Source organism: Pseudoalteromonas sp. NZS127_1 (genome assembly GCF_015864295.1).
Taxonomy (GTDB): domain Bacteria; phylum Pseudomonadota; class Gammaproteobacteria; order Enterobacterales; family Alteromonadaceae; genus Pseudoalteromonas; species Pseudoalteromonas arctica.
Genome location: NZ_JADYXO010000004.1, coordinates 115,344 through 157,614 on the forward strand (window position 1 = coordinate 115,344; position 42,271 = coordinate 157,614).

At 39.2% G+C, this 42,271-nt stretch carries 29 protein-coding genes and 2 tRNA genes (1 of these 31 running past the window's edge); 13 read left to right on the forward strand and 18 right to left on the reverse strand.

Annotated elements, in window-relative coordinates:
• The 3 genes from I6F50_RS06015 to I6F50_RS06025 all read right to left on the reverse strand — a co-directional run.
• Positions 1-684, reverse strand: the 5' portion of a protein-coding gene (locus I6F50_RS06015; RefSeq protein WP_007585662.1) for a hypothetical protein. 669 nt of this gene lie to the left of the window's left edge; the window shows 684 of its 1,353 coding nt (coding positions 1-684); its start codon is at positions 682-684; its stop codon lies off the left edge, out of view.
• A gap of 104 nt (positions 685-788) precedes the next feature.
• Positions 789-3,239: a TonB-dependent receptor gene (locus I6F50_RS06020; RefSeq protein WP_007585660.1), complete on the reverse strand. Its 2,451-nt coding sequence runs from the start codon at positions 3,237-3,239 to the stop codon at positions 789-791.
• 614 nt (positions 3,240-3,853) lie between these two features.
• A complete protein-coding gene (locus I6F50_RS06025) occupies positions 3,854-4,279 on the reverse strand; it encodes a hypothetical protein (RefSeq protein WP_165728831.1) in 426 nt (141 codons plus the stop codon).
• A 339-nt stretch (positions 4,280-4,618) separates the two neighbouring features.
• On the opposite strand from I6F50_RS06025, the gene ccoN reads away from it, so the two are divergent.
• From ccoN to ttcA, 11 genes are all read left to right on the forward strand, one after another.
• Entirely contained in the window at positions 4,619-6,052 is a 1,434-nt protein-coding gene (gene ccoN, locus I6F50_RS06030; protein ID WP_007585649.1) for a cytochrome-c oxidase, cbb3-type subunit I, read from the forward strand.
• A 12-nt stretch (positions 6,053-6,064) separates the two neighbouring features.
• Positions 6,065-6,739 carry a cytochrome-c oxidase, cbb3-type subunit II gene (gene ccoO / locus I6F50_RS06035; RefSeq protein WP_010554062.1) on the forward strand — a complete coding sequence of 225 codons (675 nt, stop codon included), beginning with the start codon at positions 6,065-6,067 and terminating at the stop codon, positions 6,737-6,739.
• A gap of 6 nt (positions 6,740-6,745) precedes the next feature.
• Entirely contained in the window at positions 6,746-6,931 is a 186-nt protein-coding gene (locus tag I6F50_RS06040; protein ID WP_010554061.1) for a cbb3-type cytochrome c oxidase subunit 3, read from the forward strand.
• Positions 6,928-7,962, forward strand: a complete 1,035-nt coding sequence (gene ccoP / locus I6F50_RS06045) for a cytochrome-c oxidase, cbb3-type subunit III (RefSeq protein ID WP_165722272.1) — start codon at positions 6,928-6,930, stop codon at positions 7,960-7,962. The genes I6F50_RS06040 and ccoP overlap by 4 nt, the downstream gene beginning before the upstream one ends.
• Positions 7,963-8,111: 149 nt before the next feature.
• Positions 8,112-8,603, forward strand: a complete 492-nt coding sequence (locus tag I6F50_RS06050) for a FixH family protein (protein WP_101216175.1) — start codon at positions 8,112-8,114, stop codon at positions 8,601-8,603.
• A gap of 8 nt (positions 8,604-8,611) precedes the next feature.
• Complete coding sequence (locus I6F50_RS06055) at positions 8,612-10,987, forward strand: heavy metal translocating P-type ATPase (protein ID WP_197175609.1); 2,376 nt, start codon at positions 8,612-8,614, stop codon at positions 10,985-10,987.
• The gene (gene ccoS / locus I6F50_RS06060; RefSeq protein WP_002963071.1) at positions 10,984-11,151 is read left to right on the forward strand and encodes a cbb3-type cytochrome oxidase assembly protein CcoS; all 168 of its coding nucleotides are present in this window, start codon (positions 10,984-10,986) and stop codon (positions 11,149-11,151) included. Before I6F50_RS06055 ends, ccoS begins: the two co-directional genes overlap by 4 nt.
• Complete coding sequence (locus I6F50_RS06065; protein ID WP_197175669.1) at positions 11,144-11,815, forward strand: sulfite exporter TauE/SafE family protein; 672 nt, start codon at positions 11,144-11,146, stop codon at positions 11,813-11,815. The genes ccoS and I6F50_RS06065 overlap by 8 nt, the downstream gene beginning before the upstream one ends.
• Before the next feature lie 69 nt (positions 11,816-11,884).
• The gene (locus tag I6F50_RS06070; protein WP_197175611.1) at positions 11,885-12,622 is read left to right on the forward strand and encodes an FNR family transcription factor; all 738 of its coding nucleotides are present in this window, start codon (positions 11,885-11,887) and stop codon (positions 12,620-12,622) included.
• Between the two features lie 103 nt (positions 12,623-12,725).
• A complete protein-coding gene (gene uspE / locus I6F50_RS06075) occupies positions 12,726-13,652 on the forward strand; it encodes a universal stress protein UspE (protein WP_197175613.1) in 927 nt (308 codons plus the stop codon).
• 170 nt (positions 13,653-13,822) lie between these two features.
• Positions 13,823-14,737, forward strand: coding sequence for a tRNA 2-thiocytidine(32) synthetase TtcA (gene ttcA / locus I6F50_RS06080; RefSeq protein ID WP_007585631.1), 915 nt, complete (start codon positions 13,823-13,825; stop codon positions 14,735-14,737).
• Between the two features lie 68 nt (positions 14,738-14,805).
• On the opposite strand, the gene I6F50_RS06085 is transcribed toward ttcA, so the two are convergent.
• From I6F50_RS06085 to I6F50_RS06130, 10 genes are all read right to left on the reverse strand, one after another.
• Entirely contained in the window at positions 14,806-15,867 is a 1,062-nt protein-coding gene (locus I6F50_RS06085; RefSeq protein WP_165728836.1) for a hypothetical protein, read from the reverse strand.
• A gap of 55 nt (positions 15,868-15,922) precedes the next feature.
• Positions 15,923-16,993: a hypothetical protein gene (locus tag I6F50_RS06090; RefSeq protein ID WP_007585627.1), complete on the reverse strand. Its 1,071-nt coding sequence runs from the start codon at positions 16,991-16,993 to the stop codon at positions 15,923-15,925.
• A gap of 610 nt (positions 16,994-17,603) precedes the next feature.
• Positions 17,604-18,929 (reverse strand): PAS domain-containing methyl-accepting chemotaxis protein, encoded by a 1,326-nt coding sequence (locus I6F50_RS06095; protein WP_007585625.1) that lies wholly within the window; start codon positions 18,927-18,929, stop codon positions 17,604-17,606.
• A gap of 193 nt (positions 18,930-19,122) precedes the next feature.
• Positions 19,123-21,177 carry an exodeoxyribonuclease V subunit alpha gene (gene recD / locus I6F50_RS06100; RefSeq protein ID WP_197175615.1) on the reverse strand — a complete coding sequence of 685 codons (2,055 nt, stop codon included), beginning with the start codon at positions 21,175-21,177 and terminating at the stop codon, positions 19,123-19,125.
• A complete protein-coding gene (gene recB / locus I6F50_RS06105) occupies positions 21,174-24,752 on the reverse strand; it encodes an exodeoxyribonuclease V subunit beta (protein ID WP_197175617.1) in 3,579 nt (1,192 codons plus the stop codon). Before recB ends, recD begins: the two co-directional genes overlap by 4 nt.
• A complete protein-coding gene (recC, locus tag I6F50_RS06110; RefSeq protein ID WP_197175618.1) occupies positions 24,739-28,038 on the reverse strand; it encodes an exodeoxyribonuclease V subunit gamma in 3,300 nt (1,099 codons plus the stop codon). Before recC ends, recB begins: the two co-directional genes overlap by 14 nt.
• A 160-nt stretch (positions 28,039-28,198) precedes the next feature.
• Complete coding sequence (locus I6F50_RS06115) at positions 28,199-29,260, reverse strand: alkaline phosphatase D family protein (protein ID WP_165728840.1); 1,062 nt, start codon at positions 29,258-29,260, stop codon at positions 28,199-28,201.
• The gene (locus I6F50_RS06120) at positions 29,257-30,384 is read right to left on the reverse strand and encodes an alkaline phosphatase family protein (RefSeq protein WP_197175628.1); all 1,128 of its coding nucleotides are present in this window, start codon (positions 30,382-30,384) and stop codon (positions 29,257-29,259) included. The genes I6F50_RS06115 and I6F50_RS06120 overlap by 4 nt, the downstream gene beginning before the upstream one ends.
• A gap of 73 nt (positions 30,385-30,457) precedes the next feature.
• The gene (locus I6F50_RS06125; RefSeq protein WP_197175636.1) at positions 30,458-32,827 is read right to left on the reverse strand and encodes a TonB-dependent receptor; all 2,370 of its coding nucleotides are present in this window, start codon (positions 32,825-32,827) and stop codon (positions 30,458-30,460) included.
• Positions 32,828-33,029: 202 nt separating this feature from the next.
• Positions 33,030-34,073, reverse strand: coding sequence for an alkene reductase (locus I6F50_RS06130; protein WP_197175637.1), 1,044 nt, complete (start codon positions 34,071-34,073; stop codon positions 33,030-33,032).
• Between the two features lie 503 nt (positions 34,074-34,576).
• Between I6F50_RS06130 and I6F50_RS06135 the strand changes: the two genes are divergently transcribed.
• Positions 34,577-34,966: a DUF2750 domain-containing protein gene (locus I6F50_RS06135; protein ID WP_007585609.1), complete on the forward strand. Its 390-nt coding sequence runs from the start codon at positions 34,577-34,579 to the stop codon at positions 34,964-34,966.
• A gap of 68 nt (positions 34,967-35,034) precedes the next feature.
• Here the strand turns inward: I6F50_RS06135 and I6F50_RS06140 are convergent, their stop codons facing one another.
• Complete coding sequence (locus I6F50_RS06140) at positions 35,035-35,904, reverse strand: alpha/beta fold hydrolase (protein ID WP_197175638.1); 870 nt, start codon at positions 35,902-35,904, stop codon at positions 35,035-35,037.
• Positions 35,905-36,011: 107 nt separating this feature from the next.
• Positions 36,012-37,337, reverse strand: a complete 1,326-nt coding sequence (locus I6F50_RS06145; RefSeq protein WP_165726146.1) for an OprD family outer membrane porin — start codon at positions 37,335-37,337, stop codon at positions 36,012-36,014.
• Between the two features lie 658 nt (positions 37,338-37,995).
• Here I6F50_RS06145 and I6F50_RS06150 point away from each other — a divergent pair.
• Entirely contained in the window at positions 37,996-40,674 is a 2,679-nt protein-coding gene (locus I6F50_RS06150) for a CHASE domain-containing protein (protein ID WP_197119453.1), read from the forward strand.
• A gap of 70 nt (positions 40,675-40,744) precedes the next feature.
• Here I6F50_RS06150 and I6F50_RS06155 read toward each other — a convergent pair.
• From I6F50_RS06155 to I6F50_RS06165, 3 genes are all read right to left on the reverse strand, one after another.
• A tRNA-Ser gene (locus I6F50_RS06155) sits at positions 40,745-40,834 on the reverse strand.
• Between the two features lie 175 nt (positions 40,835-41,009).
• Positions 41,010-42,050, reverse strand: a complete 1,041-nt coding sequence (gene nadA / locus I6F50_RS06160; protein ID WP_007580396.1) for a quinolinate synthase NadA — start codon at positions 42,048-42,050, stop codon at positions 41,010-41,012.
• Positions 42,051-42,191: 141 nt separating this feature from the next.
• Positions 42,192-42,267 (reverse strand) — tRNA-Lys (locus I6F50_RS06165).
• Positions 42,268-42,271: the final 4 nt, after the last annotated feature.

Genomic DNA, 42,271 nt, shown 5'->3' on the forward strand with positions numbered 1-42,271 from the left:
TTGGCGCTGTAATATAACGCCATGCTCAATTAAACGTTGTAACAAGCGCATTTTATTTGTTATTCGATTTGCGTCTTGCATGGTGGTTTCAGAATTGTAGCTTTTCTCTGCTCGGTACGTATTTTCGTTTTTACAAAACTGCAGTAAATCGTTACGCTCTTTTGCATAATCGCTACTACGTGGGCCTTCATCTAAAAGCTTTAAAAATGATTGCTCAACATGCCAACTTAAATAGTTGTCAGCATTGGTAAAAAATGGAAGTAGTTTTTCGTCATCTGGCGTGTAGCGACGCAGCTTTTTTAAGAGGCCTTCACTTTGTTCATATACTTCGTTAGCGCGTTTATAAAAGTCTTCTGCTTCATCAATTTTTAACGCGTCTTTAATGTCGGCATCAAGGGCTAAACGCACTTGGTAACAAAATAAATTAAGGTTTTGACGGTAATCTTGCTGCTCACCTTTGTTTTTACTCACAAAGCGGCTTCGTACTAATGGCAAGTGTATATTGTTAGCGTTGTATGCTAAATGTGATTTAAAGTGGTTATTAAAGTAAGATTCTTCGGTAAGCGTTTGCGGATTAATCCCCATTTCATTAGGGATAGAAAAATACAGATCTATGCGCTGTTCAGAACGAGGAGTTAGTTCTGGCTCAATGACAAAAGATAAGTTTTCATCTTGTTTTAACAATCAGTTCTCCTTCTAAAATATCGTTTTAGTGTACTTGTCTCCTTTGTTTTGTTCAATAAAAAAGGCTCAGTAAATACTGAGCCTTAATACGATTAATGTGCTAGTTAAAACTTGTAGTTTACACTTGCAAAAACACGTGAACCAATTACATCATAAACTTCTGGAACAGTACCCATATCGTTACCACCTAATACTTTCTCAGGCTCTTTATCGAAAATGTTGTTCATGCCACCAGTAAATCGTAATGCATCATTCAAGTTGTAGCTCATTGAAATATCGTGGTAAATAACGTTGTCAGTACTAAAGTTTTCACCGTAGTAGTCACCATCCATTCCACGAAGGAATCTTGCGTTATAAAGGATATTTAATGAATCAGTTAGATCGTAATTAACTGAAAGGTTAGACTTTATTTTAGAGTAACCACCGATGTTGCCATCAATAGTACCTGTGTAATTAATGTCATCTTCTTCAAACTTAATTAAATAAGTTGTATCAAGGTTTATACGGTAGTTATCTGCAGAGTAGCTAATATTCCAATCAACACCTGACGTTTCTTGAGAACCTACGTTAGTTAGTGCTGAACTTAGGTTAGATAAGTCACCAGATTGTGTGATGTTTACTGATGAACATGATTCTGAGTCACCTGCAAAACAGCTATTCATTTCGTTTTGAACATCTAAGCGAGTAATCGCATTAGTAATATCAAACTTCCAGTAATCTAGAGTTGTTGATAAACCGTCAGCTACTTCCCAAACCATACCAAAAGTGAAAGAGCGACTTTCTTCGGCTTTAAGATCGTTATCACTTGTGTAGTTTACAAGTATTTGAGCATCTTGTTCGTTGCCCCATGGATCAGCTAGGTAATCGTACGAACCTGAGTTACCACCAAACAGTTCTGATACGTTTGGTGCTCTAAAGCCAGTAGCTAATACAGAACGAACCATAAACTCTTCAGTTACATTCCACGTTGCACCAAGTTTCCACGTTGTTTCGCCACCAAAGGTAGAGTAGTTATCGTAGCGAGCAGCACCTTCAAGGGTAACAGTCTCTAATACCGGCATAGATGTTTCAAAGTAGATAGACTGTACTGAGAAATCACCTTCAGTTGGATCTTGTTGTGCAGCTGTGCTCTCACCAAGCTGAGTAATTAGATCTGGTGTGTAGTAACCACTTTCAAAGCGGTTTTCTACACCGATTGCGTAACCAATATCACTTTCTGTTACTGCGCTATAACCAGCTGAAAGAATAAATTGCTCGTTACCACCTTCGTTTGACTCAGTATAAATTGAATCGTTAGATGTTAATAAGCTACGATCTAAAGAATCACCGCTGAACCAAAGAGCTTGGTTTGCATAAATGCTTTCTTCAACTCGACTTGCATTAATTGAGTTTTGAACTTTATCTTTTGAGTCATTACGGCCGTAAGTTGCACTTACATCCCAGCTTGCATCGTTATCTAATAAACCTTGTAATGCAACAGATACACGGTAAGTGTCAGTTTCTTGCTCATAAATACGAGGACCAGCATCAACCATTCTTCTTCTGTACTCTAAAGAGTCAGCAAGATCGCCTGTATCTGCGTCACGGAAGCTATCTGTGTAAGTTGAATCCAAGCTAGAAGTACTTAAATCAATACTTGCTGGTTGTGGTGCAAGTTGTTGATTAGATTCACGACGTGTATACATCAAATCAACATTAAATGTAGTGTCTGAGTCTAGCTCTTTGTCAAAACTAGTAAATAAGCTGTATAGCTCATTAGGTGTTTGAGCATAGCTTGATGTTGTGAAGTCGTATGAAGTAGTTCTATCTGCAAAAACACCATTACCCTGGTAAGTTCTGCCACCCAGTGTTCCTTCAGGGATAAATGAAGACTCGCCAGGCTCTACAAAACGACGATCCGACTGAATTACTTCACCACGGTTTGAGTATTGAGCACCAACAACTAAGTTGCCATCGGCAATATTCATTCCGTGTAATAAACTAACACCGTAGTTATTCCCATCACCTTTTGTAGTGCGGCTTCCTTCAACGTTAAGCTCTGAACCTTCAAAATCTTTCTTTGTTATGATGTTAACAACACCAGCAATAGCATCAGAGCCATATACTGCAGACGCGCCGTCTTTTAAGATTTCGATAGATTTGATCATTGCTACAGGAATGGTATTTAAATCAACAGAAGAATCTGCGCCGGTACCTGAAGAAACCATACGACGACCATTTAATAATACCAGTGTGCGTTGCGAACCCATACCACGTAAGTTAACTGTCGCAGAACCACCTGAACCATTATTACTTGAAGCGCCTAAGCTAATACCAGCAGCTGATGGCTGAGTAGAAAGTATGTCAGCAACAGATGTGAAACCACTTTTTGCAATGAAGTCATCACCGATAACTGTGATTGGGCTTGCTGTTTCCATATCAGTACGGTTAATACGAGAGCCCGTAACCTGAATTTTTTCAATTGATGTAGCTGCTTCGTCAGCCGCTAAAACTTGCACACTTGAGAACATTGGTATTGCTGCAATTACAGCTAAGCCAAGAGTTGATTTTTTCATGAAAGAACCCTACTTGTTGAAGTTTACCTTTATTGGTAATGCTCACTTGTTATAAGAATAGTGAGTCAGATGGGCAACTTAGGCGCTTTTAACTGAACGAAAACTTAACGCCAGTACGTTTTTTATCAGCCAACAAAATAGAACAACTCTTTTGGGGACATACGTTACAACTTGTTTCATTGTTAACTAATAAATACACTTAAATATCAATAGCATAAACAATTTAAGATACTTAAATAACACAGTTGAAACCAAACTGGTCAACTTTGTAATTCAATGTAACTAATCGAATCATGTACCAAATTCAGATAAATTAACAAGTTAATCACAGCAAATTATTAAAACCGCAAAACTAAATGTTAATTACTAACCGAATTTACCCATGTTTGGTGCTTAAATAGCTTTATTTGACTACTTTGCGGTTTTTTTGATTAGACTTTTTGTTCAGCCACAATTAAAACTGTGTCTTTATTGAATTAGTTTCATATTATAAAAACTTAATTGGCTACTTGATTCAAATAGCAGTTTTAGTGATCTTCTCGCTTGAATAATCGTATGGATAACAATGCAAATTGCTAATGGTAAATGGATTGCATGAAAGTTAGGTATTGAGCCTAATACGTTACATAAAAGGAGTAATTTAGTGTTTGTATTAAAGAGGTTGTATTATCTTTGACTGTTAGCTCTAAATTCCAGAGCATATTTTGCTCAGAACAAATGCCAACCATGGTATTACTCTGCCACAGGCCATCATGTTTTTTAAATTGCTGAGGAATGTAACCCATATACATAGTAATGCCTTTAAGCTTGGCACCTTCAATTGTAAGGTTTGTTGGCAAATCACTAAAAATAGTAAATGGAGTTTCGGGAGAAAGGGTTTTCTCGCTTAACCATACTTTAACATCATTTGAAAAAGTACAAGGCAAATTGGCTGTGCATGTGACATTTTCTAGAAACTTTTCATCTGTATTTTTGGAAAAATCACATGCTGTTAATAAAAAAAATATCGCCGTGAATAAACTTAATCTATATATAAGCATAACAATTTCGCACTAAAGAAAAACAAATACTAATAATCGCGACTGCAAATAACAAGTGCGAGTGTTACTATTAAGCCAAATTAGGCACAAACTGTATCAAAAAATAAACAACAAGCTCACAAACATTGATTGATGTCATAATTTTATGTAATTGACCTATCTTTTTTAGGCCAAAAAATTTATCATTTCACCCGCAAAAAATAAGGGTTTCTCAAGTTTTTTTTCTGAAGCTTTCATGTATTGAAAGTTTTAGATAACACGCTTGAGAAAATAGTAGGCCCCACTTTTAAAGGTGGGTAATTCATTTCTAAACGCATTTATTGCAGCGGAAGCCAGAAAATGAGCCAAACAGTAGCATCACAAACTGAGTATAACTATAAGGTTGTACGCCAATTCGCTATTATGACAGTGATTTGGGGCATCGTTGGCATGAGTATTGGGGTTCTGATTGCTGCCCAATTAGCTTGGCCAGCACTTAACTTTGATACACCATGGTTAACTTACTCTCGACTACGTCCGTTACACACGAACGCAGTAATTTTCGCATTTGGTACCAGTGCACTTTTTGCGACGTCTTATTACGTCGTACAACGTACTTGTCAAACGCGTCTTTTCTCAGACAAACTCGCCGCCTTTTCTTTTTGGGGCTGGCAGCTAGTTATTGTATTAGCAGTAATAACGCTACCGTTAGGTATTACTAGCTCAAAAGAATATGCAGAACTTGAATGGCCAATCGATATTTTAATCGCTGTGGTTTGGATTGTTTACGCTATTGTATTTTTTGGTACTTTAATTAAGCGTAAAGTGTCGCACATCTATGTTGCTAACTGGTTCTATGCTGGCTTTATTATTACTGTTGCAGTGCTACACATTGTAAACAGCATGGCAGTGCCTGTGTCGTTAACTAAATCATATTCAATCTATGCAGGTGCCGTAGATGCTATGGTTCAGTGGTGGTACGGTCATAACGCTGTAGGTTTCCTACTTACTGCTGGTTTCTTGGGTATGATGTATTACTTTGTACCTAAACAAGCAGGTCGTCCAGTGTACTCATACCGTTTATCGGTAGTTCACTTTTGGGCTCTAATTTCATTATATATCTGGGCTGGTCCTCATCACCTTCACTACACAGCGCTTCCTGATTGGACGCAAAGTTTAGGTATGGTTATGTCTATTATCCTATTCGTACCGTCTTGGGGTGGTATGATCAACGGTATTATGACGCTATCTGGCGCGTGGCATAAACTACGAACTGATCCAGTACTACGCTTTTTAGTTGTTTCATTGTCTTTCTACGGTATGTCTACGTTTGAAGGTCCAATGATGGCAATTAAATCTGTAAATGCGTTATCTCACTACACAGATTGGACAATCGGCCACGTACACTCAGGTGCACTAGGTTGGGTTGCTATGATTTCAATTGGTGCTATTTACCACTTAATTCCTGCGTTATTCGCGCAAGGTCGTATGTATAGCGTTAAATTAGTTAATACCCACTTCTGGTTACACACTGTAGGTGTTGTTTTATACATTGTTGCAATGTGGATTTCTGGTGTAATGCAAGGTCTAATGTGGCGTGCAGTGAATGCTGACGGTACATTAATGTACAGCTTTGTGCAGTCTTTAGAAGCGTCGCATCCTTTCTATATCATGCGCTTTGTAGGCGGTGTATTCATCGTAACGGGTATGTTAGTTATGGCTTATAACGTTTACCGCACTATTTCAGCTGAGAAAGAATCTCTGAAACTAGACGCGCAAGCACAATTAGCATAACGGAGTGAGATGATGAGCAAGAAAAATTCACAAAACAAACATGAAATAGTAGAAAAGAACGTTGGCCTTATGGCTATTCTGACTGTTTTTGCTATTAGCTTTGGCGCGTTAGTTGAGATCACTCCGCTAATGTTTCAAGACGATACAACTAAACCAGTGGAGGGTTTACGCCCTCTTAACGCTTTAGAAATGGAAGGCCGCGACCTTTACGTGCGTGAAGGTTGTTCTAACTGTCACTCACAAATGATTCGTCCTTTTCGTGATGAAGTTGAGCGTTATGGTCACTACTCTGTAGCAGGCGAATCAGTATGGGATCATCCGTTTTTATGGGGTTCTAAACGTACTGGTCCTGACTTGGCTCGTGTTGGTAAGCGCTACTCGGACGATTGGCATTATGCTCACTTAGTTGATCCACGTGCTGTGGTTCCTGAGTCAAACATGCCAGGCTTTCCTTGGTTAGCAGAGAATACGGTTGATACAAGCCTTACTCTGAAAAAACTACAACTTTTCCGTGATACTTTTGCTATTAACCCAGAAAACCCAAAACATCCGGGTTTAGGTTATGGCGATGATGCAGAGCTTCAAGCAGATGTTGATAAAGTTAATGCTATGAATGATGGCAAAGGCGCAACAGAAATCCAAGCTCTCATCGCGTATTTACAGCAACTTGGTACCCACTTGAAGTAAAAAATTATGGATTACGGAACATACAGAGGTATTTTAACTCTGGTAATTTTAGTATTGTTTATTGTGATTGTTGCATGGGCATATAGCAAGCGAAGCAAAACTCGTTTTGACAGCGCTGCTAATGCCATTTTTGAAGATGAAAAAAAACATGACAACACGCTCTCTAACGAGGAAAAGGAGTCTGAAAAATGACTAGCTTTTGGAGTATTTGGGTTATTGTATTAACCCTTGCATGCTTATGCATCATCTTTGGCTTATTAGTTTGGAACTTAAAAAACTATGCAGGCGTAGAAGAAGGTGAAAGCTGTGGACATGAATTTGACGGCATTGAAGAGCTAAATAATCCACTACCAAAATGGTGGACTTACATGTTTTTCGCAACTTTTGCTTGGTCGGTATATTACCTTGCAGCTTTCCCAGGTTTAGGTAACTGGGAAGGTTTTGGTAAATGGACTAGTTCTAATCAAGGTATTACGTCTTTAGCTGAATCTAAAAAAGCAGTTGCAGAGGCAAAAGCGGATGGTCGCTTTGTAAAACTTGATAAAGAGTACGAAGCTGCAGAAGAGCGCTTTGGTCCTATTTTTAATAAACTTGCACAAGTACCCGTTTTAGATTTAGTTAATTCTAAATTTGAAGGTGATGCAGCGCAGCAAGTAGCACTTGATAATGATAATAAACATGAGCAAACAGATGGCCAAGTAGCCATTGAAATTGGTCAGCGTTTATTCTCACAAAACTGTGCGCAATGTCATGGCTCTGATGCACGTGGTGGTACTGGCTTCCCTAACCTAACTGATAAAGATTGGTTATATGGCGGAACACCTGACAAAATTAAAGAAACACTTCTTTATGGTCGTATTGCAGCAATGCCAGCTTGGGGTCCTGCTCTTGGCGAACAAGGCGTTAAAGAAATGACAGCACATGTGCTGAGCCTTTCTGGTCGTACTGTTAACCAAAAAGACGCAGACGCAGGTGCCGCTAAGTTTGCAATGTGTGCCGCATGTCATGGTGCTGACGGTAAAGGGTCGGTTGCACATAACCTACCGTTTGGCGCGCCTAACCTAACTGATAACATTTGGTTATATGGTGGTTCTCAACGTGCTGTTGAAGAAACGCTTAACCACGGCCGTGCCGGTGTAATGCCTGCATGGAAAGACATTTTAGGTGAAGATAAGATTCACTTATTAACTGCCTATGTTTACAGTTTATCGCAAGATAAATAAGCACGCGGTTAATAAAATGTTTATAAATTAATTTATTTAATTCAATAGATTAATCCAGATCAAAAAAGCCTCCACTGTGAGGCTTTTTTTTAGTCTTTTACGTATAATTCCTATAAAATAACGCTTCCTAAACTAATTTTAGAGACACTATGCAACCTACTCCGTGGTATAAAAATTTTTGGCCTTGGTTTTTAATCTTTTTTCCGTTAGTTGCCATTATTGGCTGTATTAGCTTATTTATTACGGCAATAGGTAACGGTCCAGATATGGTTGTTGACGACTACTACAAAAAAGGTAAAGCAATAAACTTAGAACTGACTAAGTTTGAAAAAGCAAAAGCACTTTATTTACATGGCGAATTAAATGTAACCAACGACCGTGTAAGCTTTAAGTTTACAAAAGGCGACAGCAGTAACGTGCATGTATTAAAGCTCTCGTTTTATCATCGCACCATTAAAGCGCATGACTTTGAAGCAACACTTACTCCTAATGCCAATCAGGAATTTACTGCATTACTTAATGAGTATACACAAGGCGCCTACTCAGTATTTATTGAGCCAATAGATGGCAGTTGGAAAATGAAAGAAAATATAACGTTACCAACTGAACAAACCGTTTTAGTTACTCCTAATTATAAGTAGTAATAACTATGTCTAACTCTTGCTTTCATTGCCTTGAAAGTGTGCCAAACGGATTTAACGCAAACGTTATAATTGACGATATAGCTCAGCCAATGTGTTGCATTGGCTGCCAAGCTGTTGCACAAAATATTGTTGACCAAGGTATGACCGATTACTACAAATACCGCACCGTACGTGCCGGTAAAATAGAACAGCTAGTACCTGAGCAACTCGCATTTATAAAAAGTTATGACAACGAAGATATTCAAGACGAATTTATAGCTACTAACGATAATATCTCAGAGGTATTACTGAGCGTTGAAGGTATAACCTGCGCTGCTTGTGCATGGCTTATCGAAAAACAACTTTTAAACTTAAATACTGTAAAACGGGTTGATGTAAATACATCCACCAACCGCGCGATGATCCTATGGGATAAAACCAACACTCCATTGAGTGAACTTATTACTTCCCTAGCTAAAATTGGCTACAAAGCATACCCGTTTCAATCAGATGTTGAAGCTCAGCAAAAACAACAAACTGCCAAAGCCTATATTCGCCGCTTAGGTGTTGCTGGTTTAATGACCATGCAAGTTATGATGTTTGCATTTGCCATGTACTTTGGCATGTTCTCGGGTATGGATAGCAATTTTGAACAGTATTTTAGATGGATAAGTTTAATACTTGCATCTCCCGTTGTTTTATACAGCGCACTGCCCTTTCTGACCAATGCTATAAATGGCTTAAAAGCAAAACATCTCAATATGGATTTACCCGTATCACTGGCTATTTTTGGCGCATTCGGTGCAAGTTGTTACGCCACATTTATGCAAGTGGGCGAGGTCTATTTTGAATCTGTGTGTATGTTTACCTTTTTACTGTTATTAGGTAAATATCTTGAGTTTAGAGCGCGTTTAAAAGCGAGCGAATTTACTGCCAACTTACAAAAACTACTGCCATTAACAGCGCGTACCATTAACGAAAGTGGCGAAGAGCTTATAATTGCGGCTAAAAAACTAAAACTTAATGACGTAGTACTTATTAAAGCGGGTGAAACGATTCCTGCCGATGGCGAACTTATTAAAGGCAAAACCACGGTTGATGAGTCAATGATGACGGGGGAGCACCAACCTGTCACTAAATTTATTGGTCACAATGTCTATGCTGGTTGCGTTAACCACGACGGCGTTATTGAAATAAAAATTAATAAAATTGGTCAAAATACGCTTTTAAACCAAATTATACGCCTGCAACATAACGCTTTAACCAAGCGCCCTAAACTGGTTGAAATTACAGATAAAGTTGCGCAATGGTTTATAGCGTGCCTGCTTATATTTGCTTCACTTACAGCTATTGGCTGGTATCAAATTGACCCAGAACATGCATTTTGGATCACTATTTCGGTTTTAGTTGCTACCTGCCCGTGTGCCCTGAGTTTAGCCATACCTACCGCGCTCACATGTGCAGTGGCAACGCTTACCCGCAAAGGCGTATTAATAAAACAAGCGCATGTGCTCGAAACGCTCTCACAAATTACTTTATTTGCATTTGATAAAACAGGCACACTTACGCAAGGTAAATTTAGCCTTGATGAAGTAGATATAATCGATAAACAGTATACAAAAGCTCAAGTGCTAGATATGGCAGCCATGCTAGAGCGTTATTCTGAGCACCCTATCGCCAGTGCATTTGATGAGTTTACGCCAGCTCACCGCAGTCTTAATAACGTTGAAGTACACCCAGGGCTGGGAATTAGCGCACAAGATGCAACTAATCATTACGCAATTGGTAAAAGTGGTTGGTTTAATAGCAAAAAATCGAATGCACAAGCGAGCTTGTATATAAATAAGCAAGTTGTTGCACGCTTTTACTTTGTTGATAAAGTAAAAAGCGATGCTAAAAAGCTTATAGACTCACTTCAATCGCAAAACTTAACGTGTCACATGTTAACCGGTGACGCGTCAGATGCTGGGCAAAAAGTAGCTAAGCAACTTAAACTTGAAAGTGTGCAATTTGGATGTTCTCCACAAGATAAACAAACCGCCGTTGAGCAATGGTCTTCACAAAATGAAGTCGTTGCAATGGTAGGTGATGGTGTAAACGACAGCCCAGTATTTGCCAGTGCGCACTTATCTATTGCTATGGAAACCGGTGCAGACATATCAAAAAATAGCGCCGATGTAGTGCTTCTTAATAGCGATTTAGCCTCCATTGATCACTTACTTAATGTAGCAAAACAAACGCGACGTATTATTAAACAAAACCTTGCGCTGTCTTTATTGTATAATGCGTCCATATTACCACTTGCAGCATTGGGCTTAGTTGCTCCGTGGATGGCTGTGATTGGCATGTCTGCCAGCTCAATTATTGTGATTAGTAATTCACTAAGGCTATTAAAGTTATGAGCATAATTTACATTTTGATCCCCATTGCCATTTTGTTCGTCATTATTGCTATTGGTGTATTTTTTTGGGCTGTAAAAAGCGAGCAGTTTTCTGACTTAAACAAGCAAGGTCATAGTATTTTGTTTGAAGATGACAAAGAGCAACACAACAAAAGTAATGATTGACCCTCTTTATACCAGCGCATTTTTAATGGGCCTAATAGGTAGCGGCCATTGCATTGCTATGTGCGGTGGTATTGCAAGCTCATTACAACTGGCAAGTGATAAACGCAAAACATTTACCTATTCATTTGCTTATAATATTGGACGTGCACTGAGCTACATGGCAGCAGGCGCACTTGTTGCTGGTATTAGCAGCCAATTTGCAAGGCAAAACACCTCCTTCTCTTTAATACTTTCGTTCATTGCAGCTATTTTTATGCTCCTCGTCGGCGTGTATATAATGCGCTTGGGCCCTACTTTACAATGGTTAGAGAAAATTGGTAAAACCTTGGTGTGGCAACACATTGTTAAGCTAAATAAATATTTAATGCCTATTAACTCTCCTTTTAAAGCACTAGGTTACGGTGCGTTGTGGGGATGGCTACCTTGTGGGCTTGTATACTCAGCGCTTACATGGGCGATGACTAGCCCAAGTGCCCTGGACGGTGCCTTAGTTATGCTTTGCTTTGCTTTAGGTACTTTTCCCGCGATGATCACGTTAGGCGTTACCGCGCAAAAGCTAAATACTATTATTAACCATCCATGGACCCGTATTGTATTGGGCAGTGTTATTATTTGGTATGGTATCTACTTATTGATTATTGCAACTGACAGGCTGGTACATTAATCTATTCGCAGTATTAGCCTTTAAGGTTATTTTGCAGTCGTGTGTATAAAAATTAAAATGGATTAAATTATGGATTTCTCTCAAAGTCGCGCTAAAGGTAATTGTGCTATTAGTTGTAATAACTGCAGTATTAGTCAATTGTGTTTGCCATTTTCACTTAATGGCCAAGAAATGGATAAGCTTGACGAAATTATTGAGCGAAAAAAGCCACTCCATAAAGGCGACTATCTATTTGAATCAGGTGCACCTTTGCAGGCTATTTATGCGGTTCGTTCTGGCTCATTCAAATCGTACACGTTATCGGAGCGAGGTGATGAGCAAATTACCGGCTTTCATTTAGCGGGCGACCTAGTTGGTTTTGACGCAATAAGTAAAATGACTCATCCTAGTTTTTCACAAGCACTCGAAACGTCAATGGTATGCGAAATCCCATTTGATATCCTTGACGAGCTTGCGGGTAAATTACCAAAGCTTCGCCAACAAATAATGCGCTTAATGAGCAGTGAAATTACATACGATCAAGAAATGCTGCTATTACTCAATAAAAAATCAGCAGAGGAACGCTTAGCTAGTTTCATTTATAACCTGTCAGAGCGTTTTGGTGAGCGTGGTTTTTCGCGTAAAGAATTTAGATTTACGATGACTCGCGGTGAAATAGGCAATTACTTAGGCCTAACAGTAGAAACCATTAGCCGTTTATTAAGTCGTTTTCAAAAAGCTGACTTAATTAAAGTAGAGGGTAAATTTATTACAATTTTAGATAATGATGCCTTGGCTAAAACAGCGGCGATAGTTAAGCCTCGCTAAATTAAATAGTTTGATTTAGAACAACAATTTATATGCTACCCCTTTAACTGTTTTATATTTACGTTACACTAAATGTACACCCGTTAGGTAAATGGAGTAGCATATGAACACTATTAAACGCATTATTGCGGTTATTGACCCCACCAAAGATGATCAACACGGTTTAGCACGTTCAATAGATTTAGCTAAAAAATCTGGCGCAAGTATTACCGCCTTTATGACGGTTTACGACTTCTCTTACGAAATGACGACTATGCTATCTGGCGATGAACGCGAAGCAATGCGCGATGCCGTACTAAAAGACCGCCAGCTATGGCTAAACGATTTAGTTTCCCCTTACAAAGATATAAATATTGAAACCCAAGTGGTTTGGCATAATCGCCCTTACGAAGCCATAATCGATACTGTAATTGATCAAAAGTACGATTTAGTAATTAAAGGCACACATCAACATGGCGCACTTAAATCAGTTATTTTTACCCCGACAGATTGGCACTTAGTACGCAAATGCCCAGCCCCGGTATTATTTGTAAAAGAAATGGCATGGCCAGTAAACGGTAATATTTTAGCTGCTGTAAATGCGGTTAGTGAAAACGAAGAACATGTAGCACTTAATAAACGCGTTATTAAAGACGCACAATATTTATGTGAACTTGCCAACGCAAAACTTAATTTAGTTAATGCCTACCCTGCAACTCCTATTAATATTGCCATCGAAATTCCTGAGTTTAACCCAGGACTTTATAACGAATCAGTTAAAAAGCATCATCATGAATCAACCAATGCACTTGCTGCAGAGTTTAATTTAAACCCAGAGCAATGTTTTATTGAAGAAGGCCTGCCAGAGGATGTAATCCCTGATGTAGCGAAGCGGTTAAATAGCGAATTAGTTGTTATTGGTACTGTAGGCCGCACGGGCTTAAGTGCCGCTCTTGTAGGTAATACAGCAGAGCATGTAATTGATAGCCTAGACTGTGATGTACTGGCACTCAAACCCGATGGTTACGTGAGCCCTATGGCAAAGGATTAATTTTAAGCTTTATGTGCAAGTTATAAGCGAGTTATTTTTACGTGTTAATAAGGCATGTTTAAATCAATTTTAATTACATCCTAAACTCGCATATTCAGGTGGTTTGGGTATAATACGCCCCTTTATTTTTAGCAAATAACTTTGCTGTATTGTTTTACTAGGGGGCGTAATTGTCACACTCAGATCAAGCTAAAGCTCAATTTAACTTAAATAAGCTGCAAAAGCGTTTACGTCGCCAAACTGGTCAAGCCGTTATGGACTTCAATATGATTGAAGAGGGTGACCGTATAATGGTATGTCTTTCTGGCGGCAAAGACAGCTACACAATGCTTGAAATGCTTCAACATTTAAAACGTGTAGCACCTATAAAGTTTGACCTAGTTGTTGTAAATCTTGATCAAAAACAACCTGATTTTCCTGAGCATGTTTTACCCCAGTATCTTGATAAATTAAATGTTGAATACAAAATTGTAGAAGAAGATACTTACAGTATTGTTACCGATATTATCCCTGAAGGTAAAACAACGTGTTCACTTTGCTCACGCTTACGTCGTGGTATTTTATACCGCACAGCAAAAGAGCTAGGCGCTACTAAAATAGCCCTTGGGCATCACCGTGACGACATGATTGAAACATTGTTTTTAAATATGTTTTACGGCGGAAAGCTAAAAAGTATGCCGGCTAAATTAATGAGTGATAACGGCGAGCATATGGTTATTCGCCCACTTGCATACTGTAAAGAAAGCGACATAAGCCAATACGCATTTGTACAAGGTTACCCTATCATTCCGTGTAACCTATGTGGCTCGCAAGAAAACTTACAGCGTAAACATACAAAAACAATGCTCGCTAAATGGGATGCGGAGCACCCAGGTCGTATTGAAAGCATTTTTACAGCAATGCAAAACATAGTGCCTTCACATTTAGCTGACGCCGACTTGTTTGATTTTAAAAACTTACAAACAGGTGAAGTAATTGATGGTGGCGATATAGCCCTTGATAAACCAGATATTCCTAAAGTGCCTGTTGCTAATGAGCTTGATGAACAAGAAGCGCCAAGTGTAGTTACTATAAATCTAAGCTAACAAATTTAAGGGGGTTGTATTTATGTACAACCCCCTTAAATTTACCAATTCAGCATTGCGTTCTATTTTTAACTCTCAGCTAAGCCTTGTAAAAATTCCAAACTTAACTTTTCTTGTGCATTAGCCTGATATGGTAATTGCTGCAAGCTATCGTACGAAAAATCGTTAATATCAAAATGACTTATTTCACTATTCCCAAAGCTGTTTCGCTCACCTGGGCTTGGCGACATTCTCTCAATAACAAAGTCGCTTAAGCGCATATCTGTAATGCCTTGTGGTAATACCGACCAGTGGGCTTTCAAATTAAGTGTTTGGCTTCCTTGTGCTAACCGCTCTTTAGATACTAAATGAGCAAGTGGTGTATCGCCACTGTATAAATTAGCCCTAACACGATACAAACCACTTTTTACTACCGCTATGTTAGCTGGCAAAATCATGTTTTCGTTTTGTGCATAAGCAGTTTCAAAACCTGTTAAAGTTGCACTAGGCGGCATATATTGAATTTGTGCAACTACGGGAACTTTTTTACCGGCAACATCACCCTCTACAAACACTTGTAAGCTACGAGGGTAATCTTCATCCTCTTCAAATGTTATAATTGCTTCACCGTCACGCGCATTGCCTGTATGGGTATTTAACACTTCTTTTGTATCTGTATTTGCAAGCTCAACGACCACTTTTCCAAGCCCTTGAGCGCTTATCTTTATTGTTATTTCTTCTGGGTATACAAAACGATATTGCTTAAGACTTAACGTTAAAGCATCGCCACTTTCATCAATAGGGCTCGATACCGGGTAGAATTGATTTGGCTTTAATCGATCTTCATCTAATGGACTCAATGGCTGAGAATAAGGAGGAAATTTAAGTGCACTTTCATATTGCATAACCACTTGCTGCGCTGCTTTTGTTAAGTCTTCATTAAACGCGATTTGTTTTTTTGATTGTGTTTTTTTTGCTGTAGGTACATCTATAGGGATCACTTTTACTGGCGATAAATCAGCTACGCTCGCACTGTGTTTAACCTGAGGTGTTATTGGCTCAGCAACTTTATGAGCATCATTTTTACCTGTAAACCATAGCGAGAATAAAATAGTGCTAATAATTAAAGCAACGACATAAAATTTTTTCATTTTTATATTTCAATCTTTTATAAGGCGTATAGTTTTTAACTACACGCCTTGTATGTTATGGAATCACATTATAAATAAGTGCTGATGCGCTTAAATTATTTGAATCCTTAATATAACGATATTGTTTTTTCCAAAACCAACTACCTGTAGTTTTATCAAACGTATTAAAACCTACAGTGTCACCTTCCACATTTACGTTATTCATGGCTATTGTTACATTACCTTTTCGCTGCGCGTTATGTATTTCGTTATGGCTATAACTGTCACTCATCATCATTGGATAATGGTTTGGCATAAAGCTACTTACTGCATCACCTTGCGATTTTAAATGGCCATTTGTATCAATACTGCTGCTACAACTTCCAAACGAGCCAGCCGAACTGGCACCACATGAAGAGTGCGATGCAACAACCGAATCATCATTGCCTTTTAAAAAACCACCCGTTAAACCCAAATATGCATTTCCATCGGCAACAAAGCGTAAACGTGGCGTACGTGCATCTGGGAATGGTGAAATTTTACGTGCATTGTTTACTTTTAAATCGTGTAATACACCAACAGCTTCGGTTACATCACTTCCTAGCCACCATTTGAGTGCAGCATCGACCGCAAAGTTCCATGATGCGCCAGTTAAAGCACTAACAGCTACGTCAGCCAGCTCACTTCCACCACCCGCGCCTGCTAAATCAAACGTAGCAACAATATTAAGCGGCTCTAAGCCTTCGTTTTCTAACCAGTTTTCTTGATTATCAATAATATGGCGTGCAACTAAGTCTCCTGTTGAATGTGTTACAAATACACAGCCATCACTGCATAAATTAGAGCGTGAAATTTGCTTTAGCTTTGGCCACACCCAATCGGTAGCAATTTTACCTTCAATACGTTCATAAGCAGGCCAATCAATTCGCTCATCTGCACGATTATTCCAGTACGATTGCCAATATGTTTCACCATCATTGATTACATCACTACCCGACTTATTTGTTATTTGCGAAGTTTGTAACCCATGAATTAATATAATTTTGTAGTCTTTACTCGCTGCAGAAAAGCTCATTAACATAGCTAACCCCGCACCAATTAGGTGGCTTGGCTTAATTAATTTGTGTGTGCGCTTTGTGTTGTTCATACAATTCCTTAATGTTGTGTACTTAATATTTCATTATCATTTAAGGTATTCATGTTGGTTTACATAAGCTTGTCAGCTTAGGTGTTCACTAGGGTCTGTTGTTCTTTGCGGATTAAAATTTGTTCAAACTAGAGGCTATTTAATCACGGCGCGAGATTTGTTACCTAGTGGGCTCGGTAACTGCTCCTGCGTTACTCTACTGGCTTACATCCATGTAAGAATAAGTAAAACCCGAGCAACAAAGAGTAAATAGCCTCTAGGAAGTACCCTTTGGGCAGCGTCTGTTTGGCATTAATGCTACGTTATCGCCTATTTATGGGGAACAACCACACTACTTAGGCTCTGCCTTGCCTAAATACCAAACAGACTGCTGCAAATTTAACCTTGAAAGATCAACAGACTCTAGTATTAGGAACAACGAACAAAAATGCAACAACTTATTATCATTTAGGGAAGAGAAGAAACTTATTTCATACTGATTAATGAGTTAATAGAGGTATAGTTGTTATATTTGAAATTATTAGATGGGTTTCAAGGGGTATATTGAGGGTAGTAAGATTAAAGCGGATACCATTGAAAGTGCCCGCTTTAGAATAAGGACGAAGCTAATCTAACCGTTAGCTTTAAGTTCACTGGTAAATTGCCCAATCGCATTTACAACTTCTTGTGCACCTTGTTGGATCTCTTGCATCACTTCACCAGATTCTTTAGATAACGCCAAGCCTTGCTCTGCCTTCTCTTTACCTTTTTCTATTACAGCCACCGTATTTTGGGTTTGTGATTGGTTGCGCTGTACAACTTCTACAATTTCTTCTGTTGCTTTTGAGGTACGCGATGCAAGCAATCGCACTTCATCTGCAACCACAGCAAAGCCTCGCCCCTGCTCGCCAGCTCTTGCCGCTTCAATTGCGGCATTTAATGCTAATAAATTTGTTTGCTCAGCAATACTACTAATGCTTTGTACAATACTCGATATTTGTTGCGACTGCTGATCAAGCGCTGAAATTTCATTTGCAGCTTGCTCCATGTTAATAGCCAGCTCAGTCATTACTGCGACTGTATCTTGTATAACGCTCGCGCCTTGCTCTGCTTTTTTATCAGTTTGGGTTGAGGTGCTATAAGCAATTTCGGCAGCTTGTGATATCGCAATTTCTTGATTTACTTGATCAGTGATAACAGTTGCAAACTTCATCACTTTATAAAGCTCATTCGCGTCATTTGAGATTGGGTTATATGACGCTTCTAGCCAAACAATGTTGCCATGTTTATCTACACGCTTAAAACGCTCAGCAATAAACTTACCTTCTCTTAATTTAGCCCAAAATTGCAGATACTCTTGGGAGTTATACTCTGAAGCCTCACAAAACGTACGGTGATGTTTACCTAGTATTTCACTTTCTTGATAACCCATTGCAGCTAAAAACTGATCATTTGCTTTTAAGACATGGCCCTCTAAATCAAATTCAATTACCGCCATAGAGCGATATATCGCTTTAATAGTATCGCTTTGCTCGCGAGAAGCCGTAATTGTTTTTGTAAGTACACTTCCGAATATAGAAAAATAGAGCAACTGATCTTGCTCCCCTTTTACTGGATGTACTATTAAACGTAACCATTCAGCTTTACCATCGCTGCGCATAACTTGCAATGCACCGCCCCAATGCCCTTCTTTTTTAATAGCTTGCTGTAGGCTTTTAAATTCTGAAGATTGACGAGACGAATCTGTAATAAAATCGTCAAAAGAATTATTAGTTAGATCATCTTCACTGTAGCCTAGGTTTTCTAAAAACTTATCATTGGCGTGCGAAATTCGGCCATCATAAAGAATGTTTAGTACTAACATCTCTCGGTAAAGCCCTTCCCATACTTGTTGTAATGGGTAAAGTTCAGCTTTTAGAGAAGCTATTTCGTTTTGTTTATTTTTAGAAAAAAACATTAATATCCCTACTAATACATTCGATATGAAATGAAATTAATTTTATTATAGAAGATATTATTTATAACGCGATAAATAATAAGAGCTTTAATTACTAGATTCAGAAAGTTTTAAAATAGCCAATACATAAACACTGGTATCTGCAAATATGTGGATACATCAATAAAATAACTTCTATGTCCCAGCAGAACCTTTAATTCTCAAACTTTAATCTTTCATACAATCCAGACGCTCTCGATACGCTTTTATTTATTGCTAATTGCAGCACTTTTTTGTCAGCCACCAGCTCAAACTTATTTTTAGCGCGGGTTATTCCCGTATACACTAATTGCCTGTTAATACCCATGCGCGCTTGTTTTAGCGGTGGCAGTACCATGGCTGTGTAGCTAAACTCTGAGCCTTGTGATTTATGAATAGTCATTACATATACTTTATCGTGTGCAGGGAGTCGTGCTGGCGAAAATGCTCGTTGATTACCTTGCTCGTCAATAAATATGGCTTTGAGCTGATTACTTTCATCGGGCATTAAAATACCAATATCACCGTTAAATAACTTAAGTTGATAATCGTTTTGGCTCACCATAATAGGCATACCCGTGTAGTGGTGAGTATTAGGACTTACGGTAATTAAACCTTGCTGTTGCAACACGCGCTCTATTCGTTGATTTAAGCTATTAACGCCGTAATCGCCCTCTCGCACTGCAGCTAAAAGCTGATAACTAGCAAAAGCAGTATGCACCTTTGCAACATCTGCACCTTGGGCTATTAAGTTAAGGTATTTTGCATAATGACTTGCTGCACTTTTAACGAGCTTTTCAATCGGTTTTGCTACAAAGTCGTAATCTAAAATTACATCGTTAAAACGCCCTTCACTACTTTCTTGCTCTACGTAATTTAAAATACCGGTGTTATTGGTGTTTACCGCAAGTGCTAGTTGACCAATACCGCTTTGTGCGTCAAATCGATAACTGTGCTGTAAAAAGGCAATGCAATCTGCAAGTTTAAATTCACTCACGCTTTGCGATACGAGTTTAGGTTTATTATTAAAACATAAACTATTTAGCTCATCACAACGTGCTTGCGAGTAGCTTGGCGTTTGCCCAAGTGTTAAACCTTGGCATAAATCGCTCATTACGCTGCCGGTATCTACCGAGGCAAGCTGATCTTTATCACCTAGGAGTATTAATCGCGCGTGCGCAGGAAGTGCTTCTATTAATTTAGCCATCAGCGATAAATCGACCATACTGGCTTCATCAATAATTAGTACATCTAAATGCAGCGGATTACTTTTGTTATGTCTAAATTTATTAGTAAACGGTTTTACGCCCAATAAGCGATGAATCGTTTGAGCGCTTTGCGGGATCAGCGCTTTTATATCATCAGGAATCGTTGTGAGCTTATTTTTAGCGCCCAAAATAGACTCACTTAAACGTGCAGCGGCTTTACCTGTAGGGGCCACCAGCTTAATACTAAGGGGCGCGGTTTTATAAAGCGACTGCAAAATAGCCAGCAACTTAGTCACTGTGGTAGTTTTACCTGTACCTGGGCCACCCGTGATCACACTAAAGCCTTTGGTGGCCGCAATCGCACACGCCACTTTTTGCCAATCAGTTTCAATTGTTGAATCAGCAGGAAAATAGGTATTTAAAAGTTCAGCCAATACTTCATTATTAATATTGAGCTTTCGCTCGCTCATGCTTAATAGTCTATCCGCGAGTGTTTGCTCATAACCGGCAAGGCGCGCAAAATAAAGTCGCTCGTTAAACAGCTGCAGTGGTTTATTTTCGCCCACGCTTTCATGGCTTTGTAAATAATTAAGCGCCGTATGTACGTTAAAGTCATCACTAAACGGGCTTAGCGTACTGGGTACATTGCCATCGAGTTTATTAAAGTCGCTTTTGCGCAAATTAAAAGGATTACTCCAATCAACTTCACTTAAGGTTAGGCAGCTATGCTGGCTTTGCTGCGATAAGCACAGCAATAAAATAATATAAAACAGTTCATTGTGAGTTTTCTCAATGTCATTAGCACACAGTAATTCAGCGAGCTTCACATCAACTACACGCAGTCGGTTTTGCGCTAATAAATACTCAAGTAACGGGACTTCGGTAATCGTATTATTTAACACAATATCCTCTAATGGGGCATCTTGTGCTACATTTTTTGAAGTAAGAGGCTCTGCGGCTTCATTATTAAGTGTCTCGTCTATATCGTCAAACAAGCCAGGTTGCTCATTTAAATCGCTCATAGCATAGCTCCTTGGCTAAATAAGCCATCTAAAATAATCACTTGTTCTTCAGTTAGCTTTTTAAAGTACACGCCTTGCCCTGTCGGCATTCCACGTAAAAACGTGTAATACACGCCGCCTAAATGGGTTTCTATCGAGTAATCAGCTATACGTTGTTTTAATAAACGATGCAGCGCTACCGTGTAGATTAAATACTGTAAATGATACTGATGACTGCTCATCGCTTGCTCAAGCATATCGCCTTCGTAATCAGCTGGCGTACTGCCTAAATAATTAGACTTATAATCTAAAATATAATATTTACCTTGGTAGCAAAATATTAAATCGACGAAGCCTTTTAACAAGCCTTTTACTTGTGAAAATTCAAGCTTACTTTGCGTAAAGCCAAAATGTTTCACCAGCATTTCGTTTAGCTTAGGTGCACTTAAGCTCTCAAGTGGTAAATTAAATTCCATTTCGACTAGGCAATCATTGGGTGTAAGCACACCCAATGAAAGAAGGCTGTTTTCTAGAGAGCTTTTATCTAGGGGGCACGCAAGAACATCAAGCACCCATTTTTCAGCCACTTCTCGCCATTGCTCACCTATGTGGTATTTTTCAAGGCTGCGCTTAACTACCTCAGATAAGTTTTGCTCGGAATTAGTTGGGTGAACTATTGGGCTAATAAAATCTATTTGTTCAAATATTTCGTGTAAACAGCTACCCGGCTTTGGCCCTTTAGGAAAACTATAAGGTGATGGCAGTTCGTCCTCTTGCACTGCAAACTCGTCTTTTTCGTGATCTTCATCACTTCGCCCTGGGGCTAATTGGTCGCTGTGCTTTTTAAAGCTCAACGCACTAAAGCTGGTTGCTCGCCAGTTACGTTCAATATTTGCTGTTACTCTATTAACACTTAATGTTTGCTGCGCAATTTTACTATTACTAAAACAAAGCTTTCCCTGTTCTAATAACGTTTGCGAGGTAAATTGCTGATAGCTCATCGCGCTATTAGCGTCGCAAAACTCACTTAAATGCGTGCGCCATGTTTGGCTACTGGCAAGCTCAAGCCCTGCAAATAAAACATGCCCAAGTGCACTACTTTGCATAGCCAAGCGGCTACTTTGTCCTTGCCCAATGTTATAAACACCAAGCGCACAAAAATGTACGGCGCGAGTAAGCGCTACATAAAGCAGGCGTAAATCTTCAGCTAGGCGTTCTTGCTCTGCTTTTTGCAGGGCATCTTCGTCTTTACTTAAATCGTAAACTAGCTTGCCGTTATTGTGATAAAGCGCTTCTTTTGTTTCGCGATAGCCACTGGCAAACGGCATAAATACCAGTGGGTATTCAAGCCCTTTTGAGGCGTGCATAGTGACTATTTTAACTAAGTTGGCGTCGCTTTCTAGGCGTACTTGCACGGTTTCGCCATCTTGTTGGCTTACCTTTTGAGCAAACCAGCGCAGTAAACGCAGCGTACCTTCAAGCTCTATTTGTTTTTGCTGAAGTATTTCACCCAAATGCCTAAAATCGGTTAACCAACGCTCAACGTTATACCCTAACCCTTGCCATTTAGCGCTAAGCTGATTGTGGCTCATTAAGCGCTCAAGCATTGCCATAGCACCTTGCTTGTTCCAAATGTGGCTAAGCTGTGCAAAAAAGTTTAAGTAGTCTTGCCATTTATTTTCATCATCAGCGAGTGCGTGTATTTCGTTATAACTTAAACAAAATAACGGGCCAGCTAAAACACCGCGCAGCAATGACTCGTCATATTGACCATGCAGCGCTGTTAAAAAGTTAAGTAAGTGATGGCTAAGCTCTTGGCTAAAAACGCTCTCGCGCGATAAATACACGCTGGCAATTTTGGCATCATCTAGCGCTTTTTTCATTATTTGCGCTTCAACACGGTCACGCACTAATATACAAATATCAGCAGCGCTTACAGGGGTACTGCCAATGCACGCGTCCCCCTGTTTTGCTTTTTCAAGCAGGGTCACTATTTTATTAGCAAAGTGAGTGGCTAAATGCGCTTGCCCTACACCTTTGTTAGTTGGTTTGTTTTTTTCGTCTGCGGCTTCATCTACAAATACATTAAATTCGAATGCGGTAGCGGGTTTGCCATCAATTAAAAAAGAGTCATCCGCTTTTTTGCCTTTAGCAGCCACTGCGTTAAACGGTATGGCGTCGTTATAAATAAAGCTGTTAGCGTGTTTGCCAAATAAACTATTAACGCTATTGACTATATCGGTGCTTGAGCGAAAGTTAGTACCCAGCGTAAATTGCTGATCAATCAGTACAGCTTCTTTTGCGCCAATGTACGTAAAAATATCTGCGCCCCTAAAGCCATAAATAGCCTGCTTGGGGTCGCCTATCATGGCAAGCGTGGTATTTTGTTGCCCATAAATTTCACTAAAAATACCGTACTGAATCGGATCGGTATCTTGGAATTCATCAATCATGGCAACCGGAAACAACTGCGCAATTTTTTGTGCTAGTACGTCGCCTTGCTCATTGTTAAGCGCGCTGTGTAAATTGGTCAGTAAATCATCGGGGGTGATCACACTTTGCTCTTGCTTACGCTTAACTATTGCAGCTTTTACCCAACGTGCTGCATGTTGTACAACCGCTATTTTTAGCCCTTGGTTTATGGTGTTATTAAGTGCGGCAAGCTCATCAAATTGACTCAGTAATGGATGCGTAAATAACGTTCCATTTTTTTTATACCAGCTTGCATTTGATAAATTTTCTGTAGTCCATACTTCAAACGAATACTTGCTAGTACCAAATTCAAAAAAGAGATCTCCACCTCCAATAAAATCGGCTAAACCAGCCATGCTATTTTTATGCGCAGGAGTTTTACCCTTACTTAAATCTGATGCTTGTATTGCTCCTATAAACTCTTGCTCTAATACTGCTTTTTTAAATGCAGGTACACGGGTTATGTATTCATCGCGTGCTTTCCATACATCATCTAAGTTTATTTGTGGTGTAATGTGCGCATTAGCTTTGTTTAAAATGCTCGCCACTTGAGCGAATAAAGTCTCGGGTGCGGCAAATACATCTAAAATAGCATCGGTGCGTTCTTTGTTTAGTGGGTATACAAATGCGCGCCAAAAATCTTTAATGGTTTCGAGTAATATGTCGCGCTCATCTAAAATAAATTCGAGATTAAACGCCACACCCGACTCAAACGCATGTTGTTTTAGCATCCGCTGACAAAAGCCATGAATGGTAAAAATAGCGGCTTCGTCCATTGATTTAGCAGCTGCATCGAGTAAATCAAACGCGCGGTGCTTATCATCAATTTTGGCAATTACGCCTTCAATGAGTTCGTCATTTGGGTCTTGCCCAAGCAATGCGTCGCGCGCAGCAATAATTCGGCTGCGTACGCGGTCTTTAATTTCTTGGGTGGCGGCGTCGGTAAAGGTTACTACCAAAATTTGCTCAACACTGAGCGGCGTATTTAACTCACCTTCTATTTGCATACCTAGTAAGTAACGTAAATACAGCCCCGTAATTGTATAAGTTTTACCAGTACCCGCACTGGCTTCTATTAAACTTTGACCAATGAGCGGCATAGTAAGAGGATTAAGCGCTTGCATGGTCACTCTCCTTTGCGTGTTCAAATAAAGGCGTGAGCAATTTATCACTCCATTTTATAAATTCTTCTTGGCAGTCATTTAGCGATTGCACCGTTAAGCGAATATACGGGTTTTCTCCCTCGCCTCGCCCTATGTATTGCGGGCTAAATTTGCTCATTGCTTTTATTATATCGCCGCCGCTTTTAACGTACTCATAACCACTTACCGGAAAAAATGGCACAGGCACTGCGCGCAGTGCTTTGTATAACTCAAACCAATCAAGCAGCAATGCATCGGCATCAGCTTTATTAATTGGCGCAAAGGTAATTTGCTTATCGAGCCCAAGTAACAATGTTTCTACTTGTTGATCCATACTTTGCGCTGCGAGGTGATAAATAAAGCCTTTAATTAAATCTTTCGCTTTAATACTCGCACTGCGGTAAAACACTTGTTTTTGCAAATACACATGATTGAGCCAGCCCTCTATTTTGGTGCCTTCAATGGTAAGCAAAACTTCTATTGGCTCACTTTTTCCGCCTTTAATGTGCTCTTTTACTTGCCCTGCAAGCGCATCAACTCGGTGCTCCATACTTTCAAATATGAGGCTGCCTACATTGGCTTGAGGTAACTCACCCCGCTGCAGTATTTGCTCGGTACTCAGTGGTTGCTCGTTTATATTGGCTTTAAGTATTTCATCAAGATAAAAATAGCGGCGCAGTGCATCTAAGCTAAATGGCTCTTCGTCTTTTGCTACTTCGTTAAATTGTGGTAGGCGTAAACCCAATGTTTGTTGATAAAAGCTCTCTTGTGCACTGCACACACTTCTAATAAACACATCTAGATCTAACTGCTCTGGCACAGTCACATCAAGTGCAATAACCGGCTGTGGTTTAATTGACTCACTTGGCAGCCAAATTGGATTGTAACTGTGGTTGCTCAGCACCGTATTGGCTTGCTCATCGGCTAAATAATAATGGCTATTAAAGGGCTGTAAATGCTGCTGGTTGATTAAACATTCGGGCAGTGCTTTTTCGCTTTTTTCGCTTAATACAAAGCTGCGCCCTATGTATTCTAACAGCTCGCTTACAAGGGTTGATGGCATGCGCGGTTGGTTATCAAAACACGAGCGACCAATGTAACTCATGTATAAGTTGTCGCGGGCACTCAGTAGCGCTTCTAAAAATAAGTAGCGGTCATCTAATTTACGTGATCGGTCACCTTTTTGCTTTTTAGAATACGGCACCAAGTCAAAACCAATAGGCTGTACGTTACGCGGATAGTCGGCATCGTTTAAGCCCAGCATACATACCACTTTAAATGGTACTGCACGCATTGGCATCAAAGTACAAAAATTGACTTGGCCTACTAAAAAACGCTGTCCTACGCCTTTTTCTTGAATACCTTGTTTAATTAAGTAACTTACAATACGCTGCGAAACCGCCTTGCTGTAATCGCCGTTGTCGTGGTGTTTTTGTAACTCTTCGAGCACGTTTTGCAGCACTAATAAATCCCAGCTGTCGTCGCTTTCACTTTCGTATATGGCGTTTAATAGCTCGCTTAAAATGTGCGCTTTATTAGTGAGTGTATCGTCGGGCGTTAGCTGCTCTTTAAAGCTTTGCAGTACATCAATAAAGTGCACGAGCTTATTGAGTGTATCGAGCGCCATGCCTTCTACTTCGTCAGCGCTGTAAATACCGTTAAACGGGCATTGTTCGTCGCGCATAGCAATACCAAGCAGTAAACGGTTAAGCCCATGTTGCCAGGTATTTAAATCGATAGCGGGTAAATCAAAGCTGCTTTTATGCGCTGCGTTTATACCCCATTTAACCCCAACACGTTCAAGCCAGTATTGAATTTGCTCGTATTCGTGCGCTTCAAGCCCAAATTTTTCGGCTATTTGCGTAACTTGTAATAAATCGAGAATATCCGACACACCAAAGCGCGAAAACGGTAAGTTAGCTAAACTCGCAAATGAGCTAAGGACAGGCTTTTCTTGCTCTATGGCTAAATCGGCCAATGCGTAAGGAATAAAGCGGCTGCCTTGTGCTCCACCAAATACGGCTTCAATGTAAGGGCTGTAAGTGCCTACATCGGGCATCATGACAATTATGTCTTTGGGGGTAAGCGCTGGGTTTTGATTAAATAAGTTAAGTAAGTAGTCGTGCAAGCGCTCAACTTCTCTGAGCGGTGTATGGCAATCGCTGAGCGTAATGCTGGTGTCGGTTGCGCTGATTGGTAATTTACCTTCGTCGTTTATAAACCACTCTTTGTTATCGGTCAGCGATTCACCTTTAAACGCAAGCTGATAAATCTCGCTTTGTACTTGCCCTAGTAACGTGTCGTCAAACACATCAATAAAGCCATCAATCCAACGGGCATCTAGCTGTACAAGTTGTTCAAAGTAGTCGCGACCTAATTTACCCCACGACGATAACAATGGATTACCAATAAAGTAGTATTCTTCGTCTGGATTGGTTTGTTTTTTTTGTTGCGCTTCCACCAGCGGCATTTTGGCGTATTTAGCGCTTATTTTAGCTGCTGTTTTTTCATCTATAATATCGCCCCAGTAATGCTCACTCGGGTTAAAAAAGAATAATATAACCTCTGTTTTTTTACTCAGTGCTTCAAACACCTCAAGCTGGGAGCTGGCAATCGCCGATATACCAAATAAGCTAATGCGTTGTGGCAGTAAGCTATTGTCCATAGTCTCAAGTGCAGCAAGTAGCTGCCCTTGCATATTAGCGCGATGAAATTGGCTCTGCCCAAGTTCTTGGCTTAGTTTTACAATGCGTCGCCATAAGTCAGGTTGCCATGGGGCAATGGCTACATCTACATCATCAAGCTCATCTTTGCCACTATCCCATGTGGCTATCCAGTGCGGTCGGTACATTAAATATTGGTCGTACACATCGGCTATTTTTTCGCATAGCGCAAAGGTTTTTTGCCCGTCAATATCGCCCTCTAAATAGGTTTTTAGCGGTAAATAAAGCGGTTCATCAATGCAGGTTGGTAAAATTGCAAACAATTTCCAAGCAAGGTTGGGCTTATTAAATGCCGACTCTTTAGGGACATTTGGCAGTAATTGCTGATACAACTGCCAAATAAAGCTCGACGGCAGCGGAAAATCGACCTGCGCCGCAACCCCTAAGTTTTCGCTCAAACCTATTTTTAACCACTGCGACATACCCGGCGATTGCACTAGCACTACTTCTTTATCGAACGGGCTTTGCAATGGGTTTACTTTTAACAGCTGGTGGAACTGCGCTTGCAGGGCTTCCATCCGGTTTGATTGAATAATATTTAGCATATAACACTGACCTTGCTTGAGATAAAACCAGTGTAAGATATTTTCAATATTAGGGGTAGCGCAAACGGGTAATTGGCTTTAATAAATCAGAGAGTTAAGAACTAACTTACAGATTTTATACGCACAGCATCTATTTTATATACTGTGCGTAGTAGTGAGTTTATTTATAAGGGCTAATACTTGATAAACTAAAGTCACTTTGCATTATTACTTCGCCATCAATGCCTTTTAATTTAAGTGAAATAGTGGGGTCAATTTGCTGCCAGTCTATGCTTAAATCACCATAATTTACGTTATGAGTAAAATTCCCTACTCGGTGTTTGTTAGGGCTTACATCTTTCCACTTTTCAGTTAAGCCAGAGCTGGTCATCTCAATTAATGGGTAATCAAGGTTTTGCTGATACTTTGATATTTCACCCCAGTGCGTATCGCCGCTGATGATCACTACCCCATTTACCTTATGCTTTTTAATCAATGCAAATAAACGGTTTCTATCTTCAGGAAAGTTTGCCCATGACTCCCAACCTGTAAAATCGGGTAAAAGCTGTAAGCTTGAGGCAATCAATTTTATTGCAGCAGGCTTTTTAAGCTCTTGTTCAAGCCATTGCCACTGGGCTTCACCTAGCATTGATGCGCCCTTTACTTCACTAGGACTATATGGGCCTTGGTTATTTAACTTACGCTTAGTGTCGTATTCAAGCTCGCTTACATGGTTTAGCGCATCACGGTTCCAACGTAAATCAGGCATTATTATTTGTATGGTTTGCTCATTTTCACCATACATGTACGAGGTATAAATTCCATCAGGACGAGTGCGACGTGCTGAGTTTGCAGGTTCATCCCAAAAATTAAGCATAATTTGGCGTGATTGCTCTTTATGCGGATACTCTTTACCTGCATCGTTTTGGCCATAATCGTGGTCATCCCACATGGCAATGATAGGCGTTTGCGCTTTCAAGATTTTAAAACCCGCCTTTGCCCCTAAACGTTGGTATTTATCGGCAAGTATATCCATATCGTTGGTATCGCCGTAAATATTGTCACCCAAAAATATAAACAAATCCCCCTGCTCTTTGTTAATTGTATTAAATATGGGTATGTTTTTATCTTGATGCCCACACGAACCAAACAGGATTTTAGATGGCGCGGCAGTAACACTTGCGCTAATAACCAAACTCAGCGCCAAGGCAGATAGGGTTAATGGTTTTAATAGGTTCTTCATTTTAAAATCTCGCTAATAGCTGGCGCCATATTTGAATTTATTTCATTTGGATTCTGCCCAAGAGCCTTTAAAACGGTCGCTGCTATTTGTACTTGTTTAAGCTCATTTTTAGTTTTAATTAAGCCACTACCTTTTATTGCGGGGCCGATGGCTGCAAGCCAAATATGTTCAGAGCCGACAATTCCTTCTGGGTAGGTATTTTCACCTAACTCTAGCTCAGCAAGTGCACGTTTAGAGCTGTGATGTTGCCAATCATTGGCATTATTGCCACGGCCGTGATCAGTAGTAATAATTAGTGTGGTGTTATTTTTATAACCCGCTGTAGTTTGAATAGTTGCCCATAAGTCTTTTATAAAAGCGTCACTTTGCCTTGCCGATTTAAGGTATTGTTCGTAATGACCATCATGCGCAAAGTCATCGGTTTCGCCTAAACTTATCACCAACAACTTAGGCTTTTTAGCCAACATATACGCTTTAGCAAAGCGATATGTAAAACTGTCTAGTCGTACGTTATACCAAGGACTGGGGATTTCACTTTGTAGCGCATTTAACAGCGGCGCATCGGTGAATAAATTCTCTTCAATTGACATAAAACCTGCATTTACATACACGTTACTGCGCTTAGTATTTACAATGTATGGGAATACATCCCAACTACCAAATAAGGCTGTGCTACCTTTAAACTCAGGTAACTTATCTAAACGCTCTAAAATAGTTTTATTTGGGTTGAGCACTTTGTTGTTACTATTTATACTTTCGTCAACTTCACCGGTGAGTATTTCGTTGTAACCAGGGTATGAAAAATACCACGGGTTACTTACCGACATAGTAGAGCCGTTAGCTCTATCGCCAATTATAATCCCTTTTTTAGCCACTACTTGCGTTAAAAAAGGCATAAGTAATTGCTGGCGCTCATTTGCTGTTTTTGCCCAAAATTGGGTCTTTAATTGCTCAGGCTTTTTAACAAAATCAGTATTATTAATTAAGCTATTATCAGCCCCATTAAATACTTCTTGCCAGCGTACCCCGTCAAGCGTTACCAGCACTACATTTTGCGCTGCTGTTGCAAAGCTGCTCGCTAATACACTTAAGCTAAATAGTGTTACTTTTATAATTGTTTTCATCGCGTTTGCGCCCTTTCATATAATAAAGCCCATCAATGATGGGCTATATTTTAATTCAATTACTAAAACCTAATTAAAAGTCAGCGGTCAATGTAACTGCCGCAGTGCGAGGCGCACCAATGTAATAAGTAGAGCCGTTACCGGTACCACCTGCTAAGTAGCTTTTGTCAGTAACATTATAAACAACAAACGATACGTCAATGGCTTTAAACGGGCCTGCATCTACGTCAGTTGAATAACCTGCATTAAAATCAAGTACGGTGTAGCCGTCTACTTTATTACGCGTGCGAGTGTCTTCGTCTTGCCATGCACCTAAACGCTCGCCGGTGTATTTAGCCGATAAACCAACACGAAAGCCATCGCTAAAGTAATCGGTAGATACCACAAATAAATCCTCTGATGAATCTATTATGCTGTCGCCTTTTCTAAAGCTTGGTGCGACCTCATTACCACTTTCATCTTTTAATATTACACCCTGTGAATCGTATGCATTTGGATCATCGGATGAATACTCAGAACTGCTATTAGTATACGACGAGTACACGCTCCAGCTTGGTGTTAACATATAGCTTGCTGCAAGCTCGAGCCCATTTGAGTCAATACCCCCTACATTTACGTACGAGCCATTTGTGCCAATCGTGTAATCAATGCCGTCTGTGCCACTACCAGGCGCAATAAAGGTAATGCGGTTATCAAACTTAACACTGTAAGCCGTTGCTGTAAGGGTTAATCTGTCGGCTTGGTAACGTACACCAAAGTCGATGTTGTCGGCAGTTTCTGGCTCTATGTTTGTAAGTGTTGAGCTATCTCGCTCAAGTACACCGTCTTTTATTGCTGAAAAATTCTCGCTATAACTGGCAAATAATTCTGTGCTGTTATTTAGCTGATACAATACACCCCCGCTAAATAACACGTCTGAGTCGCTATCTACTTTATCTGATCTTTCGTTAGCAAAGTGGTCGTACTTTTGTAATTCAACTAAATACTGTTTTGCACCAATATTTAACGTTAAGTCACCAAAATTAATCGAGTCTTGTAGGTACCATTTGAATGTATCGGTATCAAAGGTGTTTTTGTATTGTGTCCAGTAAGGCGTGCTATCAAAGTGATGATAAATACGCGCATCAATTACTTTGTGCCAATCACGCGACTCGTCACGCTCGCTTTGCTCATACCAAAAGCCCGCTTCTATATCGTGATCACCAAATGTAGCTTGGTAATTTGCCGTTACACCTAAGCGATCTTTGTTGTAATGCGTATGGCGGTAAGACATAACCGGCGTTGCTGTTGCATCGTAACACGCAGGATTTAAACCAGGACCCGACTCCCATGGCCAGCTCAAACTTTGCGTACAATCGGCATTTGGTGCAAGCGGGTTGCCCTCACTATCAGCAAAACCATAAGAGCCTGCATTAGTGCCGCCCTCGGTTGTTGGTTCGCCATTTTCATCAACAGGCGTTGTTAAATAAGGTGGGATCCAATCGCCGCGACCTGAATTTTTATGATAATAAGGACTAACGGTTAATAATGAAGTTGGCGAAATCGCGTATTCAAATTTTAAATAGCCTAAGGTATTTTCACGAAGCGTTCCCCAACCTTCTGCAAACATTTGGTCAAAATGCGGAACTCCTGTCCAATTCCATGTTAGCTGATCCCAATCGGGTGTTTGTTCAAACTGCTCAAGGCTTACGCTGTTATAATTCGTCTCGCTTACATCGTCGTAAGATAAACGACCAGTGAGCGTTAAATCTTCAAAATTAGATACAAACTTAAGCTCTGCATGTTGATTGTCTTTACCCCCATTACTGCCTGAGCCAATCCAGCGGCTTGTATCTGTTTGCGAGTAACTTACGTACGCTTGTGTGTTATCAAAAACAGTGCCTGTTTCGTGTTTAAAGTAATAACGCGTGGCATCGTGACTCCCTGAGGTATACGCAAAGGTAGTGCCTTTTTCAAGGCTTGGGTCTTTACTTACAAAGTTAAATGTCCCGCCTAGTGCTTCAAGTGAAGCCGACTTAATATCAGACGTACCTTGACCTACTTCAACCGTTGCAAGGTTTTCGCTATCTAGGTAACGGTTAGCTTTAGCACCACCGCCATAATTAGAGCCACCATTGGGAATGCCATCAACGGTCATACCTAATTGTTGTTGGTTTCCATCAATACTAAAACCACGCATGGTGATTGTAGTAGACCAATCGTCGCCACCAAATGCATCACCTTCATTTATGCTAATACCCGGTAAATTATCAATAACCGATAATATGCTCGATACCGAACTTTGTTGCTCAAGCATTGCAGGCTCAATAACATTATTAGCGTAGCTCGTTGGTTTAGCAACCACGGTTACTTCTTCTATGGTGTTGTCGTTAGCATAACTAGATGTTGATACAGCCATGGCAATTGCCATGCTCAAAAGCGATTTGTTTTTTAAAGCGTACATTGTTGTCCCGTTTGATTTTAATTATGAAATATGAAAACGCGGACAGTATGAATTTTAAATATGACAACGAGGATGAACTTTATTTACATAAAAATTAAACAAATATGGAAGATTTATGGCGGGAATATGTACAAAAAAAGACACCCAAAGGTTTAACTTTGGGTGTCTTAATTATTTTCTAGAACTTATTACAAATAGTAATTTATTTCAATTGTGCAAGCATTTCATCGCTGTATGGTACTAACTCTTCACCGTTTGCAATTTTGCTAATGTAATCTGGGTTTGCAATAAGTGGGCGACCAATAGCGATTAAGTCAAACTTAGCATCGTTAATAGCCTCTTTTGCTGACTCAAAACTATAACTACCCACACCTACTAATGTACCTTTGTAGCCTGCACGTAAAAATTCAGAGATGCTTTTGCCTTCAAGCGAGTCAAAGCGCATGCTATCGTCAAAAATACCGCCGTGTAAGTACGCTAATTCTCTGCTTTCAAGTTCTGTTAATAAGTAATCAAATACCGCTTTATCGCGACTATCTTCGCTCATATTAAAGTAAGCACCCGGTGTTAATCTAAGTGCAGTACGATCACTGCCTACAGCAGCAATAACCGCATCGGTTACTTCTAGTGCAAAACGCGACATGTTTTCAGGCGTTTGACCATATTCGTCGCTGCGTGTATTTGCAGCGTAATGTAAAAATTGGTCAACTAAATAACCGTTAGCACCGTGAATCTCTACCCCATCAAAGCCTGCTTCAATTGCGTTTTCAGCAGCTTTTACGAAATCAGCAACTAGACTTTTAATATCATCAGTAGTGGCTGCTTTTGGTGTGATGTATGTAAGCTCACGCATACGAGGGACAGAGCCTTCAACGCCAATTGCTGATGGAGCAAGTACATCGCCATCAAAAAAGTGAGGGTGTGCAACACGGCCAACATGCCATAGCTGTGCAAACATTTTGCCGCCATTAGCGTGCACTGCATCAGTTACTTTTTTCCAACCTTGAATTTGCTCGCTGGTAAATAAACCCGGAGTATTTGGGTAACCTTGTCCATCTGGACGAATAATAGTTGCTTCACTAATAATTAAACCGGTTTCGGCACGGCGAGCATAATATTCAACCATATCTTGTGTTGGCACTAAGTTATCGTCAGCCATACAACGCGTTAATGGTGCCATAAGTACGCGGTTTTTAAGCTCAATCGTGTTATTTAATTTAAACGGAGCAAGTAGATCAGTTGTCATTTTTCAATCCTTCATTAAGTATATGCTTACTACAATGTGGCCTTTTTACAAACATTCAAGCTTATTTTTGAATGATCGCTCAAATTAGTGAGGAACTATACTGATCAATCTACAAATTAGATCTGCATTGCTGAAATTAAATAGCAACTTTTCAACACTCTGTCATATAACTCGATATACTTGTGTGCATATAATTTAGATATACTAGGGCGTGTTGATCTTTGGTGGGTGAATTTGCAGCAGTATGTTTGGTTTTTAGGCAGGGCAGAGCCTATGTAGTGTGGTTATTCCCCATAAATAGGCGATAACGCAGCATAAAGACCAAACATGCGCTGCCCAAAGGGTTCTTTCTAGGGACGATTAACTCTTTGTTGCTCGGTTTTTACTTAGCCCACTAGGTTACAAACCTCGCGCCGCGATTTAATCGCCCCTAGATTGAACAAATTTCAATCCACAAAGGTCAACACGCCCTAATATCAATAGTAATTAAGAGTGAGCTAATTATGACAACGCCAAATTTAAGCGAAGAACACGCAGTAATTTTAGGACTTGGAGCAAAAAAACGCCTAGCCTATATGTTCGAAACCGTACAACAGTTCAAGCAAGTATGGATTTTAAACGATGATGATGGCTGCGTTATGCTTGCCAACGAAGATGACGACTGTGTGCCAGTTTGGCCAACTCGCGAATTTGCAGAAGCATGGGCAACTGGCGAATGGGCTGGCTGCAGCGCTAAAGCAATCCCACTTGCTGACTGGTTTAGTCGCTGGACACCGGGTCTTGAGGAAGATGACTTACTTATTGCTGCCTTCCCTACAGAGGAAGATGATGGCACGATATTGTTTTCAGATGAGTTTGAAAAACAATTAAAAGCGCCAAAGCAAAAATATTAAGGTTCAAAGCCTAAATACTCAGAGTTCTAAAATTTATAAACGCGGCACTTAATTTAGTAGCCGCGTTTTTATTGGCAATATCTAAAATTCAAATAAGCCTGTGTAATTGCATCTGGATTTTCTACTTGCGGATAATGCCCAAGCTCTACAAACTCTTGTACGCGCGCATTGGGAATAAGCTTTTTATAGTGCTCAATCATATGCTTACCAGAGATGGGGTCTTCTGCGTCTGCTATAAACGTAAGTGGTATATTGCTATTTATGATGGCACCAACCCAGCGTGCTCGGTTTTGCTGCCTCTGCTTTATATAACTAATGAGTTTGGGCATTACGGCTAAGCCATCTTTATAAATTAGCAGCTCCAAAAGTGTGTCTACCACTTGTTTTGAAGGCGGTGTACTTTTACCAAAAATAGTAAGTAGATTATTGGCAAATTTTTGTTTATTCATTAATTTTGGCACTATCCAACCTAGCTTTGAAAGTAAAAGCTTTTGTATAAATAATGGTTTATGCACTTCAGGAAATAACCCACCATTTAAAAAGCACACACTGTTTATTTTAAAGTCACTTTGGCTAACGACTTGCCTTGCTAATAACTCTTGAGCCACAGTATCGCCATAGTCATGAGCTAAAATATGTATATCATTAATATTTAACGTTTTTAAAAATTGAGTATATAAGTCGGCTTGTTCAGTAATTTTATAGCCTGCATTTTTAGGTTTATCTGACAAACCAAAACCTAGCATATCGAGTGTAATTACAAAATAATGTTCACTAAGGGTTTGCCACATACCTTCCCAGTCCCAACTAGCACTTGGAAAGCCATGTATTAAAAGCAGCGCAGGCTTAGTTATATCACCAGCTGTTTTAGTAAAAATTTGATGGCCACTAATTTGAGTAAATTGACCCTGTGATTGCCACTGTTGAAGAGAAAACATATATTAGCTTAATTTTTATTATTGATTTGTTAGTTTTATCATAAAGATAATGAAAAAAGGAAACAAAACCAATGCATAAAATTTGCATTGCCTTATTAAAAGTCATGTTAAAATTTAATAGTGTAATCTACATAAACTCGATGGTCAGCTCTATCGCCTTTAACACCATCAACACTGCCTGATTTTTCGGTTGTATAATCTACAAATAACCAACGTAAGCTTAAGCCTTTTATTTTCTCAACTTTATAGCGAGTATCTACAGCCCAATATTTTTCGTCGGCTGTACCGCCTAACTTACCCAACGCAGAGTTTTCAGCATCGCTGCCGTCTGTGTAGTAAAATTTAGTTGTTAAGCCAGGCGATACTGCTTTCAAATCAATTCCTAAACGAGCTTGCCATGATGTTTCATTTTGATTTGTTAAATCGGCACCAATTAATGAGCGAGTTGGAAATGGGTTTGTACCATGGTCGCCACTGAAATTATCTTCAATCCAAGCATCACTTACTTTAGTAAATGCCGCACCTACACTCCAAATATCTTTTTTCCAATCAGCATCTAGGTAATAGGCAAACCCATCGTTTTCACTTTTGGTTAAACCTGTTAATGCACCAGGTGCATCTTCATCATCTAAATCACCACCCTCTGCGCCTGTTACAAATAAATCGCCATCATCTTGTGAGGTAAATATGCCAGTTGAAAGGGTTAACTTACTTTGCTCAAGCTTAATGTCGTAACTGATTTTTAACCCGATTTTACTTAAATAATTGTGTGAATTTAAATATTCAGCCTCTAATATTAGATTGTCTTTTTTATGCGTAGCACCTACGCCCCAAATTACGCTAATAGCACCAGTTGCCGATTGATCGGTAGAAAAGTCTTCCCATCTATCATCGTGTCGACGGCTCCATTTATCGTAAACGTAACCGTATAATTTAGTGTTACCAATTTTGTAATCGCCAAAAACGCCTCTAAAAGTATTAGGAATAGCCCGACTCCCAGAGCTTTTAAGCAACATACTTTTGGTTTTTTGCCCACCTACTTTAACGTGACCATTGTTGCCCAATTTAAAATCTAAAAAATATTGTCCAAATTTAGAAAAGCTATCGTCAACTCCACCGCTCTCATTACCTGCTGGCAAAATATTACCTGCGGCTGAACCCGTAGAATTAATATCCATCACGGTGTAAGTCGATACACCCACACTCACTAAATCGTTTATATAACCAGATGTGTAATTGAGCTCTATACCTTGAGCAAAAGTTGAATCGTCACTTGCGTCGTTATCGTAGTCACGGTCAAAATAAATTGATCTAAGTTTTATATTAAATTCATCTTGTTCTGTCAGCCCATTAACAGCGGCATACGAAGGAATAGAAATACATGTTAATACTGCGCCTGTTGCCGCAAGTAATTTAGATACTCGGTGAGCCATAGTTATCTCCGTTACCTTGTTTTGTTTAAGTTTTAACTGTGCAGTGCATAGCAGCATGTATTTTTTCGACCTACACGGTAAACATGTCATAAGGTAATTACATTTTAAGTAATCACGTTTTCTTTCACGCTACTAAAATATAGAACAATATAAGTTTTTAATGTTTTAATTTTCATATTATAAAATATTAAGTGTTTGTTTTGTTTCGGATGAATTATAAAAGTAAGGTGAGCATCGTCTCTTGCTCGCTCGAACCTATACCGATAGTTCCCTTTAAAAGCGTCATAATATTGGTTAAATTTTACTTTATTTAAACTTAACAAAGTAAAGTTATAAGCAAAAACTAAAAGCTATCCGTTGTTTTTTGAGCACCTAATATTCACTAAAAAATCGATAAATATAAAAATCAGCACCTTTAGCTAATACTTTTGTTGTTCGCTATAAAGTAGCAAAAAACATAAAAATTATTATATTTATATACATGTTCGTCTTATCTTGGTGAGTAAAATCAACTTTTTATATTACATCCACTCTAAACCTTTATAAAATATATATATTCTAATTAATAACAAAGTTGTATCCTGAATAATAAGTGCTATATTTATTTCGATGATAAAACAGATATACTGTCAGTATATTAATAATAAAGGATGAGTTAATGTTTTCAGGACGACCGGTTAGTAAAAGGTTATTAATCTCGGTGCTTACTCATGCTATTTTTTTCATCAGTGGTATTGTATTAACTTACTTTGCCCACGCTGCACATCAAGATGCTGTTAATAACAAAATAAATGAAGCCCTCAACAACCGCCTTTCTTCACTCTCAACAGGCGTTACTAGCAGATTCGACTTATATAAATATGGGCTATACGGTTTAAAAGGATTTATACACGGCATTGGCGTTAATAATTTAAGCTACCAAACAATTTCTAATTACTCTAACAGTCGCAACTACGCCCAAGAATTCCCTGGAGCAAATGGTATTGGCTTTATAAGAAAAGTGAATGCCGAAAACTTAGCTCAATTCTTAAAAACTGCAAAATCCGATCGGCCTAACCAAATATTCGAACTAAATAAACTAGCTAACGAAAGTGATGAGCACTTTATTATTCAGTACATATTTCCTGAGCAAAGTAATTCACGGGCTCTAGGACTCGATATTGCATCGGAAAGTACACGTAAAAAAGCAGCATTAAATTCTGCAATTAATAACCAAGTTCAATTATCGGCGCCTATTACGTTAATCCAAGCGGATAACAAATCGAAACAAGGCTTTTTAATTTTACTACCAGTTTATAAAAATATTATTATTCCAACTGATAAAACCCAGCGTTTAGAGCAATTAATTGGATGGACTTACTCCCCTTTATTAATAAACAATATTTTAGACTCTCTTTCCCAAGCTGATGAAAATAAGCTAGTCATTAGCGACATAGGTAACAACGTTAAAACTGACTTTTTTAGCTACGGCATTAAAAGCAACTCGGCTGATTATCAGTTAAATAAAGTAATTAAAGTGATGGGAAGAACATGGGAAATCACACTTAGTGCTTCAGACACATTTATTGAATCACTACACTTGCCGAGTAAATATCAAGCTATTGTCAATGGTGTTTTTTATACCCTTATTTGTATGTTTATAACTTTAATAATTCAGCTGTTTTTTTACCGTAGAGCACAAAGAACACAGCAAAGAATTATCAAAGCTAAACAAAATAAGCATATGCTGCAGCAAACAAATTTAAAATTAGAAAAAGAAGTAAAATTACGCACTAAAGAAATTGCTGATATAAGTATGCTTCAACAAAGTATTTTAAACAGTGCCAGTTACTCTATTATTGCGACCGACATAAATGGCTTAATTACTTTATTTAATCCCGCCTCTGAAAAGTTATTAGGCTATAGAGCAAAAGACGTTATTGGAATTGAAAATCCGGGTATTTTTCATTTAAAAGAAGAAATTATAAAAAAAGCCAAACAGCTTAGTGCAGAGTTAAATGAACCTGTTTTCCCTGGTTTTGAAGTGTTTATCTTAAAAGCAACTTCTACAGAGCCTGATATCAATCAGTGGACATACATTTCTTCTACAGGCGAGCACATACAAGTTAATATAAGTGTTACCTCTTTATTAAATAACGAAAATGAAATTGTTGGCTATTTGGGTGTAGCATACGATTTGACCGAACAAATTAATCACGAACAAGCTCTCGGACATGCTAAAGAATTAGCTGAACAGGCATCACAAGCTAAATCTGAATTTTTAGCAAATATGAGTCACGAAATACGCACACCTATGAATGGCATACTAGGTACATTACAGTTACTGCAAGAGCAGCCATTGAATGAAAAATCAAAAGAGTATTTAAAAAAATCACTTTATTCGACCCGCTCACTCACCACTATTATTAATGATATCCTCGACTTTTCTAAAATTGAAGCTGGGAAGCTTTCATTAGAATATAAATCATTCGACCTTTTTGAACTTATTCACCACTTAGAGTCTGATCTTGGCCTGCAAGCCAGTGATAAAAATATATACCTTAAATTTATAATTAATATTGAGCATAAGTATTGGGTGGGCGACCCCGTTAGACTCAGACAGATATTTTTAAACCTAATATCTAATGCGATTAAGTTTACGTCGCAGGGTGGCGTTACAGTAACGTTTAGGCTAACCGACGAAAATAAAATATGTTGTTGTATATCAGACACCGGAATTGGAATTTCTGAGCAGGCTATAGAGCGATTGTTTGAGCGCTTTGAACAAGCAGAGCAATCAACTACGCGTGAATATGGCGGTACAGGTCTTGGCTTACCTATTACTAAATCATTAATAGGTTTAATGAATGGCGAAATTAAAGTAACAAGCCAATTAGATTCAGGTAGTCAGTTTTATGTGTACTTACCATTAAAACAAGCACAGATTGATGAAAGTACATTAATAACAAAAAATGTTGAGCTTCCTGACCTATCTGGAAAAACTATTTTATTAGCTGAAGATAATAAAATAAATCAGCTTGTTGCATCTGCGATGCTTGAGCCTACAAAAGCCACCATTATTATTGCCAACAATGGGTTAGAAGCAATCTCATTATACGAGTCACACAAGCCAGACATTATCTTTATGGACATTCAAATGCCGAAAATGGATGGTCTTCAGGCATGTAAAAAAATTAAGGCGCTTAATAACGAACAAATTGTTATCGCGTTAACCGCTAATGTTTTTACAGAGCAAAAAGAAATATACAGACAGTTATTTGATGGTTACGTTTCTAAGCCAATTGAAAAACATGAGCTTGTAAGCATGTTATCAACACTCTATTTAGTTAATAGTTAGTCATTACGGAGGCATTAAAAAACCCAGTTACTAATACCTTTCGATATTAGTAACTGGGTTCTAAGAATAATGGTGGAGGGAGAGGGATTCGAACCCTCGTTAGGGATAAACCTAAACACACTTTCCAGGCGTGCGCCTTCAGCCACTCAGCCATCCCTCCACAGTGCTGCAATTGTGTAATGCAACAGCGCGCTATAGTATGAAATAGACCCTTAAGGTGCAAGGCATTTTTAAATATGAGCCTTTAAATGCTTACTTATCAAGCAATAGCTTATATATAGGCACAAAAAACGGCTAAATCTTAGACCTAACCGTTTTAATTTATACTTTTAAAATTACTTAGCCATGCTCGCAGTAAATTCAAGCATGCGATTTAAGGATTTAAGTGCGCCTTCGCGTAAATCCATATCAACGAATACTTCTTTACCTTTAGGGCTTATGAGGGCTTCCTCAATCGCTTTTAAGCCATTCATTGCCATCCAAGGGCAATGTGCGCAACTTTTACATGAAGCGCCCTCACCTGCCGTTGGAGCCGCAAAAAACTCTTTATCTGGACATAGTTGCTGCATTTTATAAAAGATGCCGCGATCTGTTGCTACAATAAACTTTTTATTGTCCATTGTTTGCGCAGCTTTAATTAATTGGCTCGTAGATCCAACCGAATCGGCAAGTGCAACAATTTCTGCTGGTGACTCAGGATGAACTAATACGCCTGCATCTGGGTGTAGCGCCTTCATATCTTTTAAGGCTTTAGTTTTAAATTCGTCATGTACGATACATGCACCATTCCACATAAGCATATCAGCACCGGTATTTTTTTGAATATAACTACCAAGGTGCTTATCTGGGCCCCAAATGATTTTTTCGCCTTGCTCATCAAGGTGCTCTACTATTTCAAGTGCACATGATGAGGTTACAATCCAATCTGCACGCGCCTTAACTGCGGTAGAGGTGTTTGCATACACAACCACTTTACGGTCAGGGTGCTCATCACAAAACGCTGAGAACTCGTCTATCGGGCAACCAATATCTAGCGAACACGTCGCTTCAAGCGTTGGCATAACAACCGTTTTATTTGGCGTTAAAATTTTGGCTGTTTCGCCCATAAATTTCACGCCCGCGACGATGATCATATCTGCATCATGACGTGCACCAAAACGTGCCATTTCTAGCGAATCGGCAACGCAGCCGCCGGTTTCTTCTGCAAGTGCTTGAATTTCAGGATCGGTATAATAATGTGCAACAAGTACTGCATTTTTATCTTTTAGTAATTGTTTTATACGCGCTTTATATTCGCCTTGCTCGTCATTTGTTAACGGTGCTGGCTTAGGGGGGAAAATATAACCTTCAGGCATAATAGTTTGAGCTAGACTCATGTTCTCGACCACTTATCTACAGTGCATTAATTAGGGCGAATTATACGAGAATATAAACATAAATAACAGCAAACTAGTTAAGCTGTTTATAAAAAATAGAATGGGAATTTAAAAAAGAATATAAAGGAAAGTATTAGAGAGTGGTGGGTCATGATGGATTTGAACCATCGACCAATTGATTAAAAGTCAACTGCTCTACCAACTGAGCTAATGACCCGTCT

Bases quoted from the DNA above. Each gene is read 5' to 3' on its own strand.
- I6F50_RS06040 (WP_010554061.1), top strand. From the start codon at position 6,746: ATGGATTACGGAACATACAGAGGTATTTTAACTCTGGTAATTTTAGTA.
- ccoN (WP_007585649.1), top strand. From the start codon at position 4,619: ATGAGCCAAACAGTAGCATCACAAACTGAGTATAACTATAAGGTTGTA.
- recC (WP_197175618.1), bottom strand. From the start codon at position 28,038: ATGCTAAATATTATTCAATCAAACCGGATGGAAGCCCTGCAAGCGCAG.
- ccoP (WP_165722272.1), top strand. From the start codon at position 6,928: ATGACTAGCTTTTGGAGTATTTGGGTTATTGTATTAACCCTTGCATGC.
- nadA (WP_007580396.1), bottom strand. From the start codon at position 42,050: ATGAGTCTAGCTCAAACTATTATGCCTGAAGGTTATATTTTCCCCCCT.
- I6F50_RS06065 (WP_197175669.1), top strand. From the start codon at position 11,144: ATGATTGACCCTCTTTATACCAGCGCATTTTTAATGGGCCTAATAGGT.
- recD (WP_197175615.1), bottom strand. From the start codon at position 21,177: ATGAGCGATTTAAATGAGCAACCTGGCTTGTTTGACGATATAGACGAG.
- recB (WP_197175617.1), bottom strand. From the start codon at position 24,752: ATGCAAGCGCTTAATCCTCTTACTATGCCGCTCATTGGTCAAAGTTTA.
- I6F50_RS06095 (WP_007585625.1), bottom strand. From the start codon at position 18,929: ATGTTTTTTTCTAAAAATAAACAAAACGAAATAGCTTCTCTAAAAGCT.
- I6F50_RS06115 (WP_165728840.1), bottom strand. From the start codon at position 29,260: ATGAAGAACCTATTAAAACCATTAACCCTATCTGCCTTGGCGCTGAGT.
- I6F50_RS06085 (WP_165728836.1), bottom strand. From the start codon at position 15,867: ATGAAAAAATTTTATGTCGTTGCTTTAATTATTAGCACTATTTTATTC.
- I6F50_RS06090 (WP_007585627.1), bottom strand. From the start codon at position 16,993: ATGAACAACACAAAGCGCACACACAAATTAATTAAGCCAAGCCACCTA.
- I6F50_RS06050 (WP_101216175.1), top strand. From the start codon at position 8,112: ATGCAACCTACTCCGTGGTATAAAAATTTTTGGCCTTGGTTTTTAATC.
- I6F50_RS06150 (WP_197119453.1), top strand. From the start codon at position 37,996: ATGTTTTCAGGACGACCGGTTAGTAAAAGGTTATTAATCTCGGTGCTT.
- I6F50_RS06140 (WP_197175638.1), bottom strand. From the start codon at position 35,904: ATGTTTTCTCTTCAACAGTGGCAATCACAGGGTCAATTTACTCAAATT.
- I6F50_RS06145 (WP_165726146.1), bottom strand. From the start codon at position 37,337: ATGGCTCACCGAGTATCTAAATTACTTGCGGCAACAGGCGCAGTATTA.
- I6F50_RS06125 (WP_197175636.1), bottom strand. From the start codon at position 32,827: ATGTACGCTTTAAAAAACAAATCGCTTTTGAGCATGGCAATTGCCATG.
- I6F50_RS06120 (WP_197175628.1), bottom strand. From the start codon at position 30,384: ATGAAAACAATTATAAAAGTAACACTATTTAGCTTAAGTGTATTAGCG.
- I6F50_RS06070 (WP_197175611.1), top strand. From the start codon at position 11,885: ATGGATTTCTCTCAAAGTCGCGCTAAAGGTAATTGTGCTATTAGTTGT.
- I6F50_RS06025 (WP_165728831.1), bottom strand. From the start codon at position 4,279: ATGCTTATATATAGATTAAGTTTATTCACGGCGATATTTTTTTTATTA.
- I6F50_RS06135 (WP_007585609.1), top strand. From the start codon at position 34,577: ATGACAACGCCAAATTTAAGCGAAGAACACGCAGTAATTTTAGGACTT.
- I6F50_RS06055 (WP_197175609.1), top strand. From the start codon at position 8,612: ATGTCTAACTCTTGCTTTCATTGCCTTGAAAGTGTGCCAAACGGATTT.
- ccoS (WP_002963071.1), top strand. From the start codon at position 10,984: ATGAGCATAATTTACATTTTGATCCCCATTGCCATTTTGTTCGTCATT.
- I6F50_RS06020 (WP_007585660.1), bottom strand. From the start codon at position 3,239: ATGAAAAAATCAACTCTTGGCTTAGCTGTAATTGCAGCAATACCAATG.
- I6F50_RS06130 (WP_197175637.1), bottom strand. From the start codon at position 34,073: ATGACAACTGATCTACTTGCTCCGTTTAAATTAAATAACACGATTGAG.
- uspE (WP_197175613.1), top strand. From the start codon at position 12,726: ATGAACACTATTAAACGCATTATTGCGGTTATTGACCCCACCAAAGAT.
- ccoO (WP_010554062.1), top strand. From the start codon at position 6,065: ATGAGCAAGAAAAATTCACAAAACAAACATGAAATAGTAGAAAAGAAC.